This window comes from Pseudomonas putida (assembly GCF_009883635.2).
Classification (GTDB): domain Bacteria; phylum Pseudomonadota; class Gammaproteobacteria; order Pseudomonadales; family Pseudomonadaceae; genus Aquipseudomonas; species Aquipseudomonas putida_W.
This window is the reverse complement of sequence record NZ_CP026115.2, coordinates 1,412,209-1,466,825: the sequence shown is the minus strand read 5'-3', so window position 1 is coordinate 1,466,825 and position 54,617 is coordinate 1,412,209. Positions and strand designations below refer to the sequence as shown.

General features: G+C 62.1%; 65 protein-coding genes and 1 other RNA gene (2 of these 66 only partly in view). 57 read left to right on the top strand and 9 right to left on the bottom strand.

From position 1 onward, the window contains the following. Positions 1–525, bottom strand: partial view of an arginine-ornithine antiporter gene (arcD, locus tag C2H86_RS06750; protein ID WP_159411945.1) — the 5' end (the start) only. It extends 903 nt beyond the left edge of the window; the window shows 525 of its 1,428 coding nt (coding positions 1–525); it begins with the start codon at positions 523–525; its stop codon lies off the left edge, out of view. Positions 526–956: 431 nt separating this feature from the next. Between arcD (C2H86_RS06750) and arcD (C2H86_RS06745) the strand changes: the two genes are divergently transcribed. Further along, positions 957–2,384, top strand: a complete 1,428-nt coding sequence (gene arcD / locus C2H86_RS06745; RefSeq protein ID WP_159411944.1) for an arginine-ornithine antiporter — start codon at positions 957–959, stop codon at positions 2,382–2,384. On the opposite strand, the gene C2H86_RS06740 is transcribed toward arcD (C2H86_RS06745), so the two are convergent. The 6 genes from C2H86_RS06740 to C2H86_RS06715 form a co-directional block, all read right to left on the bottom strand. Next, the gene (locus C2H86_RS06740) at positions 2,364–2,777 is read right to left on the bottom strand and encodes a YbaN family protein (RefSeq protein ID WP_159411943.1); all 414 of its coding nucleotides are present in this window, start codon (positions 2,775–2,777) and stop codon (positions 2,364–2,366) included. The two genes, arcD (C2H86_RS06745) and C2H86_RS06740, sit on opposite strands and share 21 nt — an antisense overlap. Before the next feature lie 53 nt (positions 2,778–2,830). After that, entirely contained in the window at positions 2,831–3,424 is a 594-nt protein-coding gene (locus tag C2H86_RS06735; RefSeq protein ID WP_159411942.1) for a biliverdin-producing heme oxygenase, read from the bottom strand. A 197-nt stretch (positions 3,425–3,621) separates the two neighbouring features. Continuing rightward, entirely contained in the window at positions 3,622–6,207 is a 2,586-nt protein-coding gene (locus C2H86_RS06730) for a TonB-dependent receptor (protein ID WP_159411941.1), read from the bottom strand. A gap of 125 nt (positions 6,208–6,332) precedes the next feature. Beyond that, positions 6,333–7,295 carry a FecR family protein gene (locus tag C2H86_RS06725; protein WP_159411940.1) on the bottom strand — a complete coding sequence of 321 codons (963 nt, stop codon included), beginning with the start codon at positions 7,293–7,295 and terminating at the stop codon, positions 6,333–6,335. Positions 7,296–7,385: 90 nt separating this feature from the next. Continuing rightward, a complete protein-coding gene (locus C2H86_RS06720) occupies positions 7,386–7,898 on the bottom strand; it encodes an RNA polymerase sigma factor (RefSeq protein WP_085673511.1) in 513 nt (170 codons plus the stop codon). Positions 7,899–8,188: 290 nt separating this feature from the next. Next, on the bottom strand, positions 8,189–8,893 hold the full coding sequence (locus tag C2H86_RS06715; protein WP_159411939.1) for a S24 family peptidase: 705 nt from the start codon (positions 8,891–8,893) through the stop codon (positions 8,189–8,191). A gap of 187 nt (positions 8,894–9,080) precedes the next feature. On the opposite strand from C2H86_RS06715, the gene C2H86_RS06710 reads away from it, so the two are divergent. From C2H86_RS06710 to C2H86_RS06585, 26 genes are all read left to right on the top strand, one after another. Beyond that, entirely contained in the window at positions 9,081–9,449 is a 369-nt protein-coding gene (locus tag C2H86_RS06710; protein WP_159411938.1) for a helix-turn-helix domain-containing protein, read from the top strand. Next, positions 9,415–11,523, top strand: coding sequence for a DNA-binding protein (locus C2H86_RS06705; RefSeq protein ID WP_197884289.1), 2,109 nt, complete (start codon positions 9,415–9,417; stop codon positions 11,521–11,523). Before C2H86_RS06710 ends, C2H86_RS06705 begins: the two co-directional genes overlap by 35 nt. Positions 11,524–11,585: 62 nt before the next feature. Further along, on the top strand, positions 11,586–12,308 hold the full coding sequence (locus C2H86_RS06700) for an AAA family ATPase (protein WP_070094971.1): 723 nt from the start codon (positions 11,586–11,588) through the stop codon (positions 12,306–12,308). Next, on the top strand, positions 12,308–13,084 hold the full coding sequence (locus C2H86_RS06695; protein WP_159411937.1) for a hypothetical protein: 777 nt from the start codon (positions 12,308–12,310) through the stop codon (positions 13,082–13,084). Before C2H86_RS06700 ends, C2H86_RS06695 begins: the two co-directional genes overlap by 1 nt. Further along, positions 13,081–13,458: a hypothetical protein gene (locus C2H86_RS06690; RefSeq protein ID WP_159411936.1), complete on the top strand. Its 378-nt coding sequence runs from the start codon at positions 13,081–13,083 to the stop codon at positions 13,456–13,458. The genes C2H86_RS06695 and C2H86_RS06690 overlap by 4 nt, the downstream gene beginning before the upstream one ends. Further along, positions 13,442–13,900, top strand: coding sequence for a hypothetical protein (locus tag C2H86_RS06685; RefSeq protein WP_159411935.1), 459 nt, complete (start codon positions 13,442–13,444; stop codon positions 13,898–13,900). Before C2H86_RS06690 ends, C2H86_RS06685 begins: the two co-directional genes overlap by 17 nt. After that, positions 13,900–14,397, top strand: coding sequence for a hypothetical protein (locus C2H86_RS06680; protein ID WP_159411934.1), 498 nt, complete (start codon positions 13,900–13,902; stop codon positions 14,395–14,397). Before C2H86_RS06685 ends, C2H86_RS06680 begins: the two co-directional genes overlap by 1 nt. Further along, positions 14,390–14,866, top strand: a complete 477-nt coding sequence (locus tag C2H86_RS06675) for a hypothetical protein (protein WP_159411933.1) — start codon at positions 14,390–14,392, stop codon at positions 14,864–14,866. The genes C2H86_RS06680 and C2H86_RS06675 overlap by 8 nt, the downstream gene beginning before the upstream one ends. Next, entirely contained in the window at positions 14,863–15,507 is a 645-nt protein-coding gene (locus tag C2H86_RS06670; protein ID WP_159411932.1) for a DUF3164 family protein, read from the top strand. The genes C2H86_RS06675 and C2H86_RS06670 overlap by 4 nt, the downstream gene beginning before the upstream one ends. A gap of 38 nt (positions 15,508–15,545) precedes the next feature. After that, entirely contained in the window at positions 15,546–15,779 is a 234-nt protein-coding gene (locus tag C2H86_RS06665) for a hypothetical protein (protein WP_159411931.1), read from the top strand. Next, positions 15,778–15,850: hammerhead ribozyme type II (locus C2H86_RS06660), an RNA gene on the top strand. Before C2H86_RS06665 ends, C2H86_RS06660 begins: the two co-directional genes overlap by 2 nt. A gap of 5 nt (positions 15,851–15,855) precedes the next feature. Beyond that, entirely contained in the window at positions 15,856–16,260 is a 405-nt protein-coding gene (locus C2H86_RS06655; protein WP_159411930.1) for a hypothetical protein, read from the top strand. 29 nt (positions 16,261–16,289) lie between these two features. After that, entirely contained in the window at positions 16,290–16,976 is a 687-nt protein-coding gene (locus C2H86_RS06650; protein WP_159411929.1) for a DUF2786 domain-containing protein, read from the top strand. Further along, the gene (locus C2H86_RS06645) at positions 16,973–17,374 is read left to right on the top strand and encodes a gp16 family protein (RefSeq protein WP_159411928.1); all 402 of its coding nucleotides are present in this window, start codon (positions 16,973–16,975) and stop codon (positions 17,372–17,374) included. Before C2H86_RS06650 ends, C2H86_RS06645 begins: the two co-directional genes overlap by 4 nt. Beyond that, on the top strand, positions 17,371–17,823 hold the full coding sequence (locus C2H86_RS06640; RefSeq protein WP_159411927.1) for a Mor transcription activator family protein: 453 nt from the start codon (positions 17,371–17,373) through the stop codon (positions 17,821–17,823). Before C2H86_RS06645 ends, C2H86_RS06640 begins: the two co-directional genes overlap by 4 nt. Before the next feature lie 116 nt (positions 17,824–17,939). After that, on the top strand, positions 17,940–18,260 hold the full coding sequence (locus C2H86_RS06635) for a hypothetical protein (RefSeq protein WP_159411926.1): 321 nt from the start codon (positions 17,940–17,942) through the stop codon (positions 18,258–18,260). Next, on the top strand, positions 18,257–18,562 hold the full coding sequence (locus tag C2H86_RS06630; protein ID WP_159411925.1) for a putative holin: 306 nt from the start codon (positions 18,257–18,259) through the stop codon (positions 18,560–18,562). The genes C2H86_RS06635 and C2H86_RS06630 overlap by 4 nt, the downstream gene beginning before the upstream one ends. Positions 18,563–18,588: 26 nt before the next feature. Further along, entirely contained in the window at positions 18,589–19,203 is a 615-nt protein-coding gene (locus tag C2H86_RS06625; protein ID WP_420029776.1) for a transglycosylase SLT domain-containing protein, read from the top strand. Further along, the gene (locus tag C2H86_RS06620) at positions 19,200–19,844 is read left to right on the top strand and encodes a DNA-packaging protein (protein WP_159411923.1); all 645 of its coding nucleotides are present in this window, start codon (positions 19,200–19,202) and stop codon (positions 19,842–19,844) included. The genes C2H86_RS06625 and C2H86_RS06620 overlap by 4 nt, the downstream gene beginning before the upstream one ends. Beyond that, positions 19,831–20,046, top strand: a complete 216-nt coding sequence (locus tag C2H86_RS06615; protein WP_159411922.1) for a TraR/DksA C4-type zinc finger protein — start codon at positions 19,831–19,833, stop codon at positions 20,044–20,046. Before C2H86_RS06620 ends, C2H86_RS06615 begins: the two co-directional genes overlap by 14 nt. Next, positions 20,043–20,375, top strand: coding sequence for a hypothetical protein (locus tag C2H86_RS06610; protein ID WP_159411921.1), 333 nt, complete (start codon positions 20,043–20,045; stop codon positions 20,373–20,375). The genes C2H86_RS06615 and C2H86_RS06610 overlap by 4 nt, the downstream gene beginning before the upstream one ends. Beyond that, the gene (locus C2H86_RS06605; protein WP_159411920.1) at positions 20,372–20,680 is read left to right on the top strand and encodes a hypothetical protein; all 309 of its coding nucleotides are present in this window, start codon (positions 20,372–20,374) and stop codon (positions 20,678–20,680) included. Before C2H86_RS06610 ends, C2H86_RS06605 begins: the two co-directional genes overlap by 4 nt. Then, positions 20,680–21,192: a DUF3486 family protein gene (locus tag C2H86_RS06600; RefSeq protein ID WP_159411919.1), complete on the top strand. Its 513-nt coding sequence runs from the start codon at positions 20,680–20,682 to the stop codon at positions 21,190–21,192. Before C2H86_RS06605 ends, C2H86_RS06600 begins: the two co-directional genes overlap by 1 nt. Beyond that, positions 21,189–21,443, top strand: coding sequence for a hypothetical protein (locus tag C2H86_RS06595; RefSeq protein ID WP_159411918.1), 255 nt, complete (start codon positions 21,189–21,191; stop codon positions 21,441–21,443). Before C2H86_RS06600 ends, C2H86_RS06595 begins: the two co-directional genes overlap by 4 nt. Beyond that, positions 21,440–22,999, top strand: a complete 1,560-nt coding sequence (locus C2H86_RS06590; protein WP_232247591.1) for a hypothetical protein — start codon at positions 21,440–21,442, stop codon at positions 22,997–22,999. The genes C2H86_RS06595 and C2H86_RS06590 overlap by 4 nt, the downstream gene beginning before the upstream one ends. Further along, positions 22,999–24,549, top strand: a complete 1,551-nt coding sequence (locus tag C2H86_RS06585; protein WP_159411917.1) for a DUF935 domain-containing protein — start codon at positions 22,999–23,001, stop codon at positions 24,547–24,549. The genes C2H86_RS06590 and C2H86_RS06585 overlap by 1 nt, the downstream gene beginning before the upstream one ends. Here the strand turns inward: C2H86_RS06585 and C2H86_RS06580 are convergent. Further along, on the bottom strand, positions 24,546–24,821 hold the full coding sequence (locus C2H86_RS06580) for a hypothetical protein (protein WP_159411916.1): 276 nt from the start codon (positions 24,819–24,821) through the stop codon (positions 24,546–24,548). The genes C2H86_RS06585 and C2H86_RS06580 overlap by 4 nt on opposite strands. A gap of 33 nt (positions 24,822–24,854) precedes the next feature. Here C2H86_RS06580 and C2H86_RS06575 point away from each other — a divergent pair, with 33 nt between their 5' ends. The 22 genes from C2H86_RS06575 to C2H86_RS06470 all read left to right on the top strand — a co-directional run bounded on the left by C2H86_RS06575 (position 24,855) and on the right by C2H86_RS06470 (position 44,202). Continuing rightward, complete coding sequence (locus C2H86_RS06575) at positions 24,855–26,123, top strand: PBECR2 nuclease fold domain-containing protein (protein ID WP_159411915.1); 1,269 nt, start codon at positions 24,855–24,857, stop codon at positions 26,121–26,123. Between the two features lie 32 nt (positions 26,124–26,155). Then, positions 26,156–26,704 carry a phage virion morphogenesis protein gene (locus C2H86_RS06570; RefSeq protein WP_159411914.1) on the top strand — a complete coding sequence of 183 codons (549 nt, stop codon included), beginning with the start codon at positions 26,156–26,158 and terminating at the stop codon, positions 26,702–26,704. 293 nt (positions 26,705–26,997) lie between these two features. Beyond that, complete coding sequence (locus C2H86_RS06565) at positions 26,998–27,975, top strand: phage protease (RefSeq protein ID WP_159411913.1); 978 nt, start codon at positions 26,998–27,000, stop codon at positions 27,973–27,975. Between the two features lie 13 nt (positions 27,976–27,988). Continuing rightward, positions 27,989–28,882 (top strand): Mu-like prophage major head subunit gpT family protein, encoded by an 894-nt coding sequence (locus C2H86_RS06560; protein ID WP_159411912.1) that lies wholly within the window; start codon positions 27,989–27,991, stop codon positions 28,880–28,882. 6 nt (positions 28,883–28,888) lie between these two features. Beyond that, the gene (locus tag C2H86_RS06555; protein WP_159411911.1) at positions 28,889–29,512 is read left to right on the top strand and encodes an HI1506-related protein; all 624 of its coding nucleotides are present in this window, start codon (positions 28,889–28,891) and stop codon (positions 29,510–29,512) included. Then, positions 29,512–30,003, top strand: coding sequence for a phage protein Gp36 family protein (locus tag C2H86_RS06550; RefSeq protein ID WP_159411910.1), 492 nt, complete (start codon positions 29,512–29,514; stop codon positions 30,001–30,003). The genes C2H86_RS06555 and C2H86_RS06550 overlap by 1 nt, the downstream gene beginning before the upstream one ends. Then, entirely contained in the window at positions 30,003–30,578 is a 576-nt protein-coding gene (locus tag C2H86_RS06545) for a phage protein Gp37 (RefSeq protein ID WP_159411909.1), read from the top strand. Before C2H86_RS06550 ends, C2H86_RS06545 begins: the two co-directional genes overlap by 1 nt. Then, positions 30,578–30,769, top strand: coding sequence for a DUF2635 domain-containing protein (locus tag C2H86_RS06540; RefSeq protein ID WP_159411908.1), 192 nt, complete (start codon positions 30,578–30,580; stop codon positions 30,767–30,769). Before C2H86_RS06545 ends, C2H86_RS06540 begins: the two co-directional genes overlap by 1 nt. Then, complete coding sequence (locus C2H86_RS06535; protein ID WP_159411907.1) at positions 30,766–31,863, top strand: phage tail sheath C-terminal domain-containing protein; 1,098 nt, start codon at positions 30,766–30,768, stop codon at positions 31,861–31,863. The genes C2H86_RS06540 and C2H86_RS06535 overlap by 4 nt, the downstream gene beginning before the upstream one ends. A gap of 11 nt (positions 31,864–31,874) precedes the next feature. Continuing rightward, positions 31,875–32,246, top strand: coding sequence for a phage tail protein (locus C2H86_RS06530; protein WP_159411906.1), 372 nt, complete (start codon positions 31,875–31,877; stop codon positions 32,244–32,246). Between the two features lie 5 nt (positions 32,247–32,251). Next, on the top strand, positions 32,252–32,635 hold the full coding sequence (locus C2H86_RS06525; RefSeq protein ID WP_159411905.1) for a hypothetical protein: 384 nt from the start codon (positions 32,252–32,254) through the stop codon (positions 32,633–32,635). A 103-nt stretch (positions 32,636–32,738) separates the two neighbouring features. After that, positions 32,739–33,086, top strand: coding sequence for a hypothetical protein (locus C2H86_RS06520; protein WP_159411904.1), 348 nt, complete (start codon positions 32,739–32,741; stop codon positions 33,084–33,086). Positions 33,087–33,122: 36 nt separating this feature from the next. Further along, positions 33,123–35,321: a phage tail tape measure protein gene (locus tag C2H86_RS06515; protein ID WP_159411903.1), complete on the top strand. Its 2,199-nt coding sequence runs from the start codon at positions 33,123–33,125 to the stop codon at positions 35,319–35,321. Next, a complete protein-coding gene (locus C2H86_RS06510; protein WP_159411902.1) occupies positions 35,318–36,643 on the top strand; it encodes a DNA circularization protein in 1,326 nt (441 codons plus the stop codon). Before C2H86_RS06515 ends, C2H86_RS06510 begins: the two co-directional genes overlap by 4 nt. Beyond that, on the top strand, positions 36,627–37,754 hold the full coding sequence (locus tag C2H86_RS06505) for a phage baseplate assembly protein (RefSeq protein ID WP_240349688.1): 1,128 nt from the start codon (positions 36,627–36,629) through the stop codon (positions 37,752–37,754). The genes C2H86_RS06510 and C2H86_RS06505 overlap by 17 nt, the downstream gene beginning before the upstream one ends. After that, positions 37,754–38,314: a phage baseplate assembly protein domain-containing protein gene (locus C2H86_RS06500; RefSeq protein ID WP_159411901.1), complete on the top strand. Its 561-nt coding sequence runs from the start codon at positions 37,754–37,756 to the stop codon at positions 38,312–38,314. The genes C2H86_RS06505 and C2H86_RS06500 overlap by 1 nt, the downstream gene beginning before the upstream one ends. Positions 38,315–38,395: 81 nt before the next feature. Continuing rightward, positions 38,396–38,743 carry a phage GP46 family protein gene (locus C2H86_RS06495; RefSeq protein ID WP_159411900.1) on the top strand — a complete coding sequence of 116 codons (348 nt, stop codon included), beginning with the start codon at positions 38,396–38,398 and terminating at the stop codon, positions 38,741–38,743. Next, positions 38,743–39,807 carry a baseplate J/gp47 family protein gene (locus tag C2H86_RS06490; protein WP_159411899.1) on the top strand — a complete coding sequence of 355 codons (1,065 nt, stop codon included), beginning with the start codon at positions 38,743–38,745 and terminating at the stop codon, positions 39,805–39,807. Before C2H86_RS06495 ends, C2H86_RS06490 begins: the two co-directional genes overlap by 1 nt. Continuing rightward, on the top strand, positions 39,804–40,400 hold the full coding sequence (locus C2H86_RS06485) for a putative phage tail protein (RefSeq protein ID WP_159411898.1): 597 nt from the start codon (positions 39,804–39,806) through the stop codon (positions 40,398–40,400). Before C2H86_RS06490 ends, C2H86_RS06485 begins: the two co-directional genes overlap by 4 nt. Continuing rightward, entirely contained in the window at positions 40,393–42,636 is a 2,244-nt protein-coding gene (locus C2H86_RS06480; RefSeq protein ID WP_159411897.1) for a hypothetical protein, read from the top strand. Before C2H86_RS06485 ends, C2H86_RS06480 begins: the two co-directional genes overlap by 8 nt. A gap of 10 nt (positions 42,637–42,646) precedes the next feature. Further along, a complete protein-coding gene (locus tag C2H86_RS06475) occupies positions 42,647–43,411 on the top strand; it encodes a LamG-like jellyroll fold domain-containing protein (protein ID WP_159411896.1) in 765 nt (254 codons plus the stop codon). Between the two features lie 11 nt (positions 43,412–43,422). Next, positions 43,423–44,202: a gp53-like domain-containing protein gene (locus tag C2H86_RS06470; protein ID WP_159411895.1), complete on the top strand. Its 780-nt coding sequence runs from the start codon at positions 43,423–43,425 to the stop codon at positions 44,200–44,202. 186 nt (positions 44,203–44,388) lie between these two features. Here the strand turns inward: C2H86_RS06470 and gap are convergent, their stop codons facing one another. Continuing rightward, a complete protein-coding gene (gene gap, locus C2H86_RS06465; protein ID WP_159411894.1) occupies positions 44,389–45,390 on the bottom strand; it encodes a type I glyceraldehyde-3-phosphate dehydrogenase in 1,002 nt (333 codons plus the stop codon). A gap of 265 nt (positions 45,391–45,655) precedes the next feature. On the opposite strand from gap, the gene edd reads away from it, so the two are divergent. From edd to C2H86_RS06425, 8 genes are all read left to right on the top strand, one after another. After that, the gene (gene edd, locus C2H86_RS06460) at positions 45,656–47,482 is read left to right on the top strand and encodes a phosphogluconate dehydratase (RefSeq protein ID WP_159411893.1); all 1,827 of its coding nucleotides are present in this window, start codon (positions 45,656–45,658) and stop codon (positions 47,480–47,482) included. After that, a complete protein-coding gene (locus tag C2H86_RS06455; protein ID WP_159411892.1) occupies positions 47,479–48,438 on the top strand; it encodes a glucokinase in 960 nt (319 codons plus the stop codon). Before edd ends, C2H86_RS06455 begins: the two co-directional genes overlap by 4 nt. 67 nt (positions 48,439–48,505) lie before the next feature. Further along, entirely contained in the window at positions 48,506–49,231 is a 726-nt protein-coding gene (gene gltR / locus C2H86_RS06450; RefSeq protein WP_159411891.1) for a two-component system response regulator GltR, read from the top strand. After that, positions 49,212–50,666 carry an ATP-binding protein gene (locus tag C2H86_RS06445; RefSeq protein ID WP_159411890.1) on the top strand — a complete coding sequence of 485 codons (1,455 nt, stop codon included), beginning with the start codon at positions 49,212–49,214 and terminating at the stop codon, positions 50,664–50,666. Before gltR ends, C2H86_RS06445 begins: the two co-directional genes overlap by 20 nt. Positions 50,667–50,767: 101 nt before the next feature. After that, positions 50,768–52,018 (top strand): AGE family epimerase/isomerase, encoded by a 1,251-nt coding sequence (locus C2H86_RS06440; RefSeq protein WP_159411889.1) that lies wholly within the window; start codon positions 50,768–50,770, stop codon positions 52,016–52,018. Positions 52,019–52,122: 104 nt separating this feature from the next. Next, positions 52,123–53,409 carry an ABC transporter substrate-binding protein gene (locus C2H86_RS06435; RefSeq protein WP_159411888.1) on the top strand — a complete coding sequence of 429 codons (1,287 nt, stop codon included), beginning with the start codon at positions 52,123–52,125 and terminating at the stop codon, positions 53,407–53,409. Positions 53,410–53,542: 133 nt separating this feature from the next. Next, positions 53,543–54,451 carry a carbohydrate ABC transporter permease gene (locus tag C2H86_RS06430; protein WP_159411887.1) on the top strand — a complete coding sequence of 303 codons (909 nt, stop codon included), beginning with the start codon at positions 53,543–53,545 and terminating at the stop codon, positions 54,449–54,451. After that, a protein-coding gene (locus C2H86_RS06425; RefSeq protein WP_159411886.1) for a carbohydrate ABC transporter permease crosses the window boundary here: on the top strand, positions 54,444–54,617 show its start. Its footprint extends 672 nt past the window's final position; 174 of the gene's 846 nt are visible here — the first part of the coding sequence; the start codon lies at positions 54,444–54,446; the stop codon falls past the right edge of the window. The genes C2H86_RS06430 and C2H86_RS06425 overlap by 8 nt, the downstream gene beginning before the upstream one ends.

The following is a 54,617-nucleotide window of genomic DNA, read 5'->3' as shown; positions in this document are numbered from 1 at the left end:
GGCGAACAGGCAGATCAAGGCGAACAGCACCAGCGGCACGACCTTGGCCACGGTGGTGACCAGGTTGATGAATGCCGCTTCCTTGATGCCACGCAGTACCAGGAAGTGCACCGCCCAGAGCAGCACCGAGGCACCGATGATGGCTGCCGGGGTGTTGCCTTCACCAAAGATCGGGAAGAAGTAACCGAGGGTGCTGAACAGCAGCACGAAGTAGCCGACGTTGCCCAGCCAGGCACTGATCCAGTAGCCCCAGGCTGAAGAAAAGCCCATGTAGTCGCCGAAGCCGGCCTTGGCGTAGGCGTATACGCCGCCGTCCAGGTCAGGCTTGCGGTTGGCCAGGGTCTGGAACACGAACGCCAGAGTCAGCATGCCGACCGCAGTGATCGCCCAGCCAATCAATACCGCACCAACCCCTGCACTGGCGGCCATGTTTTGCGGCAGCGAGAAGATCCCGCCGCCAATCATCGAACCGACTACGAGTGCAACTAATGCGCCGAGTTTTAGTTTTCCGGATGAATCAGACATTTAACAACTCCTGCCAGGAGAAAGTTGACGACAGAATAAATCTGACGCCTGGGCCAAGACCTGACTTAGGTCAGTGCTTGGCGATGCGAGGTAGGAAATCTCCTACACGCGACTCCTGGAGAGTGCCGACTGCTCAGCTGCAGGCCCTGTGCGCTGGCATCTCCATGTCCTTCTAGAGCAAACGCTCCGTTTGGCCTGCGACTTCTGAAGCTAGCCGTTTTTGCCGCGTTCGCAAATTTTTCACAAGAATTTCGAGTTTTATCAGATTCTTTTCTAGTTGCTTGGCAGCTGCTACTTTTTACAGGGATATGGCGATAGACATTATGGTTATTAGTGCTATAGGTTTAATGACTTTGGCCATATAAGTAACAGCATTTATATGGCGACCATGGCTGTTGCAAACACATGACAGCACGGAAAAAAGGAAGCCCATGAGCGAACCGGGACAAAAGCTGCGACTGGGTGCACTGATTGCCCTGGTGGTGGGCTCGATGATTGGTGGTGGCATCTTCTCGCTGCCGCAGAACATGGCAGCCCGTGCCGATGTCGGTGCTGTGCTGATCGGCTGGGCGATCACGGCGGTCGGCATGCTGGCACTGGCCTTCGTGTTCCAGACCCTGGCCAACCGCAAGCCCGAGCTGGACTCGGGGGTATACGCCTACGCCAAGGCTGGTTTCGGCGAGTACATGGGCTTCTCCTCCGCTTGGGGTTACTGGATCAGCGCCTGGTTGGGCAACGTCGGCTATTTCGTGCTGCTGTTCAGTACCCTGGGCTTCTACTTCCCGGTGTTTGGCGAAGGCAACACGCCCATTGCCATCGGCTGCGCCTCGTTGCTGTTGTGGGCGGTGCACTTCCTGGTGCTGCGTGGCATCAAGGAAGCGGCGTTCATCAACCAGGTGACCACCGTGGCCAAGGTGGTGCCATTGCTGATCTTCGTGGTCATCGCCGCCTTTGCCTTTCGTGCCGACATCTTCACCCGTGATATCTGGGGCCTGAGCAACCCGCAGTTCGGCAATGTGCTGGACCAGGTGCGCAACATGATGCTGGTCACGGTGTTCGTGTTCATCGGTATCGAGGGCGCGAGTGTGTATTCCGGGCGGGCGCAGCGCCGCTCCGATGTCGGCAAGGCCACGGTGATCGGTTTTCTCGGCGTGCTGGCGCTGCTGGTGCTGGTCAACGTGCTGTCGCTAGGGGTGATGACCCAGCCGGAGCTGGCCGGGTTGCAGAACCCGTCGCTGGCCTCGGTGCTGGAGCATATCGTCGGCCCTTGGGGGGCCTTGCTGATCAGCATTGGCCTGGCGGTCTCGTTGCTGGGCGCCTTGCTCTCGTGGGCACTGTTGTGTGCCGAGATCCTCTATGCCACAGCGCGCGACAAGACCATGCCGCGCTTCCTGGCCAAGGAGAACGCCAACCACGTGCCGGCCAATGCCCTGTGGTTGACCAACTGCATGATCCAGGGCTTCCTGCTGATCACCCTGGTTTCTGAGGGCACCTACACCAGCCTGATCTACCTGGCATCGTCGATGATCCTGGTGCCCTACCTGTGGTCGGCGGCCTATGCCGTGCTGCTGGCCTGGCGCGGGGAAAGTTACGAAGGGCAGGCGGGGTTGCGGCGCAAGGACCTGCTGGTGGCCGCGCTGGCGCTGCTGTATGCGGTGTGGCTGCTGTACGCGGGCGGCCTCAAGTACCTGCTGCTGTCGGCACTGCTCTATGCCCCAGGGGTGATCCTCTTTGCCCGGGCCAAGCACGAGCAAGGGCAGACGCTGTTCACCACCTGGGAGAAGCTGATTTTCGCGGCAGTGCTGGCGGGGGCGGCACTGGCTGCCTACCTGCTGTATTCAGGGCTGTTGAGCTTGTGAGGCAGCGGGGCAGGGCTGCTCGGGGCGCGACCAGATCCACAGGTTGCCCAGGGTCATGCCGGCAATCGCGAGAAACACCGGCCAGTGGTGCTCGAGGAAGACCAGCATCAGGCATGCACACAGCAGCATGCTGACGGTGGCGCTGACTTTGGCGCGACGCTGGATCACCTTGCCGTTGCGCCAGTTGTACAGGATCGGCCCGAACAGGCGATGGTTCTCCAGCCAGGCGGACAGGCGCGGCGAACTGCGCGTGGCGGCCCAGGCAGCCAGCAGGATGAACTCGGTGGTCGGCAGGCCAGGGATGACGATGGCGACCAGGCCTATCCCCAGGCTTACGTAAGCCAGGATGCCATACAGCAGGCGGGATAGTTTCGAGCGGGCGGGTTGGGTCATGGTCTCACTGCAAAAAACGTCCGGCCACCGGAGAGGCGGCCGGTTGATGCGTCTCAGGCCAGCGCGGCATCGGCGGCGTAGGCATGCTTGAGCAGTTCGGTGAAGCGCTCGAAGGCGGCAACCGCTGCACGCTCGGCGGCGGCGTCTTCCTCGGGCGACAGCTCGAGGCCATCGAGGATACGGGTGAACTGCTTCCAGCCTTCGGCACGGCCACCGGCCGGCTCGCCGAGGTGGCGGGCACCGAAACTGTCGGACAGTTCCAGGGCCACGGCACGCTTGATCAGAAACGCAGCGCCAAGTTTGGAGCCTTCCGAGACGAAGATCCAGCCCATGGCTTCACCCAGGGTCGGATTGTGCAGGGCACCGGGCACGGCGGCCGGAACTTCGGTGTTCAGGTCGGCGAGGTCCAGGCGGGCCTGTTCTGCGCGGCAGCGCTCGGCCAGGTCGGGGACGATGGCGATCAGTTTTGGGTCGTTGTACAAGGCCTGCAGTTCGGCCTGGAACAGGTATTGGGCGACGACGAAGCGGGCGAAGCTTTCGCGGCTGTCGAATGGCGCGTGGGATTTGACCAGGGCGTCGAGCTCGCTGTGCGGAGCGTGGGTGGCCTGGTTCAGGCGTTGCGAGCGCAGGGCTGGGCGGTCGGTCATGGGTGTGTCCTTGGTAAATGAGGGCGTCTAGTGACAAGACGAAACAGCGGGGCGGGAACAGTAAAAAAACTGGGTTTTTGTGTTGCCTGTACCGGCCCTTTCGCGGGGCAAGCCCGCTCCTACACAGGTTTGCGATTCACCTGTAGGAGCGGCGGTGCGGCGATCCGACTTGTCCCGCGAAGAGGCCAGACCTGCTGTCAGATATCCCACACCACATTGACGGCGAAGTTGCGCCCCGGCATGGTCAGGCGGTCGAGGTTGGCCGGCTGGGTCACGCCCGCTTCACCTTGGCCGTCGTAGCCACGCACCGAATCCCACTGCCAGTATTTCTTGTCGGTCAGGTTGTACAACCCGGCGTTGACAGTGACGTCGTCGGTCACCTTGTAGAAGCCGCTCAGGTCCAGCACGCCGTAACCCGGGGTGCGGAACTGCGAGCTCTGGCCGTCCGGCGCGAAGAACGTGGTGTCGTCGACGCGGGTCTTGCGCTTGACCAGGGTCCAGCTCAGCAGGCCGCCATAGTTCGGCTGCTCGTAACCCAGGCCGAACACGCCGGTCAGCGGGTTGACGCTGTTCAGCGGCTGGCCGTTGTCATCGTTGCGGCCATGGGCATATGCAATCGAGCCCTGGGTGTACAGGCCCTGCGGCGCACCGAAGTGGTCGAGATTCAGGCGGCCCTTGATCTCGGCACCCTTGATGGTGGCGTGCTTGATGTTGTTGGCCTGGAACGTGGTTTCCAGGTTGGCCGACTGCACGGCGTCTTCGTCGATGAAGTCGCGGTACTTGTTGTAGAACACCGCCACGTCGAAGTTGCCAGCGTCAAAGTTGCCGCGCAGGCCGGTTTCGTAGCTCTTGCTCTTTTCCGGTTCGAGGCCGGGGTTGCCCTGCACGCTGTAGCCCAGGGTCGGGTTTTCAAAACGCCCGTACATCGACTTGGCCGTCGGGGTGCGGAAGCCTTCGGCGTACTGGCCGTACCAGGTGTAGTTGTCGTTGAAGGCATAGGTCAGGCCGAACTTGGGCGAGACGCGGTGCCACTTCTTGTCCGAGTCGTCGAGGCTGCTTGGGGCGGTGCCTGAGCCCTGGATGCCACGCAGGAACTCGTCGGTGAATTTCGGTTCCATGCGCGTGTAGTCGTAGCGGGCGCCGGGCATGAAGGTCCAGTTGTTCCAGCGGATTTCATCCTGGACGAACAGGCTGTAGGTGTTCACGGTCGGGTCCGGGAAGTCGCTGACCAGCGCCTGGGCATCGCTGGTGCTGACCTGGCCGATGGCGCGGCAGGCGCCACCGACTGCCAGGCAGGTGCCGGTGCCGCTGCGCGAGCCGGTGACCTTCTCGTGCTTGAGGGTGGTGCCGTAGGTCAGCAGGTGGTCGGTGGCACCGACGCTGAAGGCCTTGTCCAGCTGGGCGTCGAACACCCACTGGCGGTCCTTGTAGGTGGTGTCGCGGGTGCGCAGCACGGTGCGGCTGAACGGGAAGTAGACTTCCTCGGTGCTCTGGTCGGTCTTGGCGATCTGGTAGTTCAGGCTCCATTTCACGTGGTCTGCGACCAGCGAATCCAGGCCGAACTCATGGTTGATGCCAAAGCGCTCGCGAGTCACGGTGTCGTTGCCGGTGCGGCTGCGGTACATGCCCAGGCCGGTGCCGTTGGTGAACGGGCCACCGACGGCGCTGAGGATGTTCTGGTCGCGGTCATCCTTGTAACGCTCGTAGGTCAACCCCAGGCGGGCATCGTCGGCGTAGTTCCAGCCGAGCTTGGCCAAGACGTTGGTAGTGCGCACGTCTTCCGGGTTGGCCTCGGTGCGCGACAGGCCGGTGCCACCATGGCTACCGTAGGATTCGGTCTCGTGGCCGTTGCGCTGGCTCAGGTGCAGCAGGCCGTCGAAATCGCCAGTGCGGCCAGCCACGGTAGCCGAGGTCAGCCAGCTTTCATCAGCCGAGCTGTAGCCAGTCTTCAGGCGTGCGCCGACGTCCTTGCCAGGCTTGATGATGTCGTCCGGGTCGAGGGTGAAGTAGCTCACCGCGCCGCCGATGGCGTTGCTGCCGTACAGCACCGAAGCCGGGCCGCGGAGGATCTCCACGCGCTTGACGATCTCAGGGTCGACGTAGTTGCGCTGGGTCTGGGCGTAGGGGCCGTAGAAGAAGCTGTCGGGGACCGACACGCCGTCAACCTGGGTGAGCACACGCTCACCGTCGATGCCGCGGATGTTGTAGCCGTTCAGGCCACTGCGCTGGCCGGTGCCCCCTACCGACACACCGGGTTCGTAACGCACCAGTTCCTGGATGTTGTTGACGTTCTGCCGGTCCAGTTGTTCGCGGGTCTGCACGCTCACGGTGCTCGGCACCTGGCTCACGTCCTGGGCGCTACGGGTGGCGCTGACGGTCATCTGCTGCAGGGCGATGACGTTGCCCGCCGACTGGCGTTCGAGCACCACGTTGCCGTTGCTGATCTTGCGGAAGCCCAGGCCGGTGCCCTGGAGCAGGCGCTTGAGTGCGGCTTCCGGCGCCAGCGAACCCTGTACACCCGGCGATGCCACGCCGTCGGCCAATTCGGCGCTGAAGCCGACCTGCCAACCAGTGACCTTGCTGAAGGCATTGATCGCTTCGACCAGCGGCTGCTGGGCGATGCTGAAGCGGTAGTCGCCCATGCGCGGGCTGCTGGCCTGGGCCGGTTCGGCGGCCAGCGCCGGCAGGCTGCAGGCACCGCTGGCGAGCAAAGCCAGTGTCAGCAGCGACAGCTGACCGGTACGGCGGGGACGGGTGGACGGGCGAGATGGACCTGTGGACATCGAAAGCGCTCCCTGACGCGCGAACTGTTATAGGTGATGACCGTTCTTGTTTTCAAACAAGAATCAGTTGCATTGGCTATAACGAGACGGGCGGGGTGACGCGATCGCGTAAAAAAACTTTCAACTCAGTTGATGATCACCACGGCGGGGAATTCGTGCAGCTGCGCCGATGTGATGTGGGCCAGGGCGCGCAGGGTTTCCAGCGGCTGATCGAGGCGGTAGTTGCCGGTCACCGCCATGTCGCCGAGGTGGTCGTTGCGGTTGATGATCCAGCCGGGGTAATAGCGCCGCACTTCGGCCAGCACCTGGCTCAACGGGCAATTCTCGAACACCAGGCGGCCATCGACCCAGGCCAGGTCCTTGTGCATGTCCGGGCGCTGGCGCTGGCCGAAGCCCTGTGGGCCGACACTGATGCTGTCGCCGGCACTGAGGCGAATGCGCTGGTCGCGGGCTCCCTGCAGGTCGACGTCGCCGCGCTGCACGCGAACCTGTGCCTCGCCGTCGAGGTAGCGCACGGCAAAATCGGTATCGCGTACCTGTGCACGCACGGGGCCTGCCTGCACTTCCAGCGGCAACTGGGCGCCACCGGGCACCTGGAAGTACGCCTCGCCTTGCAGCAGGCGTGCGACCTGGCGGCCACCCTGTTGGTCGCTGGCGAAGGCGGAATTGGTGTTGAGCAGGACCTTGGCGCCGTCATCCAGCTCCAGGCGCTGGCGTTCACCGACCACGGTCAGGTGGTCGGCCTGCAGGCGCACCGGCAGGTTGCCGAAGGTGAACAGCCCGACCAGCAGCACGGCGGCAGTCGCCAGTGGCTTCCAGTGCGCGCGCACGCGTCCGCGCAGCGAGTGTCGCTGGTGCTGGTGCATGTGCATGGCGGCCTGGCGCAGCGGCGCGCCGTTCCACAAGGCTTCAGCCTCGACATAGGCCTCGGCGTTTTCCGGGGCTGCGCTGAGCCATTGCTCGAAGGCGAGGGTGTCGGCTTCGCTGGCGCACTGCAGGCGCACGAGCCAGTCCAGCGCCTCGTCCAGCGCACGGGCGCGGGCGTCGGGCCCGGTGGCTGGCGGGCGAGTGACGGGGCTGTCGGTCACGGTGGGTCCTTGCAGGTATTTTTGCGAATGATCAAGGCTTGGGCGAAGCATGGCAAGCGCCATGCCGCATTCGGCACGCCTGCGGTCGGCTCATTTGAGACGGTCGGCCACGCCCATGCAGATGGCCATGATCAGTTTCAGTTCCTTCTGTACCGTGCTGGCCGAGACCTGCAGCTGCTCGGCAATTTCCAGGTAGCTGGCGCCGTGCAGGCGACTGAGGATGAAGATGCGCTGCTGGCGCTCGGTCAGCTGGTTGAGGCTGACGCTCAGGTGCTTGAGCAGTTGCTCGGCGTGGGCGGCGTCCTCGCTGCTGCCCAGCGGGGATGCGACATTGTGCAGCACCTCGTCGGGCACATCGTCGACCAGCATGCGCGACTGCACCCGCCGCGTGCGCAGGTGGTCCAGGGCGAGGTTGCGGGCGGTCTGGAACACGAAGGGTTCGAGGTGTTCGATGGGCCGCTCGCCCAAGGCGCGGGACACCCGCAGGTAGGTTTCCTGCAACAGGTCCTCGGCGGTGCTGGGGTTGCCCACCATGCGTTGCAGGGTGCGCAGCAGGGAAAGGCGCTGGACGAGGAAGACGGAGTTGAACCGGGACTGACTCACGGGGTGACCTGGCCGACGAAAGGTTAATGATAATGCTTATCATCTTGTGGTCAGGTCAAGCCTGGAATTGTTAGGAAAAGGTAAAGATTGTCTGTAGGGATGTGAGGAGGTGTTCTGTTTGGCACAAGGAGGAAAAGGGCGGGAAGAAGCGGGAAGAAAGTGGAAAAGCCCGGATTCATTGGGCCATAAGAAAAGAAACGGTGCCAAAGCAGGGCCAAAGAGCCGCTAAGATAGAAACCGAGGGAAAGGCGCCAATCGCTCGATTTTGGCGCCCTCTTTGGCCCTCTGGATTAAATCATCCAGCCACCCGCCCATACAACACGACCGACGATCTCCAGGCTATCCAGGCGCTCAACAGGGATGCGCACAGGGTGATAGGCCGAGTTGGCGCTAATCACCGACATGCTGCCGTCAAACTCCCGTTGTAGACGCTTCGCATAGAGCAAGTCATTCAGACGGATCACATAGAAAGCCTCGCCCTGAAAATGGTTGCGACTCAAATCGACCATGACGGTATCGCCCTCGCTCAGCTCAGGCTCATTTGAATCCCCATCGACCCTGACAGCGGCTAGCTGCTTGGGCTCCAGCCCTTTCTTCCTGAGGCTATAACGAGTAAAGGCAAGCATTGCCAATACTCGTGCGCCCTCGTTCCAAGCGCCATGGCCTTGGCTTATATAGGCGTCATAGAGCGGGATGTATGCGTAATCCGCAGCTGACGCGCTGCGGACGCCCTCAGGGGTCTCAGTATCAGCCAGGCACATCTCTCCCTTGCCTGTTGCGATCCAATCCAAAGAAACGCCACGCGCCGCTGCTAGAGCGGCCAGAGAGTCAAATGCGGGCATTCCTTCGCCTGCGATCCAACGTGAGAGCGAGGACATGGCTACTCCGGCAGTCAGCGCAGCCTGTTTTCGGGTCTCGTAAAGGTTCGCGACAGCCGCAATCCGGGTTTCTATTCCCGTATCCGCTAAAGAAACTTTTTTAGGGTCATCGCTCAACGGTTTCTATTCTCGTCTAAGTCACTGATTTCATTGGGTTTTGTCGTTGATCGAGCGCCGCCCATCCGAAATGCGCAATAAAAACTCCCAAATACGGTTTACTGCTTCCCGTATACGGGGTTATATTGTTCGAAACCGGCCGTTAGCGGGCCGGGTAATCACCCCTAATTCGGGAATAACCCTTATCATGGACAGTCACAATATTCCGCTGGATCTGGATAGCCGCTGGGAATGGGTAAAGTACCAGCTGCGCATCCGAGGCACCTCAATCGCAGACCTTGCTCGCGATGCGGACCTTAACGAAAGCGCCTTCCGTAACGCCAAACGTCGTGCTTACCCGCGTGTTGAGCGTGATATCGCAAACGCGTTGGGCATGCTTCCTGGCCAGATCTGGCCAGAGCGCTGGAATGCCGATGGCACCCCCCTTCGACTCCGCCCCAATCGCGCCGAGAGCAATGTCTCGCCAACCGATAAGGATACCGGAGAAAGTTCGAAAGGTAACAATAAACCAGCTGAGCGGGATGACCAGCATCATCGAGGAAACGACGATGCGTAATTGGTTAACAGCTCAGGAGCTGGCCGGGCTCCCAGGCCTACCAGGCACTGTTCCAGGAGTGCGCAAAGTGGCTATCCGTGAAAACTGGGCCTCTCAAAAGCGCAACGGCACGAAAGCCATCGAATACGCCTACTCCGACCTCCCAGCAGAGACTCAATCTGCTTTGCTGTCGCATGCCATATCTGAGGCGGGAGAAGACACTCAGGAGGCTCCGCAAGCCGTTAATGCGCTGGTGGTCAAAGTCGAGGCTAAGCCAGCACTTGCTTCGGGCAAGGTCGAGACGAAGCCTGCGCGCTCTTCGGCAAAGCTGACTGACCGACAGAAGGCTGTGATGGCAGCGCGGCTAGCTTTCGTTCGCGAGATCGAGAGGATGTCAGCGGTCGTCTCGCAGAAAACCGCGATAGCGACGCTGGTTAAGCATGCTCAGGATGGCCATCTCTCGCCCTACCTCCAGCAACGAGTGCAGCTTGCGAACGACCGGAAAACTGCCGAGCGTGGTCTGTCGGAACGCACGCTGAAGCGCTGGCTGGCTGTGTGGCGTGCCGCAGGACAAGACGAAGCCGCGCTGGCCCCTATGCGTCAGAAAGCGAGCCTGGAGATACCAGAATGGGCTCCTGCTTTCCTTCGCTGCTATCAGAGGCCCACAAAGCCTAGCGTGGCAGCGAGCTACACCGAGTTTGCCGCGACTTGGACGAAGACGCTGCCAAGTATTCACGCAGTGACACGATTTCTGAAAAAGCTGTCACCAGACGCCCTGAATGTAGGGCGAATGGGGCCGCAAGAGTTGAAATCGCTTCAGGCGTTTAATCGTCGCTCAACGGCGAACATCGCCCCAGGCGAGGTGTACACGGCGGACGGCCACAAGTTTGATGCCGAAGTAGTGAACCCGATTACCGGAAAACCCTACAGACCAGAGATTACAACGGTCCTGGATGTGGCTACGCGTCGTGTAGTCGGGATATCCGTGGGTGAGGCCGAGTCTGCATTCGGTGTGCTCGATGCGCTTCGTGATGCAGTCCAGAAATGCATGTTCGCGATTTTCTACGTGGACAACGGTTCAGGCTTCGATAACGACACTGTTCGAGAAGTAGTAGATCGATTGGGCGGAACAATGCAGCACTCGCTGCCATATAACAGCCAAGCTCGCGGATTATCGGAGCGTGGTCACCAAACTATCTGGGTCCGCGCTGCGAAGAAGCTCACTTCGTATATCGGGGCTGACATGGATAAACACGCCGGCACAAAAATGCACAAGATCAGCCGGAAAGAGTTGAAGCATCACGGAAAGTCGAGAGTGCTACCAGAATTTGGCGTGTTCATGGCTGGTGTTGAGCATGAGATTGCTCACTACAACAGCACACCACACAGAGGACTGGAAAAGATTCGCGACCCTGAAACAGGGGCCTTACGACATATGAGCCCGGATGAAGCTTGGAATGCTGCGATTGAAAGTGGTTGGGAACCCATGGTCGCTCCGTCAGAGCTGGTTGAGTCTCTGATGCGGCCGCAGGTGGTGAGGACTACTCGCCGAGGTGAGATCTCCTGGAACGGGAGCCTCTATTTCATGAGGGATCTGGAGAACTTGCACGGACAAGAAATACGGGTTGCCTACAACGTTAGAGATGCTAGCCAGGTCTGGGCGTACACGTTAGATGGCGAACTGATCGGTCCGGCAATGCTCGACGGCAATAGTTCCGACTACATGCCTCGGACGATGTTGGAAGCAGCTCGGGAGAAGCGACAGCAAGGGCAGTTCAACCGCGCTATCGGCAAGATCGAGACGCTAACCGGGCACAAAGTAGAAATGATCGCTCCGTCGATTTCACCGTCCGCAAACCTGCCGAGTGAAACCCTAGCGGCAGCACGCGAGTATGCGGTGGCAATTGAGCAGCAGACGCCGAAATTCGATGTACCCAAAAATGACGTCGCGAGATATCGGCTTTGGGAAAAATTGGATGAGCGGAAAGCCGCTGGAGAGGAACTCACCGCAGACGAAGCCAAGTGGTATGAGCGTTATCCAAGCCACCCAGACTTCGTTGCGATGAAAGAAGTATTTCAACAGCAAGCGGGCTGACAAGAGCCCCTATCAGGAAGAAGTCGGCGTGCGCCAACACGCCAGACAACAGGAGAAGCACAGTGAGTGTAACCAAAATCGTTCCATTGACAAATGTCGGCTTGCTTTCGGGCGCTATGAGCCGGGCCAAAAATCGACCTTCGAATCTGCCAGGCCTCGTTGCTATGTATGGCCCAAGCGGCTACGGCAAAAGCCTTGCGGCCGCATTCGCAGCTAGCCAGCATCGCTGCTATTACACCGAGTGCCGCGACACTTGGAGCAAAAAAGCCTTTCTGTCCGCGATCTTGAGGGAAATGACTGTACTGCCAGGGCGCACCCTTTCTGAAATGGTGGATCAAATCGCAGTCCAGCTGTCCACTTCTGGCCGGCCGCTGATCGTAGATGATGTTCAGTATCTCTTGGACAAGGCTGTGGCCAACGTCCTGACCGACATTTATAACGCCAGCGAAGGAACCATCGTCCTTATTGGCGAAGAGCGAGTGCCCTCGTCACTTCAACGACTGGAGCGGCTCCACAACCGTGTACTTGAGTGGGTGCCAGCGCAGGCAGCATCAATTGAAGACATCAAGAATCTTGCCAAAGCTAGCTATCCGGAAATCTCCTTTGGTGATGATCTCCTGGAAGAACTCAGGAAAGTAACAAAAGGATGCCTGCGGCGAGTAGTAGTGAATCTGCATCGCATTCAATCGGAAGCATCTGCGGCGATGTTAGATTCAATTGATCTGGATGCTTGGGGGAAGCGCGACTGGTTCACAGGCGATGCGCCTAGCCGGAGGGCTGTCTGATGGCCGGACGTAAAGCGCATTTGGTTGTGACTGGAACCAAGGAACCTCGGCAGCGCATCTGGGAGTCTGTGCGAGTCCTTAGCCTCGCTTTCTCTATCAATGATATTGCCCGTCGCAGCGGTCAAATGCCCGACGATATCAATCGTTATTTCAAGGCGCTGGTGAAGGCAGGAATTATCAAAGTAGTCGAGACGCCAGCCGGAAAAGTTGGTCGCGTCTACTCGCTTGTGAAGGACGAAGGGGTTGATCATCCGCGAGTCAACGGCCGGGGTGAGCGCACTTATGCTCACCTCGCTACCGAGAATATCTGGCGCACCATTCGCATTCTGAATGGCAACCTCACTGCTGAAAGTGTTGCACAGGCGGCATCATCAGGTGAGGCATCGTTGACCGTTATTAAGGTCCGCCAGTACCTCAATGCGTTAACAGAAGCAGGTTACCTGGAAAAAACCGAGTTCGATGTTACGACGCCGGAGGTCTACCGGCTCGTTCCAGGCAAGTACACGGGGCCTCGTCCGCCAGAAATTCGAAAGCTCGACTCGCTCCAAGTTTACGACCCGAACTTGAGCAAGCTGGTTTATGCCAGAACGACCGGTTCGTATGGCGCTGATCGCAGCCTAGTAGAACCTGGGGTCGCCTTGCTGCGCACTCGGGACTTGCTCAGCGAGTGGCTGGAGCTGGCTCAAAGTGGCACAGCGGGCAAGCCACCTGCCGACCTGGTGCAGCGCACTCAACTTGAACTGGCTTCCACTGGGGAGTCGGGAGGCCTGCAATGAAACGGGCAGTGAATCTTTCGGCCTGGGGAGAAGAGCCGCCGCTGTTCGTGCGGCTCCTGGCAAAGGAAGTGACGGCCACCAGCCGCACGCATGCCGCGACCCGTATCAAGATGAGCCGCACAGCGGTAAGTCTGGTGCTCGAAAACAAGTATCCAAGCCCAACTACCGCAGGCGTAGAGCGCCGAGTGATGGAAGTTCTTGGCCGTATCGAGTGCGTTGCTACTGGTGAGTCACTGACGGTTGAGCAGTGCCAGGGCTTCTATCAGCGCCCGGCACCTACTCATAACCCACACGCCATGCAGCACTGGCGTACTTGCCAGCAGTGCCCTTTTAACCCGAATTGCTCTGGAGGCCGAAATGACTCTGTGCACTAAAGATGAAGAACGTAAGCGCGTAGGTTTCACCGCGACTCTTGCTCGGGCTCTGGCTAAGGCAAGTGTGCTGGGAACTTTTTTTAAGCTCGGTGAAAGTTCGGGCAAAAAATTGGCATTCGAACAGATTAACAAACCAACCGTTAGTTCCGTAGTGGATGAATCACCAGTGATGGCTACTGGCTCACAGGAAACGCCTTGGATGATCGAGGCATATTGCTGGAACGGGGTCAGGCACGCACCGGTCACGGTGGCTGCGCAGTTCGGAGAGGAGCGCATTAAGGCGCTGCTTTCCGAGCTGCAGGCCTACCACCTGCAGATGCCCGAACTCACCCAGCTTGATGCGCTGATGAAATGGCGCGCTGGCCACCCACTCGGGGGCAAGGCGGTATTTGCCAGCTACTTCCGTGCTCGCGAAATCCCGACTCTGCCGGGGGTGCACTGATGCGTACTCGTTGCCCGAACTGCGGGACAACCCTCTCGCTTGACGCGCTGATCGCACACGACGGCGCCCGCGACGCACTGGGCGTTGCCTTCAAGCTTTCCGGCTCGCTCGGTCACGCCCTGGTGCGATACCTGGGGCTGTTCCGTCCTGAAACCCGCGAGCTGACGATGGATCGCGTGGCCAAGCTGCTCGCCGAGCTGCTGCCAGATGTCCAGGCCCAGCGCATCGAGCGCAGCGGTCAGGTCTTCGAAGCCCCGCCTGAGTGCTGGGCATGGGCAATCGACCAGGCGTTGGCGGCTCGCGAGGCTGGGCGGCTGGTGACGCCGCTCAAGGGCCACGGTTGGTTGTACCAGGTAATGAGCCAGTACCAGGGTCAGGCGCAGGCCGTAGCGCCGGTTTTGGCACCGGAGGTGCGCCATCAGCAGCGCCTCCCGAGCCGCCAACAGAGCCAGACAGTCGCGGCGCTGGCCGCGCTTCAGGAGCAAATGGATGACTGAGAAGTGGTTTAAACGAGCCATCGTCGCGGGGTTCCAGGGGTTGGTCACGCTGCGCCTGGACGGTGCCCCGCCCGCAGACGCGGTGGCCATGACCCTCGATATCTGGCTGGTAGCACTCACGAAGAACCGCCAGTGGGACGAGCAGGAAGACGCGGAACGCATCAGGCAGACATTCGAGTCGCTGTTTGCCAGCTGCGAGAGGTGGCCATCGCCAGCGCGGTTCCTGCGCGATTTGAAGCCTCGCAAGCAACCACTGATGTTGCCCAGGCCGGAGCGCAGTCAGGCCCAAGTCGAGAGGGGGCAAGCATCCCTCAAGGACATTGTTGACGCCCTCAAGGGCCGAGTGCGTGCCCAGACGGTCACTTCGCTGAAAACGGGCACACAGATCGAATACACCAGGCAGCAGGCAGGGCGAGTCGCCACAAAGCTGCAAGGCACCGAACCAATGAACATGGAGCAACAACAGTGACTAACAACGTTCCCGAAGGTTTTTTGAAAGACGCTAAAGGCCACCTGGTGCCGCTGGAGTTGGTGAAGCCAATCGACATGGCGCGCAACGACCTGGTGCTGGAGCTAGTGGCCAAGGCAAAGGTGGTGTCGGACACGCTCGCCGCGTTCAAGGCCGATGCTTTCGGCGACATCAAAGCCTTCGTCGACATGTCTGCGGAGCAGTACAACGCCAAGCTTGGTGGCAAGAAAGGCAACATCACGCTGATGTCGTTCGACGGCCAATTCAAGGTTGTGCAAGCCGCCCAGGACAACATCCGCTTTGACGAGCGTCTGCAGGCCGCCCGCGCCTTGATTGATGAGTGCCTGACCGAATGGACGCAGGACGCCCGGTCCGAGGTGCGCGCCATCGTCAACGAGGCCTTCCGTGCTGACAAGCAAGGCGAGATCAGCACCGGCCGAGTCCTTGCCCTGCGCCGCATGGACATCACCGATGCCCGGTGGCAGCGCGCCATGGAAGCTATCGGCGATGCCGTCCAGGTGGTCGGCTCGAAAAGCTACATCCGCGTGTACCAGCGTATCGGCGAGTCGGAGCAGTACGTGCCGATCCCGCTTGACATCGCGAGCGCTGCGCTTGGCGCCGCCACCCCAACCCTGCACTGATTCTCCTCTGACCACCCAAATTTCTGTGAGTAGTAAGCATGGCCAAGATCCAGATCACCGTAGAAGACAACGAAACCGGCGTATCCATCAGCGTTGATAACCACGCCGAGATGCACGGCACCGCAGCCGGGCGCGTTGTGGGCGCCATGATGAAGGGCGCAAAACTGCTCGACCGCATCCCGGTGCCAATCGTATCGGCAACACCAGGTTGCGATTGCGAGGTATGCCAGGCCTACCGCGAGTTGCTGCTGTTCAAGCCAACCATCCACTAAGCGAAACCGCCCCGGCCCAGCCGGGGTTGGTCTGCCCGCCATGGTGGCCGGGTACTGACGAGCAGCCGAGGAAAGCATGCAGAAGTACGACTGGGATGAATTGCGAGACCAGATGGACCAGCCCTATGGGCAGATGACCTTGATGTGTGACGGGTTCCGCGTCGAGCTGATGCAGTACACCAATGCCAAATCGCGTAGTTGGTGCACTGCGGTCTTCGTCAACGACTCGCGGAAATACGAATGGCTGCGGATGGAGGGTGATCAACCAGAGCACGAAGAGGCTCGCCGCTTCTACCGCCGCAGCACCAAAAAGATGTTCTCGGGTGCCGAGATCGCGCTGTATCGCAAGACAGCTGGCAAGAAGCGGGCTGATGAGCTGGCCAGCAAGACAATCACCAGCGTCACCTGGGACTGGTCGAACTTCAACGCGCTGAAGAAGCACCTGGAAGCCAACAACACCAGCATCGAGCGCCTGCACTGAGCGGCGACACGCGATAGATAGGGAATCTCATGGACCGTAACAAGGCCCTGGACAAGATCAAGAAATGCCTGAGGCTGGCCACCAGTGCCAACCCCAACGAGGCGGCGGCCGCGATGCGGCAGGCGCAGGCGCTGATGAAGCAGCACGGCATCGGCCAGGCCGATGTGAGCATGGCCAATGTCATGGAGTGCACCGCCCTAGCCGGGTCGAAGAAAACCCCGGCGATGTGGGAAGCGCAGCTGGCCAACACCGTGTCGCGGGCCTACACCTGCAAGGTGCTGTTTGCTGGTGGCATTGGGCGCTGGAATTTCATCGGTGAAATGGCCGAAGTAGCCGGCTACACCATGACCGTGCTGCTGCGCCAGGTGCGCCAGGCGCGACGTGACTTCACGCTGAGCAAGCTGCAGCGTTGCAAACCAGCCACCAAGGTGCGCCGCGCCGATGTGTTCTGCGAGGCCTGGGTTCATGCCGTATATGACCAAGTGTCGACCTTCGCAGGCGCCGAGCTGTCCCCTGCCGTGGAGCAGTACCTGGCACACCATTACCCAGACCTGGTGCAGCAGAAGCCTCGGGACCGAAACGAAACCACCCGTCGCAAGGCAGGCGTACGAGCCATCAGCGATGCGATGCATGGCCTGTTAGCCGCAGCTGATGTGCGTCTCAACCATGGCATGACCACAGCGGCGCCTTTGGCACTGTCGCAGGTGGCCTCATGAACCGGCGCAACCAGCAACTGAGCAAGATCCACATCGCCAAGAAAGACCTCGGCCTCGATGACGACACCTACCGTGCCCTGCTGAGCCGGATCACCGGCCAGTCATCGGCCAAGGACTTGAGCCCGCTCCAGGTGGCCAAGGTGCTGCAGGAGTTCGAGCGACTGGGCTGGAAGGCAAAGCAAGGCCGAGACAAGCCCAAGCCCGCAGCGGACAAGGCGAAGTTGGTCGGCAAGATCGAGGCGCAGCTGGCTGAAGCCGGCCGGCCATGGGAGTACGGCGACGGCCTGGCCAAACGCCTGTACAAGGTGGAGCGGCTGGAGTGGCTCGACGCCAAGCAACTGAGCGGCGTGGTCGCGGCTCTGGCCAAGGACGCGAAACGAAACGGGAGAAGGCAATGAGCAATGGGGAGTTGTTTACAAGTGAGGACATCGACAAGCTAGACCCGGACCAGGTGTTAGCTCGCATGGAGGATCCATCGGTCCTGGCTCGTTGGGAGGGAACGCTGGTAGAGATGTCCAGCCTTGCCGAGAATAAGCTGCTTCAGTTGATGCCAGGAATGGCCGACGCCGTGCCGCAGATCGCCCGCGAGGTGGTCTATGCGATCTGCCAAACGATGGGCGGTGCTGTCGTTTACATACCCCGAGGCGATAAATTGCGCCGGGCGCTGAGAGATGGGGAGATCTTTCGAGGGTGGCGAGACCAGAACACCCGGCCCGATGCGCTGGCTCGAAAGTTTGATCTGTCCAGCCAGGCGGTTTATGACATCATTGCCCGCCAACGAGTCCTGCATCGAAAGCAGGAGCCCGACCTTTTCGGGTACGACGATGCCCCCAAGCGGTTGCACTGACCGCCACCTCCTCAAGCCCCGCTCTGCGGGGCTTGTTGCTTAAATGCCCCGGAAATACAGCCCCCTCCTCACGCGAGCGAATCTAGCCAGGTCCACACCAACTGGCAGATTCGATCATGTCCCAGCACGAAACTTCTTCAGCGGATTACGCACAGCGCGTCATTGACGAGCGCTGCGAGAAGACGCGCCAAAAGATGATCGATGACTGCCCGAGCGAGTGGCGAATTGACGTCATCGGGCGGGTCGCAATCCATCGCCGGCAAGTTGCGCAGGACGCCTGCAAGGGTGGCCTGCGCGGTCGGTCAACTCCCGCCAACCCTCCCAAGCCTGGTCGCTACATCCCACCGGCCCAGCGCCGTAACGAACCAGCGGCGGCCGCAAGTGCTATCGCCAATATCCGCAACGCCCTCAAAACCAACAAGGAGGTTCGTCCATGAACCAGCCTAGCGACCGCCCGCGTCTTCGGCGGCACTATCGAGCACCACGCTTGACCTTCTGGACCCTGATCACCATCGGCCTACTGGTCGCGCTCTACCTCATCGCCCCGACCAAGATCGCCGTCGTCCTTTACAAGGCGGCGCTGGTAACTGGTGGCGCCGTGCTGGCCTACTGGATCGACCGCGCCCTGTTCCCGTATGCCCGCCCCGACCAGGTCAAGTCAGTCCATCAGCCATGGGCCGGCATCCGCCGCGCCCTGATCGTGCTGGCCTGCGTCCTCGGCCTGACGTTGGGGCTCTGAACATGCGATACGGACGCCTACTGACACTGAGCGCGCTGCTGGCTCTGCCCGTGCTTGCAATCCTCGCTAACGTGCCCACGGCGCGAGCTGACATCCCGGCCGAGGCGCAGCAGTACCGCCGCGAGCTGACTCGCATCGCCCAGGCCGAGTGGGGGCTTGATGCCCCCGTGGCCACCTTCGCCGCTCAAGTGCACCAGGAGTCGCGCTGGCGGCTCAACGCGAAATCCCCTGTCGGTGCGCAAGGCTTGGGCCAGGTGATGCCCACGACCGCCGTGTGGCTTGCGGAACTGTTCCCCGACACCCTTGGCAATGTTCAGCCGTTCAACTCCACCTGGTCGCTCATGGCCCTGGTCAGCTACGACCGCTGGTTGGTTGACCGCATCAAGGGCCGCAACGCCTGCGAGCGCCACGCCATGGTGCTGTCCTCCTATAACGGCGGCCTTGGCTGGCTGATCCGCGACCGCAAGCTGGCATCGGCAAAGGGCGCCGATCCGCTGGCTTGGTTCGGCTCCATTGAGCGGTTCAACGCGGGCCGCTCTGCTGCCGCCTTCCGAGAGAACCGGGGCTATCCCCGGCTGATCCTCAAGACCTTTGAAGCTCAATACATCGCTGATGGCTGGGGCAATGGGGTGTGCTCATGAGCAGCATCAAACCGGTGCTCGTCTGGCTCCTGGTTCTTGCTGTCGCTGTCGGCGGCCTGACCCTGGTTTACAGCAATGGCTACGACCAGGGTTTCGCCTTGGCGAAAGCCAAAAGTGATGCGGCCCTGAGCGAGCAAACCACGGCGCATGAGGAGGAGCTGCGCCGCCTGGCTGAGTCCGCCGCCGCAAGCCTGAAGAAAGCCGCAGACGAGCTGATCGCATCCCAGGCATACGGCAACCAATTGGCGGCGGATCTGGTCGCCAAGCGGGACGAGCTGCGGGCCGTCACTGAAAAACTCAACGGAGAAATCCAGCGTGTCACGACCCTGTACCGCCGCGCCCTCGATGCGCAGCCTGAAGCGCTGCCTCCTGCTGTGTTCACTGTTGGCTTTGTCCGCGTGTGGAACAACGCCCTATTTGGCACCGCAACCGCAAGCTCAGCCGCAGTGCCTTCCACCGGCACCACCACCAGCGGAGCTGATGCGACTCCCTCCGGCCCCTCAGCCGCTGACGACCTGATCGCGGGAGTCACCCGCGCAGACCTCCTGGCCAACCAAATCCGCAACGGCGAGGGCTATGCCGCCTGCCGTGCCCAGCTAACGCAACTGATCGAATGGAATACACGCAATGGACGTAACTGATATCGCCACAGAAACGGAAGAGGCATTCCGCGAGCAGGCGCTGGCGGCGCGAGGCGCAGGCCGGGCGCACTACACCGGGCCTCGCATCACGCACTGCGAGTGCTGCGGCGACCAGATCCCCCCAGCACGCAGCGAGATCCTGCCAGGCGTTGAGCTGTGCGTGAGCTGCCAGGAAGACATCGAAAGGATGGGCGGCCGATGAGCACCATCGAGCTGCCGGTCTGGCAGCTAATCAGCATCGGCGTAGGCCTGGTGGGCGCAATGATGGCTCTCCTCAAGCTGCTGCTCGCCGCCATCGAGCGCCGCCTGGATCAGCGCTTTGCGCACATGGACGGCCGCTTCGAAGAGCTGGCCAAGGACTCCGACCGGCTGCGCCAGGTCGAGCTTGGCCTGGAGAAATTGCGCGGGGAAATGCCCCTGCACTACGTGCGCCGCGAAGACTGGGTGCGCAACCAAACCGTCATCGAGGCCAAGCTCGACGCTGTGGCTCTCAAACTTGAAAACGTGCAGCTCCGGGGAGCCCGTCCATGAACATTGATCCTGCCAAGACCCGCCGCGAGTCGATGCGCTGGCTCATCCTGCTGACCCTGAACACCAGTCGCCCAATTGACCCGCACGAAGCGGTAGTACTGTCGACGGTCCAGGGCATGTACCCCGACGCCACCGCGCTGGAGCTGCGTCGTGAGCTGGACTATCTGGCTGACCGTTCCCTGGTCACGATTGAGAAGTCGCCGGCCGGCCCATGGGCTGCTGGGCTTACCTCGCTAGGCGTCGATATCGCTGAGTACACCGTCGATTGCCGTCCAGGCATCGCCCGCCCAGTGAAGTATTGGTAATGCCGCCGCGTAGCAAAGTCGCCGCCCTGCCGCCGGAAGTGAAGTCCTGGCTGGATCAGTCGCTGGTGGAAAATAACTTCGGCGGATACGAGCAGCTGTCGGCGGAGCTGGAATTGCGTGGCTACTCCATTGGCAAGAGCGCGCTCCACCGCTACGGCAGCGAGTTTGAGGACAAGCTGGCCGCCCTGAAGATGTCCAGCGAGCAGGCGAAGGCCGTCGTCCAGGCTGCGCCCGATGACGAAGGGGCGGTCAACGAGGCGTTGATGCGCCTGGTGCAAGAGCACCTGTTCAAGCTGTTGATGGCTGCTGACGGCAAGATGGATCTGCCCAAGGTGGCCAAGGCCGTTGCCGAGCTGGGCCGGGCGTCTGTCGTCCAGGCGAAATGGAAGACCGAGATACGTGCCAGGGCGGAAGCCGCTGCCAACCAGGTCGAGAAGATCGCCAAGAAAGGCGGCCTCAGCGCCCAGACCGTGGACGAGATTCGCCGCGAGATCCTGGGGGTGGCGTCGTGAATGTGATCCATCAATGGAGCGACGAAGACGGCATGTGGATGGATGCCAACGAGCAGAGCCTGGTATCCGCCAGGGCTGCTGGCTGGAAGACCAGGACCGTTGTCGAACTTGCCGACGCGCCGCTGCCTGACTCGGTGCGCTGCTCGCTCATGAACCTCATCCGCGATGACGCCTACGCAGCATCGTTCCAGTCGCTCGGACAGTACCGGTCGGCGCTGCTCCGTGCGATCCGTGAGGATCAGGCGCGATGAGCCATACACTTTCCCCGCTTACTCAGGCGCTCAGGTCTGAAGGCATCGGCAGCACTCCCGTTGTGCTGCTGCCTTATCAGCAAAAATGGATCGGCATCCGGGCGCCGCTGAAGGTCGGCGAGAAGTCGCGGCGTATCGGCCTGACCTGGGCGGAGGCCGCTGATAACGTCCTGGTCGCAGCCGCTTCCAAGAGCGCCAAAGGACAAACCGTCTATTACCTGGGCTACAACCAGGACATGACGGTCGAGTACATCCAGGCCTGCGCGATGTGGGCGCGTGCCTTCGACTACGCGGCCGGCGAGATCGAAGAAGGCATCTGGCCGGACGAGGACAAAGAGAAGCACATCAAGACCTACACCATCGTGTTTCCCTCGGGGCACCGCATCGTGGCGCTCACCAGTCGGCCGAGCAACTTGCGGGGTCGTCAGGGCGTGGTGGTGATCGACGAAGCGGCGTTCCACCAGGATCTGGCCGAGCTGCTGAAGGCAGCGCTCGCCCTGCTGATCTGGGGTGGTGAAGTCCATGTGATCAGTACCCACGATGGCACCGAGAACGCTTTCAACGAGCTGATAGAAGAGATCCGCGCCGGTAAGCGTAAGGGGCATCTGTTCCGCTGCACCTTCAGCGAGGCGGTGGCCGAGGGCTTGTATCACCGGGTGTGTATGCGCCGTGGCATCCCTCACGTCCAGGAAGAAGAGGACGCTTGGGTCGCGGACGTTTACAGCTTCTACGGCGATGCGGCTACCGAAGAGCTGGACTGCGTGCCCAGCCAGGGCGGTGGCGCATACCTGTCGCTGGCCCTGGTCGAGAGTCGCACCAGCCGGGAGTCCCCGGTGCTGCGCCTCAAATACCCGCAGGGTTACGAGACGGCCCCGGAGCACCTGCGCCTGGCTGAGTCGCTGGAGTGGTGTGAGCGCGAGCTGCTGCCGCTGCTCAAGGACTTGCCAACCAATGTGCAGAGTTTCTATGGGATGGACTTCGCCCGCTCGGGTGACCTGTCCGTCTTCTGGCCGGTCCTCAAGGAGCAGGACCTGCGCAAGCGGACGCCCTTCGTGCTGGAGATGCGCAACGTGCCGTTCAAGCAGCAGGAGCAGATCCTGTTCTACATCGTTCGGCGCCTGCCCAACTTCCTCAAGGGCGCGCATGACGCCCGAGGCAACGGCCAGCAGATCGCCGAGTCTGCCGCTGTGGAGTTTGGATTCAACCGCATTGAGCAGGTCATGCTCACCGAGGGCTGGTATCGGGACAACATGCCGCCATTCAAGGCTGCGCTGGAAGACGACACCCTTTACGCCATCCCAGCCGACAAGGACGTTACCGGCGACATCCGCGCTTTCCGGGTGGTGAAAGGCGTAGCGCGCATCCCCGAGCAGCGCACCACGGAGAAAGGCGGCGATAAGCGCCACGGAGACGCAGGCGTTGCCCTGGTCCTGGCTGACTTCGCCAGCCGACAAGAAGTAGAAATTTTCGAATCCCACCGCGTCCAGCAGTCGGCCTCGCATGATCGTCAGGTCGTGCGCGGGGCCGGTTGGCGCTCTAAAGAAGGCATCTGGTAATGGCCCGTTCCCCTATCGTCGACCAGTACGGTCGCGCCATTGAATACGATCAACTGAGCGAGGAAGTTGCCGCCCCGCGCATTACCGGCGTGCGCCATGTTTGGCATCCGTCAGTGGCGGGCGGGCTCACCCCGGGGCGGCTTGCTGCCCTGCTGCAGGCCGCCGCCGAGGGTGATGCTCGCGATTACCTGACCCTCGCCGAGGAGATGGAAGAGCGAGACTTGCACTACGCCTCGGTGCTGGGCACTCGCAAGCTCGCTCTGGCTGGGCTGAATATCCGGGTGGAAGCAGCCACCGACGACGCCGAAGACATTCGCCGGGCCGATGCCCTGCGCGAGGTTGTCGAGTCGCCGGAGTTCGGGGAGGTGCAGACGGATCTGACCGACGCTCTGGGCAAGGGCTACTCGGTCGCGGAGATCATCTGGGATCGCAGCGGCAAGACTTGGACACCACAGCGCTTTGAATGGCGCGACCCGCGCTTCTTCGCTTTCGACCGGGAAACCGGGCAGGAGCTGCGCCTGCTCGATGACGCCGACATGGTCAATGGCGTCGCGCTGGCTCCGTACAAGTTCATCGTACACCGACCACGCCTGCGCACAGGGTTGCCGATCCGTGGCGGACTGGCTCGCCTGGCGGCAGTTGCGTACATGTGCAAGGCGTGGACATGGAAGGACTGGATGGGCTTTGCCGACATCTACGGCATCCCCATGCGCATTGGTCGCTACGGCCCGAACGCCAGTAAGGAAGATATCGGCGTGCTGCTGTCGGCGGTGGCCAACCTTGGAAGCGATGCCGCTGCTGTTATCCCAGACTCGATGCGCATCGACTTCAACCAGGCCGCCAACGTGGCTGGTGCAGGTGATTTCTTCAAGGGGTTGGCCGAGTGGTGGGATAAGCAGCTGTCAAAAGCCATCGTCGGCCAGACCATGAGCGCCGACGATGGGGCCAGCCTGGCTCAGGCCAAGGTCCACAATGAGGTGCGTCTGGACCTGCTGGAGGCCGACGCCAAGGCCGAGTCAAACACGCTAAACCGGATGTTCGTGCGGCCTTTCTGCGACTTGAATTTTGCACCAGGTCGTCGCTACCCACGGCTGATTATTGATGTGCCTCAGCCTGAAAACCTTGAGCTGCTCATCAAGGCAGTGCAAGCGTTCGTCCCGCTGGGAATGAAGATCGAGCAGTCGGTTATCCGCGACAAGTTCGGGATACCTGAGCCAGCGGAAGGAGCGGAAGTGCTCGGCGCACCTGCTCCAGCTGAGGGGCCGGTGGCCACCGCCCTTAACCGTGAGCGCCCAGCGGCAACGGCTGCGGCCCCGGACATCGTGGACAACCAGGTCGAAACGCTGGAGGCATCTGCCGCCGCGCCAATGGATGACCTGGTGGAGCCGATCAAGGAGCTGGTGGCTTCGGTTAGCAGCCTTGAGGAGCTGCGAGACCGGCTCATTGAGGTTTACCCGGCCATGAATGCCGTGCAGCTCGCCAACGCCATGGCTGACGGCATGGCCGCAGCGAGTATGGCCGGTCGTTTCGACGTACTGAGGGGGCTTTAAGCGGTTGGGATGGTTGGGCGCGGGTCGACCTGGTCGAGGTCTTCATTTGCCGCTTCTAATTCGTTCAGGGCCTCAGCCAAAGCAACATCAGCTGCCTGGTAGCAACCTTTATAAAGCTGCTCGGCTGTTTCTAGGGAGAAGCCGAGCGCTAGGAAGGATTCGATGATTTCGGATTTCAGCGCGTCTGTTTGTTGGAATGTGTGCTTGGCAACTGCGTGCTTCTCTCGTGCCGATTTGACTCTTGCTCTAGCGGCGATTACTCGACTGCTCATGATTAACCCCATTACGTTTCGATAGGAAAGCCCATGGCAGTATCCCACGGTTCGCTACCGTTCCAGGAACAGATTGACTACTTCAAGGGCAAGACCAACATGCCGTCCCGTGCCTGGACGGATGTCTATGCAGCCGAACATGACTGGGCGTTTGTTGTGGCCGGGGCGACGAAGCGCGACCTGCTGAGCGACATGCGCGGTGCCGTTGAGAAGGCGATAGCCACCGGGCGCACCCTGGAGCAGTTCCGTAAGGACTTCGACAAGATCGTTGGCCAACACGGCTGGGAGTACAACGGCGGCCGGGCTTGGCGAACGAAAACCATCTTCGAGACGAACCTGCGGCAGTCCTACAACGCCGGCCGGGAAGCGCAGATGGCTGACCCGGAGCTGCGCAAAGCTCGGCCGTACGGGCTTTATCGCCACGGCGATAGCTCACACCCGCGTCCCCAGCACTTGGCCTGGAATGGGACGGTGCTCCCGCTCGATGACGCCTGGTGGTCGACCCATACCCCGCAGAACGGCTGGGGATGCAAGTGCAAAAAGTTCATGGTCAGCGCTCGCGACGTTGAGCGCATGGGGCTTAAGGTTGGCCCAGCCCCGGTGGTCGAGTACGAAACCCGCATCGTCGGCGTCAACAGCCCCAATGGCCCACGCAGCGTCCGCGTGCCTCTAGGCATTGATCCTGGATTCGAGCGTGCGCCGGGCCAGTCGCGACTGTCATCTGCCGTGCCGGCACTGCGCGCACACGATCCACTGCCAGCACCTGGTGCGCGTCCAAGCCCGGTGCCAAGTGCCGGGTTGCCTAACCGCCGCGCTCCTGGTCCGCTCCCCGCACCCCGGCCGGCAGCGGCAAGTCGGGTGATGCCTGAAGGCCTGGACGAAGAGGAGTATGTCGGCCGGTTCCTGGGCGAGTTCGGCGCTACCGAGACTGCCCCGGCTGTGTTGCGCGACAAGGTGGGCGACAGCGTCGTGATCGGTCGAGGACTGTTCGCTGATGCCAAAGAGGGCGCGCTGAAGGTCGGCGGCCGTCATCTGCTGTTATTGGCAGATGCGCTGCAAGAACCGGACGAGGTGTGGGTCAGGCTCGAATGGCTGGCCGAGCAGAACAAGGCCGTGCTGCGCCGACGCTACATTACCCGCCTCGAACTGGATGGGGAGACAATGCCGGCGCTGGCAGTGTTTGAAGTCGGCGCGGATGGCTGGGACGGCGTCGCCACGCTTTCCCAAGCCAGCAGAGACCCTGAGTACCTGGAGCAGCTGCGCATTGGCGTGCGGGTCTACCGTCGCTTGGATGACGATTGATCCAAGGCGTCTACATATAGAAGGAGGTCGCCATGGCCGGCGCAATACTTGAAGTAGCATTTGACGCATCGGTGGTTGGGCGCGAGCTGGAACTGCTGATAGAGCGCCTGGGCTCGCTGCGGACGCCGCTCAACGACATTGCCGAATATCTGCACCTGTCCACTGATAGTCGAGTGCGCCGTCAGATTGCACCGGATGGCTCACCATGGGCACCGCTGTCGCCGCGCACCCTGGCCAGGAAGAAAGGCACCAAGATCCTGCGCGAGTCCGGGGCTCTGCTCGACACGCTTCGCCACCAGGTGAGTGATGACGGGCTCGACTTTGGCACCGACCGGCCCTACGGGGCCATTCACCAGGACGGCGGGAAGATCGAGCACGCTGCCAGATCTCAGCAGGTGTACTTCAAGGAGAAAGGTGGCGTTGTCGGCAACCGCTTCGTGAAGAAGAGCAAGTCCAACTTCTCCCAGTGGGTGACCCACGGGGCGAGATCTGTCGAAATGCCAGCCCGTCCCTACCTCGGATTGTCGAGCGAGGACGAGGCAGAGATTTTGGAGATCGTTGCTGGCTATTTGAAGGGTTAACCAGGTCTTCTAAAAACGCGCTCATTTGAGCCTTCTGGAGGGCCTAGGCGGTGCATCCGGTTGGGATTTGATCGGGAGCACCGTTAGATTACCGTTAGATTTGCTTCTGGCCCCATTCCCAACCTCTGACCGACACCGGGAAACATCGAAAGGCTGGAAAACCCGAAAAAATGACTCGCTCGCCTCGCATGGCGATGTAGCATTCTCCTCCCTCGCGCATTCCCCCTCAGCCGACCAAATCCTTGCGTCGAGCTTAAAAACACTCCCTCCCGCATGCCGCACACACTGGCGGCATGAAAACACTTCTCGCACTGAACACGGATCTTTCGGCGCTGCTCACTACTGAGGGCGAGGCGCCCGATTGGATCGAGCTGATTCCCACTGGCCCCGTCATCGAGGGTCGGGACAAGCGCACCTGGTTGTTCGACGACATGGCCCAGCAGTGGGTGCTTACCGCCTTCACCGGGCGCGGTATCGACATGGTGATCGACTGGGAGCACGCCACCGAGGTTGCAGCGCCGAAGGGCGAGGAAGCGCCTGCCGCTGGTTGGATTGATCGGCTTGAGCTACGCGACGGCGCCTTATGGGGCCATGTCGATTGGACACCCCGCGCCGGCGTCCAGGTCGCCGCCAAAGAGTACCGCTTTGTTTCCCCCGTATTCGACTACGACGACGCCTCCCGGCGAATTGTTCGCATGGTCAGCGTCGGCCTGACGAATAAGCCAAACCTGGTGCTAACCGCACTGAATCATGAACAAACAGAGACTTCCAAAATGCCAATCCCACTCGCGCTCCTGGTGTCCCTCGGGCTGGATGCCGCCGCAACTGATGAGCAAGCCGTAGCAGCGGTCACGCAGCTGAAAGCCACTGCCACTGCTCGCAACAACGAACAGCCAAGCCTGGACAAGTTTGTCCCGCGCGGCGACTACGACTTGGTCTTATCCCGTGCGACCAACGCCGAGCAGGCGCTGGAAACCCGTAAGGCCGAAGACCACAAGGCCGTGGTCGACACCGTGATCGATGCCGCTCTGAAGGCGGGCAAGATCACTCCAGCCACGGTCGACTACTACCGAGCCACCTGTTCGGAGCAAGCCGGCCTCGACCGTTTCCGCGACTTCGTGAAGGCCGCGCCGACTGTTGCTGATCCGTCTGGCCTGGGCGAGCGCCAGCCGGACGCTACCTCCAAAGCTCTGAATGCCGAGGAGAAGCACATCGCCAAGCTGATGGGCTTGAGCGAAGAAGACTTCCTCAAGGGCCGCGTAAGCGAATAAAGGACGCAATCACATGATCATTACTCCCCAAGCGCTGGCCGCACTCTTCACCTCTTTCCGCAGCGAGTATCAGCGTGCGTTCACTGACACGCCGACCGACTGGCAGCGCATCGCGACTGAAGTGCCTTCGACCAGCTCCAGCAACACCTACGGCTGGCTGGGTCAGTTCCCCTCGTTCCGTGAATGGGTCGGTGAGCGCGTGCTGCGTGACATGGCCAGCCACGCCTACACCATCACCAACAAGAAATTCGAGTCGTCGGTCAGCGTCCCGCGTGACGCCATCGAAGACGACGAAGTTGGTGTGTACGGCCCGCTGTTCCAGGAAATGGGCCGCGCTGCCAAGGCTCACCCGGACGAAATGGTATTCGCCCTGCTGAAAGCCGGCCTGACCACTGCCTGCTACGACGGCCAAAACTTCTTCGACACCGACCACCCGCTGTACCCGAACAGCGACGGCACCGGCACTGCGGTCTCCGTCAGTAACTATCAGGAAGGCACCGGCCCGGCCTGGTATCTGCTCGATGTCAGCCGTGCCATCAAGCCGATCATCTTCCAGAAGCGCCGCAATTACGATCTCAAGGCCATGACCAAGATCGATGACGAGAAGGTGTTCATGGAAGACGTATACCGCTACGGCGTCGACGCTCGCGTCAACACCGGCTTTGGCCTCTGGCAGTTCGCCTTCTGCTCGAAGGCTCCGCTCAATGCCGACAACTATGCAGCCGCACGTGCGGCCATGAAGGACTTCAAGGCCGATGGCGGTCGCCCGCTGGGCGTAAGCCCGGGCCTTCTGGTGGTGCCTTCCAGCCTGGAGGGTGCGGCACGCAAGCTGGTAATCAAGGACGCCGAAGGCGGTAACGAATGGGCCGGTAGCGCTGAAGTGCTGTCGCCGAGCTGGCTGGGGTAACGGGATATGGGAACCGTAATCAAAGCCAAGCGTGACAACTACCGCCGTGCTGGTCTGGCTCACTGCATCGCGGGCACTTTCCATCAGGACGGCGACCTTTCGGAGCAGCAACTGGCCATGCTGCGCAACGATCCGAATCTGCTCGTCGTTGAGGGTGTCCAGGAAGATGCCCTGCAGGTCGACCAGGTCAATGACGAACTGATCCAGGAAATGGGCGACACCATCGCCCAGCTGGAGCATGACCTGGGCAAGGCGCGCGCTGGCTTGAAGTCAGCTTGTGCCGACCTGATGGCAGCGCTCGAACGCCAGAAAGCGGCGCCCGGCCTGGTCGTGGAAGTAGTGAAGCTGCTGGAAGCAGCGGACCCGACGCAGGAGGGCGTGATCTGCATCAAGGCTGACAGCTTGGCCGCGCTAATTGCCGAACACCTTCAACCACAGCCACAGGCGCCGGAGGCGCAGGACGATGCAAACGGGTCAACGCTCAGCAATGCCGGCGGTGATGAGTCGTCGAACTCGGCGACGGTTCAGGCAGTGGCTACGGCAGATGCTGCTCCGCCAGCAACTGTGACCACCGAGGAGTCGCCTCGCAAGCGCGGTGCAGCAAAGCCAGGCCAGAAAGGGGCTGACTGATGAATCTCTCGCTGCCGAGCGCAATCGCGGTCATTACCCGCTTTGGCTCCAAGGAAATGGCGGAACTCGCAGTCCCGGCAACCAGCCGCCCGATTGAAGGTGAGCTGCTGGAAGCGGCGGCCAAGGGTGAGCCCCTGGACGACTGGGATGCCGAGGATGTGGCATCCGCTGTTGCAGCACTGGCACGGATCGCCGATGCCGCGACCCGCGCTCGCAGCGAGGTTCAGTTCTATCTGCGCTACCGGCTCCAGGGCGAGGACGCCCCGAGCTGGGTCGCCGATGACCTGCCCGAGCTGACCAGGTTCCACTTGTACGGGGAGAAGGCCAACGCCGATTCGGCTGTGCGCCTGCGCTACAAGGACATCATTAAGCGGCTGGAAAGCCTGGCCGCTGAGGACGAGAAGCGCGGCGCAGCAGAGGCCGGTCAGTCCGGCCTGCAGATCAGCCATCAGCCGCGGCTGTTCAGCCGCACCACGCTCCGGGGGCTGTGATGCTGGGCGAACTGGAGGACGCCATACAGGACCGGCTCGCGCAGCTGAAGGAACAGCTGCCGCGCCTGCACCTGGACAGCTACGGCGGAGAGCTGAGCGACCCGGATCTGCTGGTCGACCTGCTCAAGCTGACCCCGTCGGTGCTGATCACCACGCCAAAGGTAACGTTCCGCAAGGCCGGGCAGAACCGCCGATTTGCCGCTGCAGTGGTGTTCCGCCTGGTCATTTCCAGCACCTCGGTTCGGGGTGAGCGGGAAACCAGGCGGGGCACCGTGGCTCGCGATCCGGGCAGTTATTGGATCTGGGAGCAGTGCATGCACCTGCTGACCGGGTGGCAACACAAGGAAGGCGGCGCCCGCGTGGCGCCGACCGAGTTCGCCAACCTGGTCAACGGCAAGTTCCAGACCAGTCACCTCTCGGTGCTGGGCCAGAGCTTCGCCATCGAGCTGGATTGGATGATTCCCGAGTTTGAAGCCGGGACGCCAAACCTTGAGGGCATCGACATGGCTTTCCGGGTTCCAGCAGACAACCCAGGGGCCGTGGCTCACGACAAAGTTGAATTGGGGGACTTGTGATGCTTGTCACCGCTGCACCAGGTCATCGCGTGCCGATGGCTGAAGATCCACGGAAATACATCGAGGCCGCGCCGGCCGATTCGGTGGAAGTACCAGACAACTCCTACTACCAGCGTCGGCTCGCATCCGGCGAGCTGGTGAAAGCCAAACCGAGCGGTGCCAAACCAGCCGCTAAAAGGGGCGCGAAATGACCATCGAATTCGACACCATCCCGGCGAGCATCCGAAAGCCGGGCGTCTACATGGAGTTCAACACCAAGCTTGCGGTGCGAACTCTGCCGACCAACGCGCAGTACATTTGCTTGATCGTCCCACTGGGCACAGGCGCAACTGCTGCGCCCAATGTACCTGAGCAGGTCTACAGCGCCGATGAGGCGAAAGCCAAGTTCGGTGATGTCGCCCAGGAAATGGTGGCAGCTGCCATCGCGGCGAATCGCTACGTCGCCATCTCATGCGTCGGTGTCACCGTCGAGGGGCAGACCGAGCCAAGCATTGCGGCGGCGCTGGCATCGACCGCATTGGGCGGCTTCACCATCCTGGTTCCTGCCTGGTTCAGCGCAGCTGCCATGACGGCTCTGCGCACGCACATCAACACCTACACCGACTCCACCGAGCAGCAGTCGATCATCGGTGTTGGTGCAGTGACCACTACCCTGTCCGCCGCCACTACTCTGGCTGCAGACCTGAACTCGGGGGCGATCTGCCTCGCGGTCATGCCGGGCACTGCGTCGACCGCCCGCCAGGTCGCGGCAGCGTTCGCATCGGTCGTGGCGTTCGAGGAAGACCCTGCGCGCCCGCTCAACACCCTGGTCTTGACAGGTATCCAGGTGCCGCCGATTGCCAGCCGACTGGGCCGAACAGAGCAGGAAACCTGCTTGGCCAATGGCGTGACGCCGCTGGAGGTCGGGCCAGGTAACACCGTGCAGATCGTGCGGGCTGTGACCACCTACACCAAGTCGGCGGCCGGGGCCAATGATGTGTCGCTGCTCGATCTGACCACCATCCGCACTCTCTATTACGTCCGAGAGTCCAGCCGTGACCGCGTGCGCCTGCGCTTCCCGCGCGCCAAGTTGTCCGCCCGGACGCCGGCTGCGGTGCGCAGTGAACTTCTGGACGTGCTCAAGAAGCTGGAAGAGCTGGAGATCGTCGAGAATGTTGAAGAGAACGCTGATGCGCTCATCGTCGAGCGCTCAGCTCAAGACGTGAACCGACTCAACGCATCGATCCCGGTCGATGTCGTCAATGGCCTGCATGTGTTCGCCGGCCGCATCGACCTTCTTCTGTAACCGGAGCCACCATGTCCGATATTTACGTTGGCCAGATCGTCCTGTCGATCAACGGCACCGACTACGACATCAAGAGTCTCGACGACACCCTCAAGACCGGTCGCACCGTGGTCAAGACCATGAACCGCACCGGCCGGCCCAAGGGCACTGCGGCCGGCATGGAGGAGTACGACCTGCGCGTCTCGGTCGCCATCCCCAAGAGCGGCGAACCGAACTGGCGGGCGATGCTCGACGCCAAGATCACCATCGAGCCTCTGGACGGTGGCGGCAAGCGGAAGAGCTGGACGGGGGTTTCCCTTGTCGAGATGGGCAGCAAGTACCAGCTCGAAGGTGAAGCGACCCGCGATCTGACCCTGACCGCCCTCAAGTACTACGACGAGTAAACGCCATGTCCAAAATTGACCCGCGCTGGGACGGCCTGACCATCACCCGCGAACTGGGCATCGGCGTGTACTACGCCGGCCTGCGCCACAAAACCTTCACCCTGCGTGTCGCCATGAGCGGTGACTTGATCGCGGCACAGCAGGAGCACCCGACCGGACCGCTCCAGCTGGTGACGCTGGAAGTCTACCGGCAGCAACTGGTGGCCCTGGGCGAGATCCCGGCCGAGGCGTTGACCACCGAGCTGCTGCGCCAGGAGCTGGCCGAGTCCGACCTGGCGTTGATCGCCGATGCGGATGCCGACCTCGAAAAAAAGCTGTCGACGCCGAGCGCGGCGTCCACGACTGGCGAAGCATCGAGCACGCCCTCGTCCGACACGGCTACCGGCTAGACGAGATCAGGTGCATGACCCGGCCGGAGATTGATGCGCGCATCGGTCTCCTGGCTGGGCGTACCAAGGGCAAAAAGCGCTACGTGGCCAAGGGGAAGAAGAGATGACCGGCACCAAAGAGTTTCCATTGAGTGACAAAGAGGCGCAGATCCTGAGCGCCGCCTGGCAGTCCCGACGCGGTGCTGCGCTGCTGATTCCGGACGGGCCGGACGTGGAGTCCGCCTTCCAGGGCGATCTTATTGACGCGGCGCGCCGGGTCGGCGCCTTCCAGGATGCACCAGGACGTTACGGCTACGGCCTCAACGCGGCGGGATTCCCAGTCTTACGGTGGACGCGACAAGCTTGCGGCAGCAAGCCGCCCGTTTCCGGTGCCTCGCTTTCGATTGGTGTTCGTGGAATCGATCTGGAGACAAGTCCAGATGGAAGCGTTGTTGTAGCCAAGGCCCAGTAATGGGCCTTTCTTCTTTCTGAAAGGTGGAGTGAGCCGATGAGTTCGGATTTGCGTGTAGCGCTTCGCATCAATGCCTCGTCGGGGAACAGCCGGCGCGAGGTTCAGGCCCTTGAGCGCGACCTGCGCAACGCGGGAAAAAACGGCGCCAAGGCGCTTGCCGACGAGAGCGGCAAGGCCGGGACGGCGATCACCAAGGTAGGCAAGGACGGTGCCGCAAGCTACAAAATCATCCGCCAGGCCATGCGCGATGCCGCCACCCAGGGCTCCAACGTCTTTCGTCAGGGCGTCATCCAGACGCAGGGCGAACTCAAGCAGCTCGGCCAAGTCGGCAAGCAGGCCGCCAACCAGGCCAAGGCCGAACTGCAGCGAGCCGACCGCGAAGGCGTGGAGCCCCTGCGCCGCAGCGTCGAGCGGGCCGAGGGGAGCTTTCGCCGCTTGGCTCAGAATGGCGGGCGCAACCTGCGCATGCTGAAGGCCTTGGCGGCCGGCGTTCGTGGAGAATTCGACCGTCTGAAGGGACTGGGCAGCAGCGCTCAAGGGCAACTGGCCGGCCTCGGGCTGGGCTTCGGCGCGGCTTCGGGCCTGATCGGTAGTGCCAGCCTGGACCGCCAGTTGATCCGTACCCAGCAGACGGCCGGCATGACTGCCGCCGAGCGCGAGGAGTGGCGGGCCGAGGGCTTCAGGATCGCCAAGCAATACGGCCTGGGCCGTGAAGGCGTCGACAGCGGCTTCAACACGCTGATCGCCTCAGGCGTGAGCTACGGCGCGTCGAAAAAGACGGCCGACGCCATTGGCCAGGCCACGGCGGTGACGGGTGCCGACTCTGCCGTCCTGGGCAAGGCCGTGGTGGCTGGTGCCAGCGCTTTCAACATCGATCTCAACAAGGAAGGCGAGGCGCTCGCACTGCTGCAGAAGATGACCGTTGCTGGCCGCCTTGGTAACGCCGAGCTGGAGAACCTGGCCGACCTGTTCCCGAAGATCGGCGGTGCGGCACAGTCAGCAGGCATGTCCATTGCGCAGGCTCTGGCCTTCACCGAGACGCTGTCGACCGTGGAGATGCAGCCTGACCGCCTCGGCACGCTGGCCGAGTCGACGCTGCGGGTATTCAGCGTCCAGGCCTACCGCGACCAGGTCACCAAGTCCACGGGCGTGAAGTTCTTCGATGCCAAGGGCGCATCCCGCAATCCTGAGGACGTCATGAGCGACCTCAAGCGCAAGTATGACGGGATGACCACGGACCAGCAGCGCGCCAAGTTCCTGGGCGTAACCTTCAAAGGGATGGACCAGGACACGATCCGGGGCATGAAGATCATGCTCAGCGGTACGCGCCTCGGCACCTTCAAGGAACAGTCTGCCGAGATCGCCGAAGCCAAGCCGGTGTTTAACCAGGATCTGGCGGACAACCTCAACAGCGCCACGGGCGTCGGCGGCCGTATGCGGGCCACGCTCAGCCAGGCCATCGACCGGATGGCGAAGCCGATCAACAAGGGCTTTACCGAGTTCGGCAGTTACCTCCTGGACGACTTGAACCTGTCGGGCGAGCAGATGCTGGGCGCCGGTATCGCCACGGGCATCGGCGGCTACTACGCCGGGCGTGGTGCCAAAGCCGGTGCGGGCGCACTGATCAGTAAGCTGCTGGGCGGCCCGGAAACGCTGAAGAACGTGGCGGTCGGCAAGGTGCTCGAGGAGGCAGCCGGCGTTACCTCGGTGTTCGTCACCAACTGGCCACAGGGCGGCGGGTTGCCAGTCCCACTGGATGCGCCTGGTCGCTCCGACCCTAGCGGTAAGAACTGGGGTCGGTATGCCGCCTTCGGTTCCGCCGCGCTTTCCTTCGCAGTCCTGGGCGGCTCCTCTGATAACAGCGATGAGGCGCGCTTGCGTCACGCCCAGGGCAGCAAGCTGCTCACCGACAGCCAGAAGGCCTACCAGACGGCGTTCTATAGCAATCGCATGAGCCTGGCCAGCAGCAACCCGACCCAGTCCGATGATTGGGTATCACAGCAGGCGCAGCGGTTGGCTCACCAGCAAACGGGCCTGACCTCGAACGGCATGTCTGTGGCGGGCGGCGCTGCCTGGGCCGATGGCGTTGCCGGCCGGGCCGTAGATGCGGCGACCTCCAAGCTGTCGGCGCTGCTGGATAAGCCGCTGATCGTCGAGGTGCGCTCTGACACTGATTACATCCATGCCCAGGTTGAGCGCCGGGCAGACCTTCAAGTACGACGGGGGCAGCAATGAGCTGGGAAGATGACCTGCTGGACTGCTCCTATCGGGGTATCCCGATGGAGATCATGGATGAGGACCTGGAGGCGCAGCGCTCCCTCTCTCAGCATGGGGTGCCGTATAAAGACGGCGAGGATGTCGAAGACCTTGGCCGGGACGCGCGGATCTTCAACATGCGTGCGGTGGTGTTCGGCCCCAACTACCTGTTTGAGCTGAAGATGATCCTGGGCGCGCTGGACACCATCGGACCGGGTGAGCTGGTCCACCCGATCTATGGCAGTGTCAACGTGGTCAGCGCCGGCTACAAGGTCAGCCATCGCGCAGAGCGTCCCGACTATGCCGAGGTCGCACTTCGCTTCCTGGAGAAATCGGAGACATACACGTTCTTCCAGCGTGACCTGATCTGGACCGACACAGGCTCTGCCTATGTTGAGGATGAGCGGACCTGGCAGGACGGTGTCTTCGACCTGATCGGCCGGGTTGACTCCCTGGTCGCTGAGGTCCAGGGCTGGATCGGGGGCGGTTGGACCGGGCTCATGGAGAAGGCACTAGGCCTGCCCGGCATCACCCTGCGTCTGCAGCAGATGCGCTCGCAAATCCTCGGCGTAGTCTCCGGGGTGCAGTCGATGGCCAAGAGCACCGGGTCGGCCTTCGATCCGATCACCGATCTTTTCAGGACGCCCACAGAGATCCGCTCGTCTGTCGAAGCCTCGACCCCGAGCACTTCAAGCGACCTGCTCAGCCGGACGGGTCTGCCCTCCACTGTGCCGGGCGCCGATGCGCTGCCGGCTTCGGTAGCACGGATCGGGAGTGCCTTCCTGGTCGCGGCCCGCCAGGGCGATGAGCCGGACGATTCGGAGCTGCCCTCGGGGATGCCTGACGACCCGGTCGAGGCCGTTGCGTTCGGCCTGGTCACACTGGTGGTGACTGAGCTTGCCTTGAGCTATTCGAGCGCCATCGGCGTCGCCATCGAGAACGACGCGGACGATTTGGCACTCAGTCCGGGTGAGCTGGAGCGGTTGGCCAACTTGGCGCGCAGCCTCCTTCAGGCTGCCATTCTGCTGCATCGCCGGCTCTTCGAGATCGAGGATGCCTTGCCGGTGATCGAGGGACTGCGGACCACGGCGGCGCTCATCCAGGCGCGGGCCCGCCAGCTGGTCCTGCAACGGCCGCCCCTCATCACTCGTAGCGTCGATTCGGCGGCCAGCCTGCGCCTCCTGGCTCATCGCTGGTACGGCGACAACAGCCGTGCGGATGAGCTGCTGCGGCTCAATCCCGAACTTCGCTCCCCCTATAACCTCGCCACAGGAACGCTGATCCGTGCCTACGCAAAGTGATGACACTATCCGCCTGTCCATAGGCGGCATGATCCATGAGACCTGGGATGGCTGGTCGGTGGAGTCGGACCTTCTGACCCCGGCCGACGGGTTCGAGCTGGAGCTGTTCACTCGGGACACAAAGCAACTGCCCTCTGTCCTGGTCGAGGGTGCTAGTTGCGAACTGACCCTCGGTCGGGATCGGGTGTTGACCGGCCAACTGGATGAGATCGAGCACGACATATCGAAGCGCGGCATCAACATCCGCGTGACCGGCCGGGACAAGGCGGCGGTCCTGGTGGACTGCTCCACGCCCTTTGTCTCGATGCGTGAGGCCACCTTGAGCCAAGTTCTCAAGGAAGTGGTCGCTCCGCTGGGCATCACCCGCGTCGAGGTCCGGGCCGCCGCCAAGCCCATCAGGCGCCGCATCCAGATCGAGCCTGGTCAATCGGCCTGGGAGGCACTGCTGCAGGTGGCCGAGGCCAATGGCCTGTGGCCGTGGGTCGAGCCGGATGGGCTCCTGGTTGTGGGCGGCCCGGACTACACGTCCACGCCAGTCGGGGAATTGATCCTGCGGGTGGATGGTGGCCAGGACAACAACGTCGAGCGGCTGTCGGTTCGGCGGTCCATCGCTGGGCGATTCAGCCAGGTGACGGTCCTCGGGCAGCACGGCCAGTACGATAACGACGGTCACGATACGTCCAGGTCGCACCTTCGCTCGGTCGTCAAGGACGATACCTTGGCCCGTCGTGGCATCTTCCGGCCGAAGATCGTGATCGACAGCTCAAGCGAAAGCCAGGACATGGCCACCACCAGGGCGAGGAAGGTGCTGTCCGACAGCCGCCTTGAGGGGTTCGAGATCCGGGCCATCGTGAAGGGGCATCGAGCAGGCAACGGCGCGGTTTGGAAGCCTGGCCAGCGCGTCATCGTGCGCAGCGAGCCGCATGCCCTGGACGGCACCTATTTCATCATGTCCCGTACGCTGCGCCTGACCAAGAGCCAGGGCGCTATCACCGAGCTGAGGCTTCGTGAGGACAAGATGTGGGTGCTCGATGGCAACCCGGTTAAGAAGCACAAGGGCAAGAAGACCGCCGCCGATGCGGCATTCATTCAGATGGTGAAGGCACTGTAATGTCGACCATACCTCAGCTGGTTAGCCAGCAAGTTGCTCGGGCCATGCGCGGCGTGCGCCAGGCCTTTCGGGCGGTCAGTACGCGAAACAGCTACGGGCCAAACATCGGTGTTGAGATGGAGGGGCTCGGTGGGGAGTCGGTCACGGGCGAGCTGTTACAGCACTACGGCTTCACCTCGGGGCCGCTGGCCGGGGCTGAGTACGTCGCCATTCCCATTGGAGGCAACAGCAACCATGTAGTTGTGGTTGCCTCAGAAGACGCCCGCTATCGGCTGAAGATCAAGGATGGCGAGGTAGGCATCTACACCGACGAGGGCGATTACATCCACCTCAAGCGGGGGCGCCTGATCGAGGTCGTCACCGATACGATGGTCGTCAAGGCGAGCACCAAGGTGAGGTTTGAAACCCCGGTCATCGAGGCTACTGGACAGGTCCAGGCCGACGACAACATCCAGTCGGCCAAGGAAGTGATCGACCAGGTGCGCAGCATGCAAGCCGACCGCGAGCTCTACAACTCACACCAACACGGCAGCAGCCCACAGCCATCCCCGCAGCAGTAGCCCGCCCCTGTTTCTGGTCCATGAAAGCTGTCATGGGCCAGAAATACCTGAGTCCGCGCACGCGAGGCAACCTGCCTCGCTATGGACGCAAGCATAAACCCCACTACAGGCGACTTGACTGGTCAGCGCATCGCGACGCTGGCCAACGCCGTTTATCTCCGACTGATGACTCCGCTCGGCAGCTACTGGGCCGACCCCGAGTTGGGCTCCCGGCTGCATGAACTCAAGCGCGAGAAGGACAAGTCGCGTGTCGGTTCGCTCGCCATCCAGTACGCCAAGCACGCCCTCCAGGGGCTGATTGACGATGGGCGGGCCAACTCGGTGGAGGTCACTGCTGAACAACCGCACAACGGCTGGTTGCGCTTGCTGGTCGAGGTGTATGCCCCTGCCGGCCGCCAGACCTTTGAGCACCTGGTGAGAGTGATCTGATGCCTTATGTAGCCCCAACCTTCGACGCCATCCGTTCCCGCGCCTTGCGGGACATCCGTGCCCTGTTGCCAGATGCAGACATCACCAGTGATAGCGATAACCATGTCCGTGCCAGCTCCGTGTCGGCAATCGCAGAGGGCATCCATCAGCAAGCCTCGTGGACCGCCCGCCAGATTTTCCCCGATACAGCTGACTTCGAGGAGCTGAAGAAGCACGCGGCCTCGCGGGATGTCTATCAGAAGTCGGCGACCACGGCAGGGGCTGGCGTTTCGCTCACCGGCACGGCCGGTAGGGTCGTATCCGCAGCCTCCCAGATCCGGCACATCGCAACGGGCACGATGCTGGTCACCACTGCTGACGTAACGATCGGCAGCAGCGGGACGGCTGTCGTCCAGGCGGCGACGGTGGACACCGGGGCTTCGCTCAACGGCTTGGAAGGCGCGGCCGTGCTCGTCAGCCCTCCGCTCGGGGTCGACGCCGCATGCGTGCTGGGCGAAACCAAGGGCGGCACCGACGACGAGTCAGCGGAAAGCCTGCTGGCACGCTACCTTGATGTGCTGCGCAACCCGCCGAGCGGCGGTAACCAGGCCGACTACCGGCGGTGGGCGTTGTCCGTCGACGGTGTCTCAACTGTCCTGGTGCTGCCAAAGCGCCGTGGCGGCAACACCGTCGACCTGGTCATCACTTCGGCGGGCGGGCCTTCGTCTGAGGCGATCATTGCCGCCTGCCAAGCTTATGTGGACTCGGTGGCCCCGGCCGGAGCCGATGTGTGGGTGTTCACTCCGCAGGTGGTCTATGCGGACCTGGTCGTCGCGTTGAAGCTGGCGACGGGCTACACGCTCGACGCGATGCAAGCGCCTGTGCAGACGGCGGCGGCCAGTGTAGTGGCGCCTTTGGCCCCATTGGAGCCGCTCTACCTGCAGAAGCTCGGCGCAGCGATCAGCGGCGTTGCCGGTGTGGTCGACCTGAACCTGGTCAGCCCCGTAGCCAATGTCTCGGCAGACATCGCTCCCGCAGTGGGCTGGGTGCGGTTGGGCTCTGTTCAGCTGGTGCCGCTGGCATGAAAGAGTCCTTGATCGAGCAGCTGCAGGCGCTGCTACCGCCCGTCTCATATGACCCCAATGGATCGCGCAATTACGCCCAGCTTAGCGCTGAGGCGGGCGCTCTGTATGAGGCCGTCCAGAAACTTGATGGTGTTGAGTCGGCCATCTTCCCGTCCTCCTCTGGCGAATACATCGCCGATTGGGAGCGGGTGTATGCACTGACCGCTGCCTCTGGTGCTTCGCAAGAGGAGCGCATAGCGGCTGTTGAGGCCGCAATGGCTGACCTCGGCGGCCAGTCCATCCCTTATTTCGTTGCCATTGCCAAGCGCCTGGGCGTCGCGGCCACCGTCGATGTGAATCGGCCGGCGCTGACCCAGATCGCCGTGGTGGAAGACCCTGCGCCCGATGGCGATGCACTTACTGAGTGGCGAGTTAATGCGCCTCTCTCGGCGTATCGGACGGCCGCACTTGAAGCTCTGCTTCAAGTTCGCAGGCCAGCAAATACCGAAGTAACCGTCGGCTACGGCAAGGCGATAGCCGAGAGCTTGTCGGCAAGTTCAGACCGACTTTTCAATTCTGCTCATTATGTAATACCGGAGGCCATAAATGGCTGAAACACCCGTCTCCGCGATGGAGGGTTACGCAGCACTGCTTGACGCTGCCTCGCGCCGCTCTGACTTGGCTGCTGCCCTTCTGCACCTCTATGTGAATGGAGGTGTGGACACTGATGTGCTTACGGAATCGGGGCCTGTAGCCTCTATTGCCAAACAAGCAGACCACTACGCGCAGTTGCTTCCTAACGCTGCGGCCGACCTCAGTAAGTTAGTTGCGAATGGCCGAGTATGGGCAAAGATTTCCGACGCAGTTCTTGAAGTTGCCGATGGGGCTCAGTTTTGGGTTGCCCAGGCTGCGCCGCTCACCGGCCAAGACCTTTACCGCCGAGTTGGGGCTTCTGCCACATTTGAGGGGGTCAGTATTGCGGGTGCAGCCGATGTCGCCGCTGTGAACTCGCGTCTGATTGCCACAGGTATTACGAAAGTTCCAAAAGGGCCACTGCGTAATATGTGGGCGCTGCAAGCGGGGCTCAGGATGCCGCTGCGTGTTGATGATTTCGGCAATACGCAACTCCGCGTGGGTGTGGATGAAATGGTGCGTAAGCTTCCATCCTCTCCATCCAGTGCGAAGTCGTTCGGGGATGCCGGACTTGTAGTTGGGGGGCGCCTACTTGCCAACCCAGCGAATATCGCTCGCGCCTTGAAGCGTCCACGTGGGCCATCGTTGCATGACGCTCTGATCATTACTGCGGGACCGACCGTTGTTTCGCGTATCGGTGATAAAACCGAGTCCAAGCGTTTGGACGATATCGTATCGACTGTCGTTCAGGATCAGCTTTCGGCGAAACAAGTACGGGCATGGGATGACCTGTCTTGGATTTCCCGTGAAGTATCAGGTCGAATTCAAGTGCATGAAAGCCAGACTTGGCGTGACTTGTTCCCAGCTGCCGATGGCTTTACTGACGCATCCCCTATTGCCACTGGCAGTACAGTCCGCTTTTTGAGCGACCGCACTACCGGTGCAGGCGGTGCGCTTACTCCCCATGCCAAACTCAAGTCGGGCGAACTCATCGCGGAGGCGCCGGTATTGTGGCATCGACAAGGCACAGGGCAATCCCTGTCGCTGGGAAGTCGTGGCTTCATGATTGGCCCTGATGGCAAGCCGTTGTTTGAGCAAGGCGTATATGGCGAGGTGTTTAGCAAGTTGCCATCGCCATTTAAAACGCGCTGCTTGAGTTTCAAGGGTTATGGGCCGCGTGTGTATTCCGGTGGTTCCCCTGTTGCTGTAAGTGCGCTGACGGACTTTGAGCCGCTGCGCGAGCGATTCGAAGGTGGCCTGCTGGGTGAAACACCTATGTCCGGTTTCTCCAATGGCATGAACCGCTATTTGAACGAGCGCGGCACTGGCATGCGTTATCTGTGCTCTATTGCTGGCATCGGTGGCACTGCCTATGCCGGTTTGAAGAAAGGCACTTCCACTTTCACCAGCCTGGTCAACATGATGACCGCTGCGCGCCAACAGGCCATCGCTCGCGGCATGATTTACCGAGTTGGGCCGCTGAGTATCACTCATGGCGAATCGGAGCCAGAAACCACCTCGCAGGAGACTTACGCGGGTTATATGCGTGAGTGGCTGAATGACTACCAGGCTGCTGCCAAAGCATTGGATGCGAGCATGCCGCAACCTTGGTGCTATTTGTCTCAGATGAACCGTGGTCCTGGCTACATGAGTTTCGTGACCTTGGCCCAGTTGCAAATGCATGAAACAGATCCTCAGTTCGTGCTGGTAACCCCTAAGTATCACTTCCGTTACCACGATACTTGGCACCCATACGCAGAAGCCTATTTCAAAGTGGGCGAGTACGAATGTCGGGTCGAGCGATTCCGCCTTCGCGGACAGAAGTTTGACTGCTTGCGCCCTGTGTCCGTCGTGTGTAGCGGCTCCACTCTTACTGTGACCTTCAGCAACACCCCGGCTGGCGATGAATTGACCGCAGGGCCTGTTGGCGCTTTGCAGATCAATCCGCTGTCCACAAACCCCGGTAACTACGGGTTCGCCCTGACGGACACCACGGTGTCCATCACTGCGGTGACGCTGCTCGGGACTGGCAACCAGGTCCAGCTCACTTTGAGTGGGGCGCCCGCTGCAGGTTCGGCTTTGAACTATGCGTTGGCGAACTCGGTGTACAGCCGAGGCTGCATCAGTGACACAGACACTCGGGATATCTCGGCATTCGATGGACAGCCGCTGAATAACTGGCTTGTCGCCTTCAGTAAAGCAATCACTTTCAACTAAGGAAAAGATCATGACTGTACGCCAAATCATTCAACTCGCTGGCTCCCTCGATATTCCAGGCTTGCCGCAACTTGATGTCTCTTCGCGGGAGATCGAGATTGCCAACTTGGCTTCGTTGAAGCTTTGGGGTGCCACGGCGAAGTGGGGCATCAGTAACGATGACCTGGGCCTTGAGGATCGCGTTACCGCCAATAAGATCCCGCTGAACGGCTCGCCGCCCTCTACCCGACTGGAGAACGCTTTCGACGGTAAGCCGGCCTTGTTGTTGGGCACCGCCGCTGCAGTAGTCCGTGATACCACTTTCGATACTACCGGCTCATTTACCGTCGCTTTCAATCAATGCCCGGTCGCCGACGATCTTTCGGCGGTGGGCGCTAGCAGTGCAGCACTACCGGGCACGGGTCAGAGTTATTGGTTCATCTCGACCGCTGGTGGCAAGTTCCGCATTGGTACTTCCAATCTGTTCACCCAGTTCACCGACTACACCGGGCCGGTGCCAAGCAAAACCGCGTGGCTGCGCATGATGCTCAAGTACGACCGTGCTGCGGGCACCATGACGCTGTATGTCAACGGTGTTCAGCAGGTGAAGTTGACCAACGACGCGCTCAAGACCCTCAGTCTGGCTCCTGGCGTGTGCCTGGGCGGCATTGTCACCACCAGCTCAACGCCGGGCACTGCGTCGTGCTACATGCGTTCGCCTATGGCCTTCAACAGCGCGCTCACCGACGGCGAGCTGGCACTGGTCGATAAGTATCTGGCTGAAACTTACTACTGAGAGGTGGGCTGATGGATCGCGTATCTGCGTGGACCACGTTGTGCACGCCCGAAGGGCTCTTCCGGTGGGGCTCGCAGGCCGGAGGCGTGCCGGCCACCCCACTGGTCGCGGGTTGGCTGAACATGCTTCAGGAGGAGCTGGTGGCGGTCGTGATGGCCTACCAGGGTTCACTTAACCCTGAGGACTCGCAGCAGCTCCTGAAGTCCCTGCGGGCGATGGTGGCCAACTTTGCGACCAAGGCCACTACCTTGGCCGGCTACGGGATTCTTGACGCTTACACCAAGGCTCAGGCCGACATGCTGCTATCGCAGAAGGCGAACAACGCCATTACGCTCGGTGGGTATGGCATCGGTGATGCCTACACCAAGGCCGAGGTGGATCATTTGCTGACCTTCAGGGCAGCAGTTGCCAACACGCTGGCGGGCTACGGCATTCTTGACGCTTACACCAGAGCTGAAGTGGATGCCGGGCTTGCCGCGAAGCAGAACAAGAACACCGCACTCATGGCGGCTACGGGGTGGAAGCTGGATTCTGCCACTGGCTTGCTGGAGCAGTGGGGCTCAGGTAGCGCAGGGCCAGACGCTACGACCGCTGCGATTGACTTCCCACGACCGTTTGCCGAGGTCTACAGCTGCTTCGGCAACAAGACCTCGCCGAACGCCACCGATGGAGACGGCAACTCGGCCGGCGCTTTCGCCATCAGCAACACCCAGTACAAGCTGTTCAACGACACCGCAAACTTCGCCGCCGCTATCCAATGGCGGGCCCTTGGGAAGGCTCCGGGCTACTGACGCTACCCCAGATGCCAAAGAGGCCGCTCAACTCTGAGCGGCCTCTGCGCGTCTGCGGTGCCAAATCCGTTGCATGGCGGTGCCAAATCCGCCGCGCGCCTACAAGGGATTGTCGGCTCTTGGGACTTGCACCTTCACTGCGGGAGCGGGCAGGCCCGCTCCCACAGGAAATGAAGTCCGCTTTTGCTAGCGGGCGTTGGCCAATGCCAAGCAGTTGTCCAGCATCCGGTTGGAGAACCCCCACTCGTTGTCATACCAGGCCAGCACCTTGAGCATGCGCCCGTTGGCGCGGGTATGGTTGGCATCGAAGATCGACGACAGCGGGTTATGGTTGAAGTCGCACGACACCAGCGGCAGGGCGTTGTAGCCGAGTACCTTGGAGTGCCGGCTGGCTTCGAGGAACAGCTGGTTGACCTGCTCGGCGGTGGCCTCGCGCTTGAGGTTGACGGTCAGGTCGACCAGCGACACGTTGATCACCGGCACCCTCACGGCCATGCCGGTGAGCTTGCCGGCCAGTTCCGGCAGCACCAGGCCCACGGCCTCGGCGGCGCCGGTCTTGCTCGGGATCATCGACTGGGTGGCCGAGCGGGCGCGGTACGGGTCGCTGTGATAGACGTCGGTCAGCACCTGATCGTTGGTGTAGGCGTGGATGGTGGTCATCAGCCCCTGTTCGATGCCGAACTCGCGGTGCAGCACCTGGGCGATCGGCGCCAGGCAGTTGGTGGTGCACGAGGCATTGGAGATTACCTGGTGCGATGCCCGCAGGATATCGTGGTTGACCCCGTACACCACGGTGGCATCGACGCCCTTGCCCGGCGCCGAGACGATCACCTTGCCGGCGCCCGCAGCCAGGTGCGCGGCGGCCTTGGCACGGTCGGTGAACAGCCCGGTGCATTCGAACACCACGTCGATCGCTTCGGCCTTCCACGGCAGTTCGGCCGGGTTGCGGATGGCGCTGACCGCGATACGGTCACCATTGACCGTCAGGCTTTCATGGTCGGCCTCGACCAGCGCATCGAATGTGCCGTGGACGCTGTCATATTTGAGCAGGTGGGCGTTCATTGTGCTGTCACCCAGGTCGTTGATGGCGACGACCTGCAGGTCCTGGCGGTAGCCTTGGGTATACAGTGCGCGCAGGACATTGCGCCCGATGCGGCCGAATCCATTGATGGCGATACGTAGGGTCATGGCAGTACCTCTGGCGGTCCGAGTGAAACCTGTGGCAAAAAGGCGCTTCACTGAAACGGTTTTGTTGTTGGAATTACAAGATTATTCACTGAGCGATAGAAAACAAGCCTTTTTGATGGCAGTATTTTGTTTAAACATACAACGAGTGGTTGGGCGAAGTGCCTCCCCCGATATCGTGAGCCCCTCTACCTTGAGCCTAGGCCGCAATCGTTTGGAGGGGAAATGCCCGGTAAACCGCCCTTACAATTAGCCTGGAGTCCAGTACATGCATCCGCGCATCCTTGAGGTCACCCAGCGGCTGATCGAACGCAGCCGAGCCACCCGCGAACGCTACCTGCAGCTGATTCGTGGCGCGGCCAGTGACGGGCCCATGCGTGCCAGCCTGCAGTGCGCCAACTTCGCCCATGGCGTGGCCGGTTGCGGTGCCGAGGACAAGCAGACCCTGCGGTTGATGAACGCGGCCAACGTCGCCATCGTCTCGTCTTATAACGACATGCTCTCGGCGCACCAGCCGTACCTGCATTTCCCTGACCAGATCAAGCAGGCCCTGCGCGAGGTCGGCTCGGTCGGCCAGTTCGCCGGTGGCGTGCCGGCCATGTGCGACGGTGTGACTCAAGGCGAGCCAGGTATGGAGCTGGCCATTGCCAGCCGCGAAGTGATCGCCATGTCCACTGCGGTAGCGCTGTCGCACAACATGTTCGACGCTGCGCTGATGCTCGGCATCTGCGACAAGATCGTCCCCGGCCTGATGATGGGGGCGCTGCGCTTCGGCCACCTGCCGACCATCTTCGTGCCGGGCGGGCCGATGGTTTCCGGCATTTCCAACAAGCAGAAGGCCGACGTGCGCCAGCGCTATGCCGAAGGCAAGGCCAGCCGTGAGGAGCTGCTGGAATCGGAAATGAAGTCCTACCACAGCCCCGGCACCTGTACCTTCTATGGCACCGCCAACACCAACCAGCTGGTGATGGAAGTCATGGGCCTGCACCTGCCAGGCGCCTCGTTCGTCAACCCGTACACCCCGCTGCGCGATGCCCTGACCGCCGAGGCGGCGCAGCAGGTCACGCGCATGACCAAGGCCAGTGGCAGCTTCATGCCGCTGGGCGAGATCGTCGACGAGAAAGCGCTGGTCAACTCCATCGTGGCCTTGCACGCCACCGGCGGCTCGACCAACCACACCCTGCACATCCCGGCGATTGCCCAGGCGGCCGGCATCCAGCTGACCTGGCAGGACATGGCCGACCTGTCCGAGGTGGTGCCGACCCTGTCCCACGTCTACCCCAACGGCAAGGCCGACATCAACCACTTCCAGGCCGCTGGCGGCATGGCCTTCCTGATCCGCGAACTGCTCGATGCCGGCCTGCTGCACGAAGACGTCAACACCGTGGCTGGCCACGGCCTGCGCCGCTACACCCAGGAACCGTTCCTCGACAACGGCAAGCTGGTGTGGCGCGAAGGGCCGCAGCAGAGCCTGGACGAGAGCATCCTGCGCCCGGTGGCACGGCCGTTCTCGGCCGAGGGTGGCCTGCGGGTGATGGAAGGCAACCTGGGCCGTGGCGTGATGAAGGTTTCTGCAGTAGCGCCTGAGCATCGGGTGGTCGAAGCGCCGGCACGGGTGTTCCATGACCAGCAGTCGCTGGCCGATGCCTTCAAGGCAGGTGAGCTGGAGTGCGATTTCGTTGCCGTGGTGCGCTTCCAGGGCCCGCGCTGCAACGGCATGCCCGAGCTGCACAAGCTGACGCCGTTCCTCGGCGTGCTGCAGGACCGTGGCTACAAGGTTGCGCTGGTGACCGACGGTCGCATGTCGGGCGCCTCGGGCAAGATCCCGGCGGCCATCCACGTCTGCCCCGAAGCGTTCGACGGTGGCCCGCTGGCACGCGTGCGCGATGGTGATATCGTGCGGGTCGATGGCGTCGAAGGCACGCTGCGGGTGATGGTGTCGGCCGAGGAGTTGGCCAGCCGTGACCTGCCGCCCGCGCCCCAGGGCAACGACCTGGGCTGCGGACGTGAGCTGTTCGGCTTCATGCGCATGGCGTTCAGCCCGGCAGAGCAGGGCGCGAGCGCCTTCACCTCGGCCCTGGAGAACCTCAAATGAAGGACCTGCTGGTTGGCGACATCGGTGGCACCAATGCCCGCTTTGCGTTGTGGCGTGACAACCAGCTGTACCAGGTGAAGGTCTTTGCCACGGCGGACTACACCAGCCCGGAGCAGGCCATCGAGGCTTACCTGCAAGGCCACGGCATTGCCCGTGGCGGCCTCGCGGCGGTGTGCCTGGCGGTGGCCGGGCCGGTGGATGGCGATGAGTTCCGCTTCACCAACAACCACTGGCGTCTTAGTCACGAGGCGTTCTGCCAGACCTTGCAGGTCGAGCGGCTGCTGCTGATCAACGACTTTTCTGCCCAGGCCCTGGGCATGACCCGCCTGCAACCTGGTGAGTACCGTGAGGTCTGCCCAGGCAAGGCGGATCCGGCGCGGCCCGCGCTGGTTATTGGCCCGGGCACTGGCCTGGGCGTCGGCAGCCTGTTGCGCTTGGGCGAGCAGCACTGGCAGGCGCTGCCGGGTGAAGGCGGGCATGTCGACCTGCCGGTGGGCAATGCCCGCGAGGCGGCGATCCATCAGCAGATGCACAGCCAGATAGGCCACGTCAGCGCCGAGACCGTATTGAGCGGCGGTGGCCTGGTGCGCTTGTATCAGGCCTTGTGCGCGCTGGATGGCGACACGCCCCGACACACAACGCCTGCGCAGATCACCGATGCGGCGCTGGGCGGCGAGCCACGGGCGCTGGCGGTGATCGAGCAGTTCTGCCGCTTCCTCGGGCGCGTGGCCGGTAACAATGTGCTGACCCTGGGCGCGCGCGGTGGGGTCTATATTGTCGGCGGCGTGATCCCGCGCTTTGCCGAGCTGTTCCTGCGCAGCGGATTTGCCGCCAGCTTTGCCGACAAAGGCTGCATGAGTGGTTACTTCGCGGGTGTGCCGGTGTGGCTGGTGACTGCGGAATTTTCTGGACTGCTGGGGGCAGGGGTGGCATTACAGCAATCATTGGATCACTGACGGGGGCCGCTTTGCGTCCCCAATAGCAGGCGACGAAGACCTGTGACAACAATGAGGGCGGGATACCTTGAGCACTGCCGGAAAGTCCATCCTGATGGTCGACGACGATCAGGAAATTCGTGAACTGCTGCAAACCTACCTGAGCCGTGCCGGCTTCCAGGTCCACGCCGAAGCCGATGGCCAGGGTTTTCGCCGCGCATTGGAAAACACCCCATACGACCTGGTGATCCTCGACGTCATGCTGCCTGACGAAGACGGCTTCAGCCTGTGCCGCTGGGTGCGCCAGCACCCGCGCCAGTCACGGGTACCGATCATCATGCTGACCGCCAGCTCCGATGAAGCCGATCGCGTCATTGGCCTGGAACTGGGCGCCGATGACTACCTGGGCAAGCCGTTCAGCCCTCGTGAATTGCAGGCGCGGATCAAGGCCCTGTTGCGCCGCAGCGATTTCGGCCAGGCCGCCCCTGTCAGTGCCGTGCTGGCTTTCGACGACTGGCGTCTGGATACCATCAGCCACCGGCTGTTCCACCGCGATGGTGAAGAGGTGATTCTGTCCGGTGCCGACTTTGCCCTGCTCAAGCTGTTTCTCGACCACCCTCAACAGATCCTCGACCGCGACACTATCGGCAATGCCACCCGCGGCCGCGAGCCGATGCCGCTGGACCGCATCGTCGACATGGCGGTCAGCCGCCTGCGCCAGCGCCTGCGCGACACCGAAAAGCCGCCGCGGCTGATCCGCACCGTGCGTGGCAGTGGTTACCTGCTGGCTGCCCATGTCTGCTGCGCTTCCTGAGCGGCGCTGGCGCCTGCTGCCGCGCTCGCTGCTGGGGCGCATGCTGCTGCTGACCTTGCTCGTGGTGCTGTTGGCCCAGGGCCTGTCGAGCCTGATCTGGGTCGCCCAGCTACGTGCCAGCCAGTTACAGGGCCTGCGCGCCAGTGCCGGCAGCCTGGCCCATTCCATGAGCGCCAGCGTCAGCTACTTCCGCTCGCTGCCGGTGGCTTATCGGCCGATGGTGCTCGATCAGTTGCGCAGCATGGGCGGCACGCGCTTTTTCGTGTCGCTCAACGACAAGCCGCTGGACATGCCGGTGTTGCCCATCACGCCACGCAAGCAGGCGGTGATCGACGTGTTCCAGGACGTGCTGCACGAGCGGCTCGGCGAGCAGATGGAGATCTCCGTCGAGTTCGTCGCCCCCGATGACCTGCGCATCTTCAACAGTGGCCTGAAGCTTGATGAGCTGCCGCGCTCTTGGGCGCATTACTCGTTGACCCTGGAGCCGCTCAACCCGCCGGTGCTGGTGACCCAGATCCGCCTGGGCCAGGGCGAATGGCTGTACATCGCCTCATTGCTGCCCGAACCCTACACCAGCCTCGAAACCGAACGCCTGCCACGTCAGCAGATCGGCTTCATCGTCCTGACCACCGCCTTGCTGCTGCTGTTCATCGGCTTGCTGGTGCACTGGCAGAGCTGGCCGCTCAAGCGCCTGGCACGTGCCGCGCGCGAACTGTCATTGGGTGCGGATGTGGCGCCGGTGGCCGAAGGCGGCGGCAGCGAGGTGGTGGAAGTGGGGCGAGCGTTCAACAGCATGCGCGAGCGCATCAGCCGTTACCTGACCGAGCGCTCGCAGTTGTTCAGCGCCATTTCCCACGACCTGCGCACGCCGATCACGCGCTTGCGCCTGCGCGTGGAATTGCTCGAGGACGAGCGGCTGCAGGCCAAGTTCAGCCAGGACCTCGACGAGCTGGAGTTGCTGGTCAAAGGGGCTCTGCAGTGCGTGAAGGACACCGACATCCACGAGAACATCGAGCCGATAGACCTCAATCAGGTGCTGGAGATTCTCGCCGAGCCGTACCTGGGCGACGGCCGTATCACCGTCGAAGGGCGTGCTGTGTCGCCATACCCGGGCAAGCCGCTGGCCCTGCGCCGCTGTATCGGCAACCTGATCGACAATGCCATCAAGTATGGCGAGCGGGCACATCTGCGGATCATCGACAGTGCCGAGGCCTTCGTGCTGCAGGTGGATGACCATGGCCCCGGCGTGCCGCAACAGCAAATGGAGCAGGTGTTCGAGCCGCATTTTCGCCTGGCCGGCAAGCAGCAGGGCTACGGCCTGGGGCTGGGTATCGCACGTAACATCGCCCACAGTCACGGCGGCGAGGTGAGCCTGCTCAACCTGCGCGAAGGCGGTTTGCGGGTGACGCTGTATCTGCCAAGAGGCATGGACTGAGGCATGTCACCGACTGGTGACACAACCACAGTCCTTCGTGACATCCCGGCCAGGACGGCTGGCTAGACTTCGCAGACGACTGGCAAGGAACGCGCAGGCCCATGAAGCACATCGATCTTCCCTTCGGCAGCTGGCTGGATTCACCGGTTCATGCTGCCTGGCTCATGGCCGAAGGGCAGCGCCTGCTGGCCTTTGCCAAGGCATCGAAGTTGCCGGACGGCTTCGGCAACCTCGAAGCGTCGGGCAACCTCGCGCCGGGTGCCGTCGCCGAAACCATGAACACCGCACGCATTACCCACTGCTTCGCCCTCGCGCATATCCAGGGTGTGCCAGGCTGCCTGGCCTACGCCGAGCATGGTGTCGCGGCCTTGCGCGGGGTGTTGCGCGATGCCAGCTACGATGGCTGGTTCGCGCACCCCGAAGGCCTCTACGACAGTGGCAAGGCTGCCTACCTGCATGCATTCGTCGCGCTGGCCGCCAGTTCCGCCAAGGTGGCCGGCATTGTCGGTGCTGAGCAGTTGCTGGCGGACGCCGTGGGGGTAATCGAAGCGCACTTCTGGTGCGAGCAGGAGGGTGCCCTGCGTGAAACCTTCTCCCGCGCCTGGCAGCAGCCAGAAGCCTACCGTGGCGCCAACAGCAACATGCACGCTACCGAGGCGTTCCTGGCCCTGGCCGATGCCACCGGCAACACCCTGTGGCTGCAACGGGCGTTGCGCATTGCCGAGCGCATCATCCACACCCACGCCGCCGCCAACGGCCATCGGGTCATCGAGCATTTCGACGCGTTCTGGCAGCCAGTGCCGCACTACAACCTGGAGCATCCGGCCGACCACTTCCGCCCCTACGGCACAACGCCCGGGCATGCCATGGAATGGGCACGCCTGCTGCTGCACCTGGAGGCCAGCCTGCACCTGGCTGGGCTGCCTGTACCCGATTGGCTGCTGGCCTGCGCCCGTGGCCTGTTCGACAGCGCCTGTCGTCACGCCTGGCATGCCGATGGCGAACCTGGCTTCGTCTATACCCTGGATTGGGACAACCGCCCTGTCGTCAGGCAGCGCCTGCACTGGGTGCATGCCGAGGCAAGCGCTGCCGCCGCCGCGCTGTTGCGCAGAACTGGTGAATCCGGTTACGAGCAGTGGTACCACTGTTTCTGGGGCTTCATCGACAACCATTTCATCGACCGTGCCGGCGGCAGCTGGCACCACGAACTCGATGCGAACAATCGCCCTGCCGGCACCATCTGGCCGGGCAAGCCGGACCTGTATCACGCCTATCAGGCGGTTCTGCTGCCGGTTCTACCCTTGGCACCCAGCCTGGCGACGGCAGTTTCGCGTTATGTAACCAAACGATGACATTCGCCCATCGCTTCGTTACCTGGCGAGGCGGGCGCGCTGATTAGACTCCATGCAATGCAAGCGACCGACTTGCCCGGCATAACAACAAGAAAGGTATTCCGATGAATTTGACTCTCCGCCTCGCCGCCGCGATCTCCCTCGCCTCGCTCCTGCCGCTCAGTGCCTCCGCCACCGAATCCAAAGGCAGCATCGAAGTGGTGCACTGGTGGACCTCCGGTGGCGAAAAAGCCGCTGTGGATGTGCTCAAGGCCCAGGTCGAGAAAGACGGCTTCACCTGGAAGGACGGCGCTGTCGCAGGTGGCGGTGGTGCCACGGCCATGACCGTGCTCAAAAGCCGCGCAGTGGCCGGCAACCCGCCTGGTGTCGCGCAGATCAAGGGGCCGGACATCCAGGACTGGGCTGCCACCGGCCTGCTCGACGCTGATGTGCTCAAGGGCGTCGCCAAGGAAGAAAAGTGGGATTCGCTGCTCGACAAGAAAGTCGCCGACACCGTTAAGTACGAGGGCGACTATGTCGCGGTACCGGTCAACATCCACCGCATCAACTGGTTGTGGATCAACCCTGAGGTCTTCAAGAAGGCCGGCATCGACAAGGCGCCGACCACTCTCGACGAATTCTACGCCGCTGCCGACAAGCTCAAAGCTGCCGGCTTCATTCCGCTCGCCCATGGCGGCCAGCCCTGGCAGGACAGCACGGTTTTCGAGAGTGTGGTGCTGGCGGTGATGGGGGTGGATGGTTACAAGAAAGCATTGGTCGATCTGGATGAGAAATCCCTGACCGGCCCCGAGATGGTCAAGTCGCTCGCCGAACTCAAGAAAGTCGCCACCTACATGGACCCTGACGGCAAGGGCCAGGACTGGAACCTCGAAGCGGCCAAGGTCATCAACGGCAAGGCCGGCATGCAGATCATGGGTGATTGGGCCAAGAGCGAGTGGACCCTGGCGAAGAAGACCGCCGGCAAGGATTACCAGTGCGTGCCGTTCCCCGGCACGGACAAGGCATTCCTGTACAACATCGACTCGCTGGTGGTGTTCAAGCAGAACGACAAGGGCACTGCCGCCGGGCAGCAGGACATTGCCCGCAAGGTGTTGGGTGAAGACTTCCAGAAGGTCTTCAGCATCAACAAGGGCTCGATCCCGGTGCGCAACGACATGCTCGCCGACATGGGCAAGTACGGCTTCGACGACTGCGCCCAGACCTCCGCCAAGGACTTCCTCGCCGATGCCAAGACTGGCGGCCTGCAGCCGAGCATGGCGCACAACATGGCCACCACGCTGGCCGTGCAGGGCGCCTTCTTCGATGTGGTGACCAACTACATCAACGACCCCAAGGCCGACCCGGCCGATGCGGCGAAGAAGCTGGCGGCGGCGATCAAGGCAGCCAAGTAAAGGCTATTCGCGGGCAAGCCCGCTCCCACAGGTCCGGCGTCCTGCCCGGGACCTGTGGTGAGCAGGGCCCATGTGGGAGCGGGCTTGCCCGCGAAGCGGTGCAAAGCACCGCCCGTACCTCGAGATCCATAACATGACAACAACAACCGCCCAACTGCGGGCCTCACCCCTGGACGCGCTGCAGCGCTGGCTACCGAAACTGGTGCTGGCGCCAAGCATGTTCATCGTCCTGGTGGGCTTCTACGGCTACATCCTGTGGACCTTCGTCCTCTCCTTCACCACCTCGACCTTCCTGCCGACCTACAAGTGGGCGGGCCTGGCGCAGTACGCCCGGCTGTTCGACAACGACCGCTGGTGGGTGGCAAGCAAGAACCTGATGCTGTTCGGTGGCCTGTTCATTGCCATCAGCCTGGCCATCGGCGTGCTGCTGGCGGTGCTGCTGGACCAGCGCATCCGCCGCGAAGGCTTCATCCGCACCATCTACCTGTACCCCATGGCGCTGTCGATGATCGTCACCGGTACCGCCTGGAAATGGCTGCTCAACCCCGGCATGGGCCTGGACAAACTGCTGCGCGACTGGGGCTGGGAGGGCTTTCGCCTGGACTGGCTGATCGACCCTGACCGAGTGGTGTACTGCCTGGTGATCGCCGCCGTGTGGCAGGCCTCGGGCTTCATCATGGCGATGTTCCTCGCCGGCCTGCGCGGGGTCGACCCGTCGATCATCCGCGCTGCACAGATCGACGGTGCCAGCCTGCCGCGTATCTACTGGACCGTGGTGCTGCCCAGCCTGCGCCCGGTGTTCTTCAGTTCGCTGATGATTCTTTCGCACATCGCCATCAAGAGCTTCGACCTGGTGGCGGCAATGACGGCCGGTGGCCCGGGCTACTCCTCCGACCTGCCGGCGATGTTCATGTACTCCTTCACCTTCAGCCGCGGCCAGATGGGCATGGGCTCGGCCAGTGCCATCCTGATGCTCGGGGCGATCCTGGCGATCCTCGTGCCGTACCTGTACTCGGAGCTGCGGAGCAAGCGCCATGCATAGTCTTTCGGAAAAACCGGCGCTGAGCCTGAGCCGTATCGCGATCCATGCGGTACTGCTGATCGCCGTGCTGTTGTATCTGGTGCCGCTGGTGGTGATGCTGCTGACCAGCTTCAAGTCGCCGGAAGACATCAGCACCGGCAACCTGCTGAGCTGGCCCGCCGTGATC

Coding starts and splice junctions, on each gene's coding strand:
- C2H86_RS06470 (WP_159411895.1), top strand. CDS start 43,423: ATGGATCGCGTATCTGCGTGGACCACGTTGTGCACGCCCGAAGGGCTC.
- edd (WP_159411893.1), top strand. CDS start 45,656: ATGCATCCGCGCATCCTTGAGGTCACCCAGCGGCTGATCGAACGCAGC.
- C2H86_RS06630 (WP_159411925.1), top strand. CDS start 18,257: ATGAACCAGCCTAGCGACCGCCCGCGTCTTCGGCGGCACTATCGAGCA.
- C2H86_RS06515 (WP_159411903.1), top strand. CDS start 33,123: ATGAGTTCGGATTTGCGTGTAGCGCTTCGCATCAATGCCTCGTCGGGG.
- C2H86_RS06570 (WP_159411914.1), top strand. CDS start 26,156: ATGGCCGGCGCAATACTTGAAGTAGCATTTGACGCATCGGTGGTTGGG.
- C2H86_RS06635 (WP_159411926.1), top strand. CDS start 17,940: ATGTCCCAGCACGAAACTTCTTCAGCGGATTACGCACAGCGCGTCATT.
- C2H86_RS06680 (WP_159411934.1), top strand. CDS start 13,900: ATGCGTACTCGTTGCCCGAACTGCGGGACAACCCTCTCGCTTGACGCG.
- C2H86_RS06735 (WP_159411942.1), bottom strand. CDS start 3,424: ATGACCGACCGCCCAGCCCTGCGCTCGCAACGCCTGAACCAGGCCACC.
- C2H86_RS06600 (WP_159411919.1), top strand. CDS start 20,680: ATGCCGCCGCGTAGCAAAGTCGCCGCCCTGCCGCCGGAAGTGAAGTCC.
- C2H86_RS06575 (WP_159411915.1), top strand. CDS start 24,855: ATGGCAGTATCCCACGGTTCGCTACCGTTCCAGGAACAGATTGACTAC.
- C2H86_RS06560 (WP_159411912.1), top strand. CDS start 27,989: ATGATCATTACTCCCCAAGCGCTGGCCGCACTCTTCACCTCTTTCCGC.
- C2H86_RS06435 (WP_159411888.1), top strand. CDS start 52,123: ATGAATTTGACTCTCCGCCTCGCCGCCGCGATCTCCCTCGCCTCGCTC.
- C2H86_RS06525 (WP_159411905.1), top strand. CDS start 32,252: ATGTCCAAAATTGACCCGCGCTGGGACGGCCTGACCATCACCCGCGAA.
- C2H86_RS06710 (WP_159411938.1), top strand. CDS start 9,081: ATGGACAGTCACAATATTCCGCTGGATCTGGATAGCCGCTGGGAATGG.
- C2H86_RS06730 (WP_159411941.1), bottom strand. CDS start 6,207: ATGTCCACAGGTCCATCTCGCCCGTCCACCCGTCCCCGCCGTACCGGT.
- C2H86_RS06530 (WP_159411906.1), top strand. CDS start 31,875: ATGTCCGATATTTACGTTGGCCAGATCGTCCTGTCGATCAACGGCACC.
- C2H86_RS06665 (WP_159411931.1), top strand. CDS start 15,546: ATGGCCAAGATCCAGATCACCGTAGAAGACAACGAAACCGGCGTATCC.
- C2H86_RS06485 (WP_159411898.1), top strand. CDS start 39,804: ATGAAAGAGTCCTTGATCGAGCAGCTGCAGGCGCTGCTACCGCCCGTC.
- C2H86_RS06510 (WP_159411902.1), top strand. CDS start 35,318: ATGAGCTGGGAAGATGACCTGCTGGACTGCTCCTATCGGGGTATCCCG.
- C2H86_RS06645 (WP_159411928.1), top strand. CDS start 16,973: ATGAACCGGCGCAACCAGCAACTGAGCAAGATCCACATCGCCAAGAAA.
- C2H86_RS06475 (WP_159411896.1), top strand. CDS start 42,647: ATGACTGTACGCCAAATCATTCAACTCGCTGGCTCCCTCGATATTCCA.
- C2H86_RS06675 (WP_159411933.1), top strand. CDS start 14,390: ATGACTGAGAAGTGGTTTAAACGAGCCATCGTCGCGGGGTTCCAGGGG.
- C2H86_RS06535 (WP_159411907.1), top strand. CDS start 30,766: ATGACCATCGAATTCGACACCATCCCGGCGAGCATCCGAAAGCCGGGC.
- C2H86_RS06695 (WP_159411937.1), top strand. CDS start 12,308: ATGGCCGGACGTAAAGCGCATTTGGTTGTGACTGGAACCAAGGAACCT.
- C2H86_RS06445 (WP_159411890.1), top strand. CDS start 49,212: ATGTCTGCTGCGCTTCCTGAGCGGCGCTGGCGCCTGCTGCCGCGCTCG.
- C2H86_RS06545 (WP_159411909.1), top strand. CDS start 30,003: ATGCTGGGCGAACTGGAGGACGCCATACAGGACCGGCTCGCGCAGCTG.
- C2H86_RS06605 (WP_159411920.1), top strand. CDS start 20,372: ATGAACATTGATCCTGCCAAGACCCGCCGCGAGTCGATGCGCTGGCTC.
- C2H86_RS06615 (WP_159411922.1), top strand. CDS start 19,831: ATGGACGTAACTGATATCGCCACAGAAACGGAAGAGGCATTCCGCGAG.
- C2H86_RS06455 (WP_159411892.1), top strand. CDS start 47,479: ATGAAGGACCTGCTGGTTGGCGACATCGGTGGCACCAATGCCCGCTTT.
- C2H86_RS06640 (WP_159411927.1), top strand. CDS start 17,371: ATGAGCAATGGGGAGTTGTTTACAAGTGAGGACATCGACAAGCTAGAC.
- C2H86_RS06500 (WP_159411901.1), top strand. CDS start 37,754: ATGTCGACCATACCTCAGCTGGTTAGCCAGCAAGTTGCTCGGGCCATG.
- C2H86_RS06565 (WP_159411913.1), top strand. CDS start 26,998: ATGAAAACACTTCTCGCACTGAACACGGATCTTTCGGCGCTGCTCACT.
- C2H86_RS06480 (WP_159411897.1), top strand. CDS start 40,393: ATGGCTGAAACACCCGTCTCCGCGATGGAGGGTTACGCAGCACTGCTT.
- C2H86_RS06610 (WP_159411921.1), top strand. CDS start 20,043: ATGAGCACCATCGAGCTGCCGGTCTGGCAGCTAATCAGCATCGGCGTA.
- C2H86_RS06490 (WP_159411899.1), top strand. CDS start 38,743: ATGCCTTATGTAGCCCCAACCTTCGACGCCATCCGTTCCCGCGCCTTG.
- C2H86_RS06705 (WP_197884289.1), top strand. CDS start 9,415: ATGACCAGCATCATCGAGGAAACGACGATGCGTAATTGGTTAACAGCT.
- C2H86_RS06655 (WP_159411930.1), top strand. CDS start 15,856: ATGCAGAAGTACGACTGGGATGAATTGCGAGACCAGATGGACCAGCCC.
- C2H86_RS06690 (WP_159411936.1), top strand. CDS start 13,081: ATGAAACGGGCAGTGAATCTTTCGGCCTGGGGAGAAGAGCCGCCGCTG.
- C2H86_RS06650 (WP_159411929.1), top strand. CDS start 16,290: ATGGACCGTAACAAGGCCCTGGACAAGATCAAGAAATGCCTGAGGCTG.
- C2H86_RS06495 (WP_159411900.1), top strand. CDS start 38,396: ATGGACGCAAGCATAAACCCCACTACAGGCGACTTGACTGGTCAGCGC.
- C2H86_RS06740 (WP_159411943.1), bottom strand. CDS start 2,777: ATGACCCAACCCGCCCGCTCGAAACTATCCCGCCTGCTGTATGGCATC.
- C2H86_RS06580 (WP_159411916.1), bottom strand. CDS start 24,821: ATGAGCAGTCGAGTAATCGCCGCTAGAGCAAGAGTCAAATCGGCACGA.
- C2H86_RS06540 (WP_159411908.1), top strand. CDS start 30,578: ATGCTTGTCACCGCTGCACCAGGTCATCGCGTGCCGATGGCTGAAGAT.
- C2H86_RS06620 (WP_159411923.1), top strand. CDS start 19,200: ATGAGCAGCATCAAACCGGTGCTCGTCTGGCTCCTGGTTCTTGCTGTC.
- arcD (WP_159411944.1), top strand. CDS start 957: ATGAGCGAACCGGGACAAAAGCTGCGACTGGGTGCACTGATTGCCCTG.
- C2H86_RS06585 (WP_159411917.1), top strand. CDS start 22,999: ATGGCCCGTTCCCCTATCGTCGACCAGTACGGTCGCGCCATTGAATAC.
- C2H86_RS06590 (WP_232247591.1), top strand. CDS start 21,440: ATGAGCCATACACTTTCCCCGCTTACTCAGGCGCTCAGGTCTGAAGGC.
- gap (WP_159411894.1), bottom strand. CDS start 45,390: ATGACCCTACGTATCGCCATCAATGGATTCGGCCGCATCGGGCGCAAT.
- C2H86_RS06430 (WP_159411887.1), top strand. CDS start 53,543: ATGACAACAACAACCGCCCAACTGCGGGCCTCACCCCTGGACGCGCTG.
- C2H86_RS06685 (WP_159411935.1), top strand. CDS start 13,442: ATGACTCTGTGCACTAAAGATGAAGAACGTAAGCGCGTAGGTTTCACC.
- C2H86_RS06520 (WP_159411904.1), top strand. CDS start 32,739: ATGACCGGCACCAAAGAGTTTCCATTGAGTGACAAAGAGGCGCAGATC.
- C2H86_RS06550 (WP_159411910.1), top strand. CDS start 29,512: ATGAATCTCTCGCTGCCGAGCGCAATCGCGGTCATTACCCGCTTTGGC.
- C2H86_RS06440 (WP_159411889.1), top strand. CDS start 50,768: ATGAAGCACATCGATCTTCCCTTCGGCAGCTGGCTGGATTCACCGGTT.
- C2H86_RS06555 (WP_159411911.1), top strand. CDS start 28,889: ATGGGAACCGTAATCAAAGCCAAGCGTGACAACTACCGCCGTGCTGGT.